The sequence below is a fragment of the Laribacter hongkongensis DSM 14985 genome (assembly GCF_000423285.1).
GTDB lineage: Bacteria > Pseudomonadota > Gammaproteobacteria > Burkholderiales > Aquaspirillaceae > Laribacter > Laribacter hongkongensis.
In genome coordinates, this window is sequence record NZ_AUHR01000008.1 from 1 (window position 1) to 57,239 (window position 57,239).

Consider the following 57,239-nt stretch of genomic DNA (forward strand, 5'->3'; position numbering starts at 1 on the left):
ATCAGCGCCAGGATTTCGACCGTGCCGAGGCGATGTACCGGAAAGCACTGGAGCTTGCACCGGACGACGCAAACACTACATGCAATTACTCTGGTTTTTGTTTAATCGTTAACAATACACCCGCTTTAAATCTGGTGCCGTCATTGGTTAAAAGGGTTATTGAACTTTCGGCACCACAGGCATCTCAAGTCATCGCAGAAGCATTGCTTTATGGTCAATTGCATTCAGAACTGAAAAATAAGCAACAGAGTTACTATCTAGGCCAGCTAAAAAGTCTGCTTAGCATGAACTTCAAAAGAGGCAACTGGGATTTTTCCTCCATCTTTAGTGCAGTTATGCCGAAAATTCCTCAAGAGCGACATGATCTCTATAAAGCTATCGGCGATGCCATCCTAGATGCTAATGCTGTCATATCCCTAGATGAATTCCAATTATGGAAAGAAACATTCCCGTCCGATCCGTTTGAAAGCAACATCAACAATCAAGATTGATAGCAATTTTTACATCAGCAGCAATATCCATTATTGAAGCGAATTTCACGCACTATTCTTTAAACAAGAAATTATCAATTAATATTTTTCGCATCTCACTAATCTGCCCGCCCTGTGCGGGCTTTTTTATTGGAGCCAGTCATGGACCTTGTCCAGTTCGGGGTCGTGCTCAAGGCGTTCGACCAGATGTCCGGTGTGTTTGCCGGGGCATCAAGTAAATCCGTCGCGGCACTGGGCCGGATCGACCAGAAGATGGGGGCGATATCGGACCGGTTTGATCGGTTTGGCGCCAAGCTAGCCGGAGATGGCGCCATGCTCACCGGCCTGATGCAAAAGCCGGTCAGCGCCTTCATGGAAGCGGAAGACGCCGCCACCGGGCTCAAGGTCGCCATGATGGGGGTCGGCGGCGAGGTCGACAAACAGTTCGGCTCCATCAACAACCTGGCTGTCGGGCTTGGCAACAAGCTGCCCGGCACCACGGCGGATTTCCAGAACATGATGTCTGCCCTGATCAAGCAGGGGGTGAGTTACGACGCGATTCTGGGTGGAGTCGGCGAGGCCGCTGCCTATCTGGGGGTGCTTCTGAAAAAGCCGCCGCAGGAAGCCGCCGAGTTTGCTGCCAAGTTGCAGGACGCCACCGGCACATCTGAAAAAGACATGCTCGGGCTGATGGATACCGTGCAGCGCATGGCCAATCTCGGCATGAAAGACAGCGACATGCTGTCTTTTTTCTCGAAGATGGGTCCGGCCATGGACACCATGCGTCGCAAGGGAATAGATGTCTCGAAAGAGCTGGCACCCTTCGGCGTGATGTTCGACCAGATGGGCATGCAGGGAGAGGCCGCCGGCAATGCCCTGCGAAAAGTGGTCCAGCTTGGCATGGATGCAAAAAAGGTCGGCAAGGTGAATGACTTGCTGTCCAAAAAAGGCATCAAGCTCGATTTCACTGACGGCAAAGGTGAGTTCGGTGGCATGCCGAAGCTGATGGCAGAGCTGGACAAGCTCAAGGGGCTGGACATGCAGACCCGGTTGGCAGCCCTGAAAGAGGTGTTCGGAGACGATTCAGAAACGCTCCAGGTGCTGTCGAAGGTCATCGACAAGGGGGCGGACGGCTACAACGAGGCGGTTGAAAAACTGGCCCGGCAAGCCACGCTGCAACAGCGGGTCAATGCCCAGCTCGGTACCCTGAAAAACCTGTGGGACGCTGCCAGCGGCAGCTTTACCAACACGCTGGCTTCGGTCGGAGAGCTGATGGCTCCGGAATTGAAGCAACTGACAGAATGGTTCGGCGACGCTACCCAGTCGGCCAGTGATTTCATCGCGGAATATCCCGGAGTGGCGAAAGTTGCAGGTCTGGCCACCGCCGGCATCGGCGGCCTGCTGCTGGGCATGTCGGCGCTGGCAGTCACGCTTGGTACTGTCACCCGGCTTGGCGGTTATGCCATGTCGCCGCTGGCCAAGGTTTTCAGCATGTTTGGCCGTAAAAAAGGCAAGGCCGGTGCAGCGGGTGAGGCCGCTGGCGGCATGGCTGATGCCATTTCCGTGCAGCGCGTCTTTGTCGTCAACTGGCCTGGTGGTGGCATGGATTTCGGCGGCGCAGGCGGTGGCAAGCCGGGTACGGCGGCCGGGGAAGTCGGCAAGAAATCCCGCCTCGGCCGGCTGATGGGCTCCATGAAAAACCTGGACGTTGGCCGGTTGGCCGGGCGTCTGGGGGCGGTGGCTGCGCTGGGTGCCGGTGTTTACGGTGCAGTGCAGATTGCCAACGACAAGACGCTTAGCCCGGACAAGCGCCGCGAGGCACTGGGCGAAACTGCCGGCAGCACCGCTGGCGGTGCGCTGGGTGGCTGGGGCGGCGCAGCGGCCGGGGCCGCGCTGGGAACCATGCTGTTGCCTGGCATCGGCTCGGTGATTGGTGGCCTGCTTGGCGGCCTAGGCGGTGGCACGCTGCTGGGGTCTCTGGGTGGCAGCCTTGGCAAGAGCCTGGCGGCGTCCCGTCCGGACAAGCCATCTCCTGCCCCGACGCCGCTGAACCCGGCTGCCGCCGCAGCCAAGGGCAATGCGACGGCACCCGCAGCGGCTTCAACAACCGTGCAGCTCAACTACTCGCCCACACTCACGATCCAGGGCGACCCGATCCCCGGCACCAAGGAAAAGTTCGCCCGCATGCTGTCAGAACACAAGGACATCGTGGTGCGGATGGTGCAGGACGTGGTCGAGCAAAAGGCCCGCACGGCGTACTCAGCATCATAAGGAGCATGCATGTTTGCCCAGTTGGGAGAGCTTCGCTTTGAGCTGATCAAGCACTGGGACGGCCTGCAAATCAAGGAGCAGACACGGTTTGCCAAGCACGAAATGGCCGCCGGCAAGCCGCGCCTGCAACATCTTGGCGAAGATGCGGTCAGCCTGACTATCGAGCTGTCATTCCATGAGTTTTTCTGCGACCCGCAAACCGAGCTGGACCGCCTGAAACGGGCGCGCGTGGCCGGCAAGGCGCTGCCGCTGGTGTGGGGAAACGGGCTGGTCGAGGGCGATTTTGTCATCGACTCGGTCAGCATCACTCACCAGAGCAATGACCCGTTTGGCCTGCTGACCTCGGTATCGGCATCGGTCATCCTGCAAGAGTTCGTCGACGAACTGCCGCTGGAAACCCGCAAGCGCGAGCAGAAAGACGCCGCGCCGGCTCGTGCCGGCAAGGGCTCCAAAAAGAAAAAGCCGGCCACCACAAAAAAAACCGGCGGTAGCTACAAGACCGTCACTGAGCAAAATGGCGACGGCGTGTCGTGGACCAAAATCACGAGGGACTAGCCGATGGAATACATCGAGCACATTACCTCCAGCGGCGAGCGATGGGACACGCTGGCCTGGCGCTACTACGGCGACGCCACGCTTTACCGCCCCATCATTGAAGCCAACCCGCATCTTCGCATCCTGCCATCACTTGCTGCCGGGCTGCCGGTCAGGATTCCCGTGCTGGAATCCGACGCCGACACCCTGCCCCCCGAGGACTTGCCCCCATGGAAACGCTGACCCCTGCCGGTATCCGCCGGCCATGGTTCCGGCTGGACTATGAAAAAAAGGATGTCTCGACCGACATCAGCCAGTTTCTCCGCTCGCTGACTTACACCGACCGGCAAAGCGGCGAGTCTGACGAAATCGAAATCAAGCTGGAAGACTGTGCCGGGCGCTGGATGGATGCCTGGTACCCCACCAAGGGTGACGAAGTCAGCCTGTGGATCGGCTACGCCGACGAGGCACCCATGCCGTGCGGCATGTTCCAGATTGATGAAATTGAAATGGACGGCCCGCCGTCCACGGTCAGCATCCGCGCGCTGGCCTCCGGCATCCGCACCGCCATCCGCACGCCGTACAGCAAGGCTTATACCGGCACCACGCTGGCGAGCATGGCCGCGCAGATTGCCCAGCGGAACCAGCTCACGCTGGCGGGCAACCCGGAGCCAGTGCCGCTTGGCCGCATCGCGCAGACGCAGGAAACGGATCTGGCCTTCCTGCACCGCATTGCGCGGGATTACGACCATGTCGTGAGCGTGCGGGGCAAGCAGCTCTACTGCGCACCCCGCGACAGCATCATCAACCGCGATGCCGTGTTGGTGGTGTCGAGCCTCGAGCAGATCAAGCGCTGGCGGATGCGCGACAAGACCAGCGCAGTCTATCGCAGTGTCACCGTCTGCTATCTCGACCCGAAAACCAAAAAGCTGGTCGAGCATACCGAAACCGCCGCGCAGCCTGCCCGCAAGAAAAAGGGCGGCAAGGAAACCGACAAGGTCAAGGACGAAGTCAATGACACGCTGAAAGTCAACGAACGCTGCGACAGCAAGGCGCAGGCCGTTGCCCGCGCCAAGGCGCTGCTGAAGGACAAGAACCTGAAAGCCGTCGAGGGCGAGGTGGTCATGCTGGGCGAGCCCCGGCTGGTGGCCGGCAACGCACTGGGGATCGATTGCCTTGGGCGGTTGTCCGGTGATTACACCATCACCGAATCGCGCCACGTCATTGACGGCAGCGGCGGCTACGAAACCACGGTGCAGATCCAGCGTGTGCGTGCCGGCAGCGAGCGTACCAACCGCAAAAAAGGGGCGGGTGATGACGGCCGCTGATGCCATTTACTGGTCGCCGAGACTGGGCCGGACTGGCGAGGTGGTGACGGATCTGGATGACATTAATCAGTCCATCTGCATCCTGCTGCGCACCCGGCACGGCACCGTGCCGCATGACCCCCTGTTCGGTACCGACATTTTCCGCTGGCTGGATGCCCCGGTAGACGTGGCCCTGCCCTCCATCGTGATGGAAGTGCGCGAAGCCATCCGCATGTTCGAGCCGCGTGCCGAGTTTGCCGGATGCACTGTCCGTCACCCTGCCCCCGGCCATGCCGTCCTCACCGTTACCTGGCGCCCGGCCGGTGAGCTTGCCGGTACCGGGCGCTCAACCGAGGTTGCCATTCGTGACTACGCCGCCTGACTACATTACCCGCGATCCGGCGGAACTGAACGCCGAACTGGTGGCCGCTTTCGAGTCCGCCACCGATAAAACCCTTTACCCCGCGCAGCCCGAGAGCCTGTTTATCAACTGGATGGCATGGCGCCTGAGTTTGCACCGCGAGCAGATTCAGGATGCTGCCATGCTCAACCTGGTGCGCTTTTCGCGCGGGCCGGCGCTCGATGCGCTGGCCGAAGACCGCGACGACCAGCGCCTGCAGGCGTTTGCTGCCGGCACGGTAATCCGGTTTGCCCGCACCACTCCAGCCCCGGCCCATACCCTGGTTCCTGCCGGTACGCTGGTCGCATCGCAGGACGGGGCCATCGTGTTTGTTACGTCCGATGCAGTAACCCTGCCTGCCGGGATTTCCAGCGTCGCCGTGCCCGCCAGTTGCACCCGGTCCGGTGTCGCCGGCAACGGTTTTGTCGCCGGCCAGATCCGCGACATCCTGTCTCCCATCGGCGCGGGCATCACGGCCAGCAACATCACCACCACGGCAGACGGGGCCGAGCAGGAAACCGACGAGCGCTTGCAAGCGCGGCTGCTGGCCGCGTTTGACCGCTACTCGGTTGGCGGCCCGCAGGCGGCGTATCGCCGGCTGGCCATGGATGCCCACCCTGGCATCATCGACGTGGCCGTTGTGCGCACCAATCCGGGCGAACTCACCCTGTATCCGCTGCTGGATGCCGGCCTGCCGGGAGAGGCAGCGGTACGCGCCGTGCAGGATTACGTGTCGGATGATTCGCGCCGGGTGCTGTGCGACACCGTGTTTGCCGCCAGCCCGGTCGCGGCGGATTACCAGATCCGCGCCCGGATATTGCCACTGCCTGGGGTACCGGTTTCCGACGCCATCGCCGCCGCCACGCAAGCCGTGCAGGCGCTGGCCGCCCGGCTGGCCAGCGAGCTGGGCGGCGACATCGTGCCCAGCCAGTTTGTATCGGCCATGCAGCCGTTCGCCCACCGGGTCGAGCTGGATCTGGCTTACCGCGCCTGCCAGCTGCATGAGTGGCGGCACTGCACCGGTATCGAGATTTCGGAGCTGACACCATGACAACTGCCCCACCCGATTTGCCCGATGTGCTGGTCGCCGATCCGCGCTTTGTCGAACTGGCCCGGCTGGTCGAAAAGGAGCTGGCCAGCGTGCCGGCTTCTTCTGTTCTGGTGCGGCTGATCGACTTCGCCCCGCCCGAGCTGCTGCCGGTGCTGGCCGAGGAATTCAGCATGCTCGACGACGGCTGGGAGCTGGCTGAAACCGAAGCTGCCCAGCGCTCCCTGCTCAAGCAGGCCGTCAACATCCACGCCCGCAAGGGCACACCCGCCGCCATACGCGATGTCTTCCGCGCAGTCGGGCTTGGCGAAATCCGCATCGACGAAGGCCGCTGCGGCAAGCGCCGCGACGGCACTTACCGGCGTGACGGCTTTGCCATGCGCGGCACCCACCTCGACCACTGGGCGCATTACCGGGTTGTCTGCGCGCGGCTTCTTTCGGTCAGGCAGGCCGCCGCCGTGCGCCGCATGCTCGAAAGCGTCGCCCCGGCCAGCCGTGAGCTGGTCGCCATTGATTTTTCTGATGCCGCGCTGATTCGCAACGGGTTTGCCCACCGCGACGGCACTTATACCCGAGGACTGATTCTATGAGTGGAACGCTGACCGAACAGGCAGATTGGCGCCCTGTGCGCTATTTCGAAGCCAACGCCCTGCTGACCGGCGGGCCGGATTGCCCGGACAACCTGCCCTTGCGCGATCTGGTTGCTCGTGATGAATACCTGAAGACCGCACTTGAAGGTCACGGCGCTGCGCCTGATCCGCACCCGCAGTATCTGACTGAAGCGGAGGGAAAACAGCGGATTGACGCGGCCGTTGCGGCGCTGGTTGCAGGTGCGCCGGGCACGCTCGACACGTTGAAGGAACTGTCTGACGCACTGGGCGGTGACCGGAATTTTTCGGCGACGGTGATGAGTCTGCTGGCCGGGAAGCTCGGCAATACCGAAACGGCAGCGGATGCGGCGAAGCTCGGCGGGCAGCTACCGGGTTACTACGCCAAGGCCGAAGACCTGCAAGGTCTTTGCGGCTTCAAGAACCTGCTGATCAACAGCAATTTCAGCATCAATCAGCGCGGTTATGTGTCTGGAACGCCGACCGGCACAGCAAATCAATACACGGTTGATCGATGGCGAGTCGTTGTCAGCGGGCAACGCATTACATGGACGAGCGATGGCAACACTCTCACGGTTACAGCACCGGCTGGTGGCATGGAGCAAGTCATTGAGGGTGCCGCTATTTCTGGTGGCATCTACCGCCTGTCATGGACGGGTACGGCGTCAGCGAGCGTTGGCGGCACTTCCGTTTCAAATGGTGAGGCCATCGCGTTGCCTGGTGGAGTCAACGTGGCCGTAAAATTTACAGTTGGAACTGTATCTCGCCCACAGCTCGAAAAATCTCTGGTGTCGACTCGATACGAAGAGCGTCCGCCCGGACTCGAGTTGTCATTGTGCCAACGCTACTACGAAAACGGCATTGCGAACTGGATGATACAGATCGGAAGTGGCGTCACAAATGGAAATTCCTATTGCTACTGGTCGCACCAGATCTATTTCAAAGCGACGAAGCGGGTCATTCCGACGATTATCAAGACTACGCCCGGTGCAAACCCTTACGTGCCCTACGTCGGCATCATGTGCAGCACAAATGAGCTGACACTCCATAACTCGCCGAATTATGTCGGGCAGACACCGGTTACACAGAACGCTTTTTCATTAACCTGGGCGGCTGACGCCGAGATATAGGAGTGCTTATGTATCAGCAGATCAAAGGCGGAAATGGGGTTATTCGTCTTCATGACGGTGCTGTTATCCCGGCTACTGATGGCAACCGTGACTGGCAGGCATATCAAGACTGGGTTGCGGCCGGGAATGCTCCGCTTCCGGCTGACGTGTCTACGAATGACGCTCTGCGCGACCGAGCATTGGAACAGCTCCCCGCATGGGAAAAAGCCGAGCGCGCCGCTGGGATCGAGCACGCCGGCCGGCGCTGGCTGACGACCACCGCTGCCCTGCAAGACATCCGCGACGTGCTGCTGGCCGGGGCGGTGCCGGGTGAACAGTGGGTGACAGCAGACCGCCAGATCGTGCCGATGACTCTGCCTGAGCTGCAATCACTGTGGCAGGCCATCACTGCGCGTGGCGCACAGATTTACCAGCGCCGGTTAGAGATGGAACAGCAGATTGACGGCATGAGTCGCGAGCAACTGGAGGCGTTTGTGCCTGGCTGGCCAGTGTCTTCGCAGGAGGCAGTGGCTTGACCAGACCATATTCCATGAGCCGGACCTGACCCACAGCTCCAGGGAAAATTCAAGACCGCACCGGTCATCTGATCCGGGCGGCGGTCGCCCGACAGAATACGGACATCTGTCACACCCGTGCAGATCACCGATTCACTTCCTTGGGGCTTTACCGTGCAGAACCCACTTCCACCCATCGACTCACAGGATGGTTTGTTCCATGACGGCAACCCGGTTACCGGCGAACTGGGCACCATACTCACCTCAACCTGGCTCAACAATGTTCAGGGCGCCATCCACAGCAATCAGACAGAACTGGTTTCCGTCCTGAGTGCAGCGGGTATTGCGCCGGATGCGGCCAGACCTGATCAGGTACTGGCTGCCCTGCAAGCACTGTATCTAGGCAAAACTGCCCAGGCCGCTGATTCGGCCAAACTGGAAGGTCATCCGGCCAGTTACTTTGCCAAGGCAGATGATCTGGCCAAGGTCGGCAGCGATCCGCTGCTGTGGCCACGTACCTCGCCATCCCGTACCCACATCCAGGCCGGCTATGCGCCACTGGACGGTCAGGAACTGAGCCGGGCGCTATATCCGGACGCTTGGGCAGCGATCCAGGCAGGAGCCGTGCCGGTGGTGACTGAAGCCGACTGGCAAGCTGACCCGCTCAAGCGCGGGGCTTACACCTATGGCAACGGCACGACCACGTTCCGCATGCCGGACTGGAACGGCAAGTCTGCTGGCTCGAAAGGGGCGGTGTTTGTTCGGGGTGACGGGGTGCTGTCTGCCGGTACGCCGGGCCGGATTCAAGGTGATGCGATCAGGAATATCACAGGCAAGCTCTGGAGCGCTAGTGACACCGGTATTCAGGGAGCATCAGCAGAGGGTGTTTTTGGGGTGGCTTCTCGTGGCTCTGTCTATCGGTTGTCAATTCAAGCATCCTCTGCTGCGGACTCATACGTCTTTGATGCATCCAGGGTAGTTCCAACGGCCGATGAAAACCGACCGCTCAACGTGACCGGCGTCTGGGTCTGCCGTCTTTTCGGGGCTGTGACAAATCCGGGATCTGTCGATGCCGCACAGCTTGCGACCGAGGTTGCACGGTTATGGGCGCAGAAGCTGGATTCCAGTGCTGCATTCGGAATCGGACAGGAACCTGTGGACGTCACTGCATCTCGGGTGTCAGGTGTTGCGTACTACAACACGACGGGACGGCCGATCACGCTGACCGGATCGATGAGTACATCGGGTCTCTCGTCTTTTTCGATATCGATTAATGACCGACCGGCCATGCCGTTCTGTTCTGCTGCTGCGAATACTTCTTCCTGCGGATCAGTACCGATCCCGGTCAATGCAAAATATGTCATAACAATCGCTGGTCAGATTGTCACTAAGGGCTTATGGGAGCTGCGCTGATGCCGTACTACAAAGACACCGATGGTGGAGTCCATTTTCTTGACTCTGCCGACTACGAAAACCTGCTGCCGGCCGGCTGCACTCAAATATCGGATGCCGAAGCTGCCGAGCTGGTCGCTCCGGGGCCGGAGCCGCTCGACGCTCTGCGAGACCATGCGCTGGAACTGCTCCCTGCATGGGAAAAAGCTGAGCGCGCCGCCGGCATCGAACACGCAGGCCAGCGCTGGTTGACCACCTCCGCCGCATTGCAGGACATCCGCGACGTGCTGCTTGCAGGGGCCGTGCCGGGGGGGCGGTGGGTGACAGCAGACCGCCAGATCGTGCCGATGACGCTGCCGGAGCTGCAATCGCTGTGGCAGGATATCACTGCGCGTGGTGCCGCCATCTATCAGCGCCGGCTGGAGATGGAGCAGCAGATTACCGGGATGGATCGTGAGCAGCTGGAAGCTTTCCGGCCCGGCTGGCCACCAGAGACCAGCACCACCGCATGACAGGACGCTTTAAGCGACCACCTTCTTTTCTGCCCGCCTCGTGCGGGTTTTTTCTTTGGGAAATACATGAAGCAAGAAGCATATGAGGCAACGGCTGCTGCTGTGGCCAGCAAGGCGACTTACGGCGGCGCCGGCGGATCGTTCGCCGGATTCATGCTCAGCAACGAGTTTGTCGCGCTGGTTGGCCTGCTGATCGCACTGGCCGGCTTTCTGGTCAACTGGCATTACCGGGCAGCACAGGACCGGCGCGACCAGATCGAGTACGAGGCACGTCTGCGCCGGGAGGAGGACGCATGCGTACACGACAAATAGCCGCAGCCCTGACGCTGTCAGCCTCTGCTCTGGTCGGGATTGCCCTGCGCGAGGGCTACCGTGACGCGGCATACATCCCGGTACCGGGTGATGTGCCAACCATCGGCTTTGGCACGACCGAAGGCGTGAAGATGGGCGACCGCATCACGCCGCCAAAGGCACTGGCCCGGGCATTGACCGACGTGCAGAAGTTCGAGGGAGCGCTGAAGCAATGCGTTCGCGTGTCGCTGCACCAGTACGAGTACGACGCCTTTGTCTCGCTGGCCTACAACATCGGCTCGGGGTCGTTTTGTGGTTCAACGCTGGTGCGGAAGCTCAATGCCGGAGATTACGCCGGCGCATGTTCCGAGATTGACAGATGGGTCTATGCGGGAGGGAAACGCCTGCCCGGACTGGTCAAGCGCCGGGCCGAAGAACGGGCTTGGTGTGAGGGGAAAGCAGTATGACTACGTTGCAACGCTGGCTTACCACTACCCTGCTCTGCCTGGTACTGCTGGCTGGTGCGTGGTGGCACGGCCACCGCACGGGTGCTGCGGGCGTGCAGGCCGAACGGGATGCCGATCAGGCCCGCATGATGGCGCAGCTACTGGCCCAGGAACAGGCTGCGCGTACCGCCGAACAGCAGCATGCCCAGGCTCTTGCAGCCATTGATACCCAATACCAGGAGAACGAACGCCATGCCCGACTTGAAAACAACAGCCTGCGCGCTCAGCTGCGTGCTGGCTCTGTGCGCCTGTCAGTCCCCGTCGCTGCCGGTAGCTGCAACCTGCCCGCAGATGACTCCGCCTCCGGCCTCCGTGATGCAACCCCGCGAGCCGAACTTTCGTCAGAGGCTGCTGACGATCTTGTCGCCCTCGCAGACGACGCCGATGCCGTAGTCAGGCAGCTGACTGCGTGTCAGGCGGTAATTGGGGAATATCTGCGATAGGGTATTGAGCAGAAGTTCAGGATTTTTTACGGGCATGCAGAAGTAACAGCTGGTTTTTTTTGAAAAAATGTATATGCAATTGTTCAGGGATGGACAACTAGCCAGTTCAAACAGGGCCGGTGCGCTTTTGGATTGCCCGGCCCCTCGCTGATTTTATTGCTTCATTTCATCCTTTTTCATCCCGTCCTTGTGCATGCCATCCTTTTTCATTTCATCTTTGGACATTGCATCCTTGGACATTGCATCTTTCTTCATCATGTCATCAGCTAAAGAGTGACCAGCAGCCAGCATAAGGCAGGAGGACATCAGGATTGCAGCGATCTTCTTCATGGTGTTTTCTCATCAAGTAGTGTTACGTGGCGAAATTGCCAGATGATCAGGGCAACTGCTAATCAGCTGCCGCCGAACCAGTTATACCCTTGGTCTTCCCAGTAGCCCCCGGGGTAGGTATTGGTAACGAAAATAGCTTGGATATACTTGGGGTTTTTGTAACCGAGCTTGGTCGGCATGCGTAGCTTCATTGGAAAGCCGTAGCGCGGTGGCAAAGTCTGACCGTCGTAGGTCAATGTCAATTGTGTCTGCGGATGTAGTGCTGTCGCCATGTCGATACTGGTGTAGTAATCGTCAGCGCACTTGAAACCAACATACTTGGCTCCCAAGTCAGCGCCGACCAGGCGAAGAAAAGTGGAAAATGGCACACCACCCCACTTGCCGATTGCACTCCAACCTTCAACGCATATGTGACGAGTCACCTGGCTGACCTGTGGTAATGCATGCAACTCATCAAGCGACCATGAGTGCCGGTCAGTGACCAGACCACTCACTTCGAGTCTAAATGTCGAGGCATCCACCTCCCGTACCTCATCCTCATCGTAATAGGCATTGAAAGGGAAAGGACGGGTAATCATTGATTCTGGATAGACTGGTGCCAGCTGGTTTGGATCGAATAACCAGCCCTGTACCCGGTCATTGAAACGAGACATTGAAAGCAGAGCATCTTCGACGCTTTTATCGTCAGTAATTGAACAGCCGGAGAGCAATGCAAGCCCACCCAATGTCATCGAACGCTTTAGGAAGAGACGGCGAGCCGGCAATTCGATGTATTTGCCCACATCCTTAAAGGTCTCCTGGAGGACTAGGTCACCGTTGATGATCATCGAGCTGGTTTTTTTAGATGACATGCTAGATTCCTTAGCGGCCACAGATCATCGCTATCAGCGTACGTGGTACTAGTGCTACCATGATTACATGGACACTAACGAAGGCGATCAAGGCACTCATTGCAAGAAAATGGATGCGACGGGCTGCTTCATAACCACCCAAAATCTCGCGTAAAACCGGAAACTGTACTGATTTCCACAAGACAAGTCCGGAAAGCACGAGAATGACAATGTCGGCGATTACAAACAGGTAGGCTGCTCGTTGCACCGCGTTGTAGTGACTTGGATCTGCGTGTGAAAGCTTGCCTTTAAATGCCTCCAGCAAGTCGGCTGCAATTGAGCGCAGAGACAAGGGGAAAAACCTTCTCCATAAGCGACCGCTTATAATGTTGAAGCACAAGTAGATCAGACCATTGACCACTAGCAACCACATCGCTGCAAAATGCCATTGAATCGCTCCTCCCAGCCAGCCTCCCAAGGTGATTTCTTTGGGAATGGCAAAGGGAAAGAAGGGTGACGCGTTGTAAATCCGCCAGCCGCTCATGACCATGATGACAACAGCGACAACGTTGAACCAATGTGTGATTCTTAGCCACGACGGATGAATGACGAGGTTGTTGCTGCCCATGCTGTTCCTTCTAGGAATCCCGCAACTCAGGTAGCAGTAAAGACCGTCAAACCAGGGAAATCCACCCTGTCAGCATGAACATGACCATCGGTATCCTGCCATGCATGAAATGTGTGGTTTCCTCGCATCTCGAGCTGCCCGGCCCAGGTTCAAGGAACGATTTTTGCATCAAGAAAAAAACCCGCACCAAGCGAGGTTTTTCAATCATGCAGCTCTCGTTGCCAGCCATCGGGCACTCGCGGGGAAATGGGCGCCCTCAGTAGCTGTAGCAGCATTTCCAGTTCCCGCATCATGTCTACCATGCAGAACACGCCATGCATGCGATGGACGTCGCCCGCGGGCAACTGGCCTGCCGGCTTCGGCCCGGCTCGTGGTGGAATAATTCTACAAACAGCCGTACGCCGTAGCATCGCTTGAGATCCTGATCTCAGGAATTGTCAGTTTTACGCTTCAGCGATCTCACGGCAATTTCAGGTATTACTTGAGTCGCCCCCCTGAACGAAACAAAAGCTTTGCCATCCATCAATGCAGAAAAATTAGAAAAACTTTCTAACACATTGTTTTAAAGCAATTTAATTTGAAGTCTATCCGATCGAGTATGGGCGCAATGCACACACGCCGCGATCCCGGATTTCCTTGAAATCCTTGGCTGGCGGAGGTTTTGAAAGAATCTTGCATCAACCTGTTTTCGTGCTACATAGTGCATTTCCAAGGGAATTTGGAGCGTTCGGTGCTACATCCGGTACTACACGTGTAGCACGTAGCACCGATAAACCCCATGGCAACCATTACAAAAGTCAAAGCTCAAGCAGCGAAATATCGTGCTGTGCACAAGTCAGGGTCAAGACGGACGGGACGATCATCTTTGGCCAAGGCGAGCCGGGCAATCTTGGCGGTACATCCTAGACCAAGATCAAAGTCCTGAAAAATTTCAGGGCAAGGGTTTTGGCAGGATTGCCATATATACGCTCCGGTTCATCTTTGGCCGGTTATAGCGTGCCGGCATCAACCCATGATTCCAGAGTTTATCTGGCCTGATGCCAGGCACGAAGCCATATCCGGGGTGCCACAGGTACTGTCGCTAAAACCCGGGGCGCTTTCATGATTCGGCCATTGTTGAAGCAAATCATCTTAAATTCCGGAAAATCAACTAACCGTTTGCCATCAACCGAAACCACGCAAGTTCCTGATTCAGGCTGGATGACGCTTGCTCCAGCCGTTCCATGGCAGGAGAAACATCAGCCATTTTCTGCATCATCAGGTCTGCCTGTTCAGTCAGTGCATTACTCGTTGCCACAATGGCCTGGCCATTTTCACTTTGTTCTGCCCCGGCTTGCGCAATCCGGACAACCTGCCCGCGAATACTGTCCAGTGCCACCTCCATTTCATCCAGCATCCGTGCCAAGCCTTGCTGACTGGTCTGGCCATGATCGCCAGCCTGCCTTACCGCCAGCAAGGTTTCATCCAGGGTTGCGGTAGCCAGTCCGATACGGTCGATCGCCGTCACGATGTTTCCGGTTGCGTCGCGACTGCGTTCTGCCAGGTTACGGACTTCATCTGCCACAACGGCAAATCCTCGCCCTGAATCACCGGCCCTTGCAGCTTCGATGGCAGCATTCAAGGCCAGAAGGTTTGTCTGTTCGGCAATGCTGCGGATCAGTGTGCTGACCTCCTGGATCATCTGGCTCGACTGCCGCAGGGCCAGCATGCTGTCGTCGGCCAGATCAATACGGCGCAACAGGGTCTGTGTATGCCCGGTCGTCCCGGCACACGTGCTCAGGGCCTCGGCGGCCCGCCCGGACACGACCGATGTTTCACTTTCTATCCGGGCCAGGTGCCGGGCAATCTGGCCTGCTTCATCATTGACCTGGCTTGCGGCCAGCCTCGACTGGTCAGCCCGCAGGGCCTGTTCCTGACATAGCTGCCTGACTGCTTCGCTGTGCAGGATGACCTGATGGCCTTCATGCATGCTGGTCTGGGCCTGCTGCTGCATGCGTTCGAGCAAGCTTGCCAGTTTGTCCAGAAACAGGTTGATGCTCGCTGCGGCCAGACCCAGTTCATCGTGCCGGGTTTCTGGCAAACGTACGCTCATCTCACCTTCTCCCAGTCGTCGTGCAGCCCGGTCCACTGCCGCCAGCCGTTGCTTGAGCCAGTGCGCCAGCATGCCTTGTGACAAGGTCAGGACCAACCCGGTCAGGATCAATGGAAGCAGTACCCACAGGCGCAGCTGGTCCAGCTGGCTGTCCATCCGGGCATGCTCGGCATGCATTTGTTCGCGCTGCCGGTCGAGTATCTGGTCGAGCTGCCTGACCAGCGGCGCCAGATACAGGCTGTACGCTGCATCCGGTATGGACAGCGCGTCCTCGGGCGCCGTTGCGCTGATCTGGATGGCAGACTGCATCTGACGGACGTAGCCTGCCCAGTTCTGGTGCAAGGCAGCCGGATCAATGCTGTTGCCGTGCTCAGGCTCAGCTTGCGCAAGCTCCTTCAACAGATCAGCCACATTCCGGTCTGCCTGAGCGAGCAGGCGGGCGGTTTCGTCCAGCAAGGGATCAGATTTTGACAGCGCCAGTATCTCGCCTTTGAGTGCATAAAGAGCTTTGGCATGGGCCTGTTGACGCTGGTTTGCAACCAGTTCGGACCGCGCCTGTTCCAGTTGCCAGGCGGTACTGGCCATGACAAGGCTCAGGCATGCAAGGGTGAATGCCACGGAAAACCACAGGCGCTGACTGATCGTGACCATATGCCAATTTCATGAATGTTTCGAATCGGCATATTGTGTTGAACCCGTGTTAAACGATTGTGTCATCCCGTTGCAAGCATCACCTGCGGTCAGTCCGGTGATCAGGATCACGGCGGATCAGTCAGCCATACTGCAATGGCAGCTGTAGCGGCAGGCCTGCCAGAAATACGGATTGCAATGCATGACTGCCCTGGTCCGGACAGTTACCGGGTCGGCTGGATTCGGCAGGCACAACTTGTTATATTTCATTTCTTCTTGTTTTATAAATTCTAAATAAGATTTAGATATATGAATAGACGCAACTTTGTTTCGCTCGTCCTGTTGAGCAGCCTCTCCCTGCCGGTACTGGCTGCCGATCTTCTGCAAACGGTCCAGCAGCGCGGCCAGCTCAATATTGCGGTTGAAGGCACGTATCCGCCGTTCAATTTCCGCAACCGGCAGCAGCAACTCACCGGATTTGAAGTAGAGCTGGGCCAGGAGCTTGCCCGGCGGCTTGGCGTCAAGGCACATTTCACGACAGGAGAATGGAGTGCACTGCTGGCCGGCCTGCAAGCAGGCAAGTCCGACATCGTGCTGAACCAGGTGGCTGTTACCGAAGCCCGACGCAAGGTTTTCGATTTCAGCCAGCCCTACACCATTTCCAGTGCCCAGCTGATCGTCCGTCAGGACGACAACCGGCCCATGGATTCTGTCGCTGCGCTCAAGGGCAAAACCATCGGTGTCGCGCAAGGCAGCAACTACGCCGAACTGGCGAAATCCCTGCCCGGCGTCACGGTCAAGACCTATCCTGGTGCCCCTGAATACCTGCAGGATCTGGCCACCGGCCGGATTGATGCAGCACTGAACGACAGCCTGCTGATTCCCTTCGCTATCAAGACTGCAAGGTTGCCGCTCAAGCCTGGCCTGCCGTTGGGTGGGCTCAGTCACATGGCCATTCCCTTTGCCAAAGGCAATCCCGCTTTCCAGACCGCTATCGACAAAGCCCTGACCGGCATGCAAAAGGATGGCAGCTTTGCCAGACTGTCAACGCGCTGGTTTGGTCAGGATGTCTCCAGGGCACCTGTCGGTACCCATTAAACCGATCATGTCTTTGTCGAAACCTTCCGGAGCACGCCCCCCACCGGCGGAGTGCTTCCGGAGTGGCTGCAGGAACCTTCATGAACTGGACTGAACTCTGGGCACTGGCTTTGCCGGTGATGTTGCAGGGAGCATGGCATACGCTGCTGTTTGCCATCAGCAGCATGGCCCTTGGACTATTGCTCGGATTTGCCATTGCACTGGTCCGCCTGACCCGGTTGCCCGTGCTGGCTCCGCTGGCCGCACTTTACGTCAGCGCCATGCGTGGTACGCCACTGCTGGTGCAGATCTTTGTCATTTACTACGGCTTGCCGGGAGTCGGCATCGAATTTGATCCGGTCACCGCCGGCATTCTGGCCTTGACCATGAATGCTGCGGCCTATCTTTCCGAAAGCATGCGGGGCGCCATTGCCGGCGTCAGTACAGGACAGTGGCAGGCAGCCAGCTCACTCGGATTTTCATGGTGGCAGAGCATGCGCTTCATCATTGCGCCGCAGGCATTGCGACTGGCGGTACCGAGCCTGTCCAACACCCTGATTTCCCTTATCAAGGACACCTCGCTGGTCTCGGTGATTACCGTCAGCGAACTGATGCTGGCCACCAAGGAAATCATCGCCCAGACGTACCAGCCATTACCGCTGTATCTGGCTGCGGCCGGTATTTACTGGCTCATGAGCCTGGCATTCGAGCAAGTACAGAAGCGCGTGGAAAACCGGCTGGAAACCGCCCACCGGCCATGAGGGCTACCGAACGGTAAAGGCTTCAGGTGCAACCGGCAGCAACCTGTATTTGCGGGCATCACTGGCCGGTTTCACCCGGAAAACCCGAAAAGGAGCCATGCAGCTCCTTTTTCATTTCAGTGGCCCCGGAACGCGCAGGATGCCTGACGATCAGCCCATGGTAACCAGTTGATTCCACATGCACTGGGCCGGTCTTCGTTGCAGGAGGCGCTCTCCCGACGCCTGTCGGCCGGTTCATCCTTTGGCAAGCTTCTTTCACCTGCCCGTGCAGAGGCAACCGCCCTACTCGCCGCCCCCGTGCCGGTTCAACTGCCCCTCCCACTTTGACACGATCGCCGTGGCTACTGCATTGCCGAGGACATTGGTTGCGGAGCGGCCCATGTCGAGGAAGTGGTCAACTCCCAGCAGCAGCAGCAGGCCAGCCTCCGGAATGTCAAACTGCCCCAGCGTCGCGGCAATCACCACCAGCGATGCCCGCGGCACGCCAGCCATGCCTTTGGATGTCACCATCAGCATCAGCAGCATCAGGATTTCCTGCCAGAGTGTCAGGTGGATGCCATAGGCTTGGGCGATGAAAATGCTGCCAAAAGTTGCGTACAACATCGAACCGTCAAGATTGAACGAGTAGCCTATGGGCAGTACGAAGGAGGCGATCCTGTTGCTGCATCCAAAGCGCTCAAGCTGCTCCAGCGTCTTGGGATAGGCCGCTTCGGAGCTGGCCGTGGAAAAGGCCAGCAGGATCGGTTCGCGGATCGTCCGCACCAGGGCAAACGTGCGTCCTCCGACCACCGCGAGGCCAAAGCCGATGATGATTGCCCACAGGATCAGCATGGCTGCGTAAAAACTCAGCATGAACTTGCCATACGACACCAGGATTCCCACCCCGTTTTCAGCAATCACGGCAGCTACGGCGGCAAAAACGGCCACCGGCGCAAAGTTCATGATGTAGGTGGTCACCCGCAGCATGATGTGCGACACCATGTCCAGATCAGCGATCAGTGCTTCACCCTTCTTGCCCAGCGCGGCAGCAGCCACGCCGAAGAACAGGCTGAACACGACGATCTGCAAAATCTCGTTCCTGGCCATGGCATCGAAGATGCTGGTCGGAAAAGCGTGATGCAGGAAATCCTTCAGTGACATGCTGCCCTTGCTGACGCCACTGCTGGCCATGACGTCCGGCAACGGCAGGTTGAGCCCGACTCCGGGTTTGAGCAGGTTGACCATCACCAGCCCCAGGCTCAGGGAAATCACTGTCATGAAGATGAACCAGCCGAAGGTCTTGATCCCTACGCGACCGATCGTGCTGCTGTCACCCATCCGGGCAATGCCGACCACCAGCGTGCTGAATACCAGCGGTGCGATGATCATCTTGATCAGGCGCAGGAAAATGTCGGTCAGCAGCGAAATGTAACCTGCAAATGCGTGTGCCCAACCAGACGCGGAATGATGGATGACGTAACCGCTGACCACACCTGCAACCAGCGCAAACAGGATCCACAATGTCAGGCGCTTTGACTGCATGAGGAAAGGACTCCATGACGAAAAAACAGTACCGGATACCGGTACGCTACGGTTCTCTCAGCATGGAATATCGCTATCTCGGCTGCTTGCCAGTCGCACGAACGGTCGGGTAGGCAAATGTCATCACGCATGCACAACCGGAGAAAAAACCGGTAAGGTGAGGGTCTTTCCGCATCTTTCCAGGCAGCTTCACATGATCATCGTCATGCAGCACGGCGCACCAGACGCCACCATCGATGCCGTGGTCGCCCGCATCCGCGAGCACGGCCTGACCGAACACGTATCGCGAGGAGCCGAGCGCACCATCATCGGTGCCATTGGTGACGAGCGCTGCCTGGAGCCGCGCCATTTTGAACAGATGACAGGTGTTGAACGCGCCATTCACGTCGTCAAGCCTTGGCGCCTTGTCAGTCGCGAAACCCAGGCCGGCGATTCAGTCGTCAGCATTCGCGGCGTGCGTATCGGTGGTCCGGAAATCCAGGTCATTGCCGGTCCGTGCTCGGTGGAAACGCCTGAACAAATGGCTGCCAGTGCAGCAGCCGTCCAGGCAGCCGGCTGCCGCATGATGCGGGGCGGTGCTTTCAAGCCCCGTACCAGCCCTTACAGTTTCCAGGGGCTGGGCATTGAGGGACTGGAGCTGCTGATCAATGCCGCCCGCCCTGCCGGCCTGCCGGTGGTTACCGAGCTGATGGATGTGCGCATGCTGGATACCTTCCTCAAGCATGACGTGGACGTGATCCAGATCGGTGCCCGCAACATGCAGAACTTTGACCTGCTGAAAGAAGTCGGCCGCATCAACAAGCCGGTCATCCTCAAGCGCGGACTGTCGGCCACCGTCAGCGAATGGCTGATGGCCGCCGAGTACATTGCCGCCGGCGGCAACCACCACATCATCCTGTGCGAACGGGGCATCCGTACGTTTGAAACGGCCTATCGCAACTGCCTTGATCTTACCGGTGTGCTGGTCGCCAAGCGCGAGACACACTTGCCTGTCATCGTCGACCCGAGCCATGCCGGGGGCAAGGCCTGGATGGTGCCGGCACTGGCCCGGGCGGCAGTTGCCTGTGGTGCTGACGGCCTGCTGGTCGAAGTGCATCCGAATCCGTGCGAGGCGTTGTGCGATGCCGACCAGGCCCTTACGCCTCAGGAACTGGCTGACCTGATGACTTCCCTTGCGCCGATTGCCGGGACCATTGGCCGGCGCATGGGCTGATCCCGGCATGGACAATCCGACCCCGCTCAAGGTGCATCTGACCCAGCAAGGCGATTACCGGTTCCTGGTGGATTTCAGTGCCAGTATTCCGGCACTGCTGGCGGGCTATGCCGGTGATTCTTCCGGGCCAACCCCGTCACAGCTCCTGGGAGCAGCCGCAGGCCAGTGCCTGCTGGCCAGTCTGGTATTTGCCCTCAACAAGGCCAATCGTGATGCCGGCCAATTGTCAGCCGAAGTAATCTGCCAGCTGGGTCGTAATCCCCAGGGACGGCAACGGATACAGTCTGTTGCCATTACCGCCCGGCTTGGCAAGCGGGCCACAGACCTTCCAGACATCCAGCCGCTTCTGGCTGGTTTCTTGCCATTCTGTACCGTGCCTCAAAGCCTGGTGGAAGGCATCGCGGTCCAGGTTGTCATACAGGACAGCGAGGGTCTGACATTGCATTGTCAGGCATGACTGATCTGCCAGAATGACAAGGCCGGCGAAAGGATTTCGCCGGCTTTTTTCATGCCTGTTCCAGTCATGTTGCCCTTGAGAGTCCGTGGGCTGAGTGTCCTGCTCCAGACTGTCGATCTATTGCCGCAGTCTTGTGTTCACACGGCACCCATCAAGGAAGACGTGCCCGGATTATCTGGCTGAATGAAAGGCTGCCAAAAAGATGCAATACCTTTCATGAAAACAGGCCCGGATACCGGGCCTGTTCCTGTCAAGGCAGCAGAGGCTGCCCTGTTTCCGGTTACAGGACTTCGATAATGCCGGCAGCTCCCATGCCGGTGCCGATGCACATGGTCACCATGCCATACCCCTTCTGTCCGGCCTGGCGCATGCCGTGTACCAGCGTCGCCGTCCGGATGGCGCCGGTGGCACCCAGCGGGTGGCCCAGCGCAATGGCGCCACCGTTCGGGTTGACCACGGAGGGGTCAAGCTCCAGATCACGCATGACAGCCAGTGCTTGGGCAGCAAAGGCTTCGTTGAGCTCCATCCACTTGATGTCACTCTGGGCAATGCCGGCGTTTTCCAGTGCGGCGGGAATGGCTACCTTCGGACCAATACCCATGATGGCCGGCGGCACGCCCTTGACGGCAAAGCTGACATAGCGGGCCAGCGGGGTCAGGCCGAACTGCTTGAGGACCTTTTCACTGACCAGTACCACTGCACCGGCGCCATCGGACATTTGCGAGCTGTTGCCGGCAGTAACACTGCCTTTGGCATCAAACACGGTCTTGAGCTTAGCGAGGCCTTCCATGGTGGTGCCGGCACGCGGACCTTCGTCGGTCGTCAGGGTTTTCTTGACGTAGTCCACTTCGCCGGTCTTGAGGTTCGGCACGCGGTAGGTCACGTCCAGCGGGGTGATTTCGGCCGCAAACTTGCCGCCTTCGATGGCTGCCAACGCACGACGATGCGATTCAACTGCAAACGCATCCTGATCTTCGCGCGACACCTTCCATTGCTGGGCCACCTTTTCGGCCGTCAGGCCCATGCCGTAGGCAATGGCATAGTTCTCGTCACTGGCAAATACTTCCGGGTTGAGCGACACCTTGTTGCCCATCATCGGCACCATCGACATCGATTCCGAACCGGCGGCGATCACCACGTCGGCTTCACCCATGCGGATACGATCAGCGGCGATCTGCACGGCATTGATGCCCGACGAGCAGTAACGGTTGATGGTGATGCCGCCCACGGTATCCGGCAAGCCGGCGAGCAGCACGCCGATACGGGCCATGTTGAGGCCTTGCTCGGCTTCGGGGAAGGCACAACCCACCACTACGTCATTGATCAGATTGACATCAAGGCCCGGCACTTGCGCCAGTGCACCCTTGATGACATGAGCGAGCATGTCGTCCGGACGCACGTTGCGCATCATGCCGCGCGGCGCCTTGCCGACCGGGGTACGGGTCGTGGCGACGATATAGGCTTCCTGAATCTGCTTGGTCATTTCCACTCTCTCCAAATGCTTCCTGGCGATCCGGGCGGTTCGTACGGCCCGGATCCGCGTTGTCTTGTGACTTGTGATCAGTTGCGCAGCGGTTTGCCGGTGGTCAGCATGTTGGCAATGCGCGCCTGGGTGAGCGGGTTCTTCAGTAGTTGCATGAAGCCCTTGCGCTCAAGGTCGAGGATCCACTGTTCGTCCACCATGGCCCCTGCATCGACATCACCACCGGTCATCACGTCAGCAATCAGGCCGGCGATGGTGAAGTCGTGCTTGCTTATGAAGTTGCCTTCCAGCATGTTGACGAGCGAACCCTTGATCGATGCGGCACCGGCGCGCCCTGCGACCGGGAAGGCCTTGACCTTCAGCGGCGGACGGTAGCCGGCTTCGGCTAAAGCGATCGCTTCCTGCTTGGCCACGTACAACAGCTCGTAGGCGTTGAAAACCACGGTATCGGTCTTGCGGATAAAGCCGATTTCCTGGCCTTCGATGGCGCTGGTACCAACCTTGGCGGTGGCAATGGCCATGAAGTAGTCCTTCAGCGCGGCCAGCACGTCGCCCTTGGCCTCTTGTGCGGCACGCAGGGCAAACTCCTTGCAACCACCCCCGCCCGGCAGCAGGCCGACGCCGACTTCCACCAGACCGATGTAGGTCTCCAGGGCTGCCACAACCTTGTCGCTGTGCATGACGAATTCGCAGCCGCCGCCGAATGCGTAGCCTTGGGTTGCAACCACCACCGGGATCTGACTGTATTTCAGCCGCATGGAGGTATCCTGGAACTTGCGCACGGTGGCATCGATGGCGTCCCAGTCACCCATCATGAATGCCGGCATCATCGATTGCAGATCGGCACCAACCGAGAACGGCTCTTCGGTCTGCCAGATCACCAGTGCCTTGTAATGGTCCTCGGCAATATCGATGGCCTTGTTCAGACCTTCGATGACGGCCGGGCCAATAGCGTGGGCCTTGCTCTTGAACGATACGACCAGCACGCCGTCACCCGAAGTCAGGGCGCGTACACCTTCGTTTTCAAAAACGGTTTCACCCAGAGAAGGGGCTTTTTCACCCAGCACACGGGCCGGCGACAGCTGACGCTTGTACACATCCAGCGTGGAACGCGGAACCAGTGTATTGGCCGCGGCGCTGTACGAGCCTTCATTGAAATGCACGCCGACGCGGTTGGAATCGGTCACCCAGGCCGGCAGGGCTGCTTTGCCCATGGCCTGTCCGGCTTCGATGTCTTGCTCGAGCCATTTGGCCACTTGTTGCCAGCCAGCGGATTGCCAGGTTTCAAACGGTCCGGTGGACCAGCCGAAGCCCCAGCGGATGGCCAGGTCGAGGTCGCGGGCATTGTCGGCGATATCGGCCAGGTGGTAGCTGATGTAATGGAAAACATCGCGGAAGCAGGCCCACAGGAATTGGGCCTGGGGATGCTGGCTTTCACGCAGTTTTTTGAACTTGACCGCCGGATCAGCTTCTTTGAGGATGGCCTTGACGGCTTCGTCGCCCTTTTGGCCACCTTCGACATACTCACCCTTGAGCGGGTCCAGCACGAAGGTTTGCTTGCCTTCTTTCTTGTAAATGCCACGTCTGGTTTTTTGTCCCAGGGCGCCATCAGCAATCAGTCTGGCCAGCCAGTCAGGAGTTTTGAACAACGGGTGCCACGGATCTTCCGGCAGGGTGTCCTGCATGGTTTTGACCACATGGGCGAAAGTGTCCAGTCCCACCACGTCGGCGGTACGGAAAGTGGCCGATTTCGGACGGCCCAGACGCGGGCCGGTCAGGTCATCAACCACATCGAAGCGGACGCCGTATTTTTCGGCATTGGCGATGGTCGCCAGCATGGAGAACACGCCGACACGGTTGGCTACAAAGTTCGGGGTGTCCTTGGCACGGATCACACCCTTGCCGAGGGTCGTCACCAGGAAACGCTCAAGGTTGTCGAGCATCTCCGCATTACTGGTCACGCACGGGATGATTTCCACAAGGTGCATGTAGCGCGGAGGATTGAAGAAGTGCACGCCACAGAAACGGCTACGGGCGTCTGCCGGGCAGGATTCAGCCAACTGGTTGATGCTCAGGCCGGAAGTATTGGTGGCAAAAATGGTGTGCTCACCCAGAAACGGGGCGACCCTGGCATAAAGGTCTGCTTTCCAGTCCATCCGTTCGGCAATGGCTTCAATAACGATGTCGCACTCTTTGAGCAACGACAGATGTTCGTCGTAATTGGCCGGTGTGATGAAATCGGCCCGGTCCTTGCCTGCCAAGGGGGACGGCTTCAGTTTTTTGAGCCCCTCAATGGCCTTTTTGGCAATGGTGCTTTTATCGCCTTCTTTTGCGGCCAAGTCGAAGAGAACAGTCGGCACTTTAGCGTTGACGAGGTGAGCGGCAATCTGCGCGCCCATCACCCCGGCACCGAGCACGGCTACCTTGCGAACGATGAACTTGGACTGAGACATGGTTTCCTCTGGTTGCAGACAGACTGATGTAGACAACCGGCGACAACGTATTGCAGATGTATCACCGGGGGAGTTTTCAATGGAGCCGGTTTTTCCGGCCCCGTTATTCCACGCCTCTAAATTGACATCAAATTAGAAGGCACGGTTGTACTGGACACCCAGCATGTGGATATTGGTTTTGTACTGGCCTTTGGTGTTTTCGCCATTGCCGGTGCACAATCCGCTTGCATTCATGCCCAACGGGTTGCACGAATCCTTGTAGTTCAAGTTGGCATTGGCAAAATCGATGTAGGTGTAAGCAAAGTCCAGCGAGTCAAGTTTGGTAAACTTGTAATTGCCGCCCAACGAAAACAGCCAACGATTACTGTCAGGCAAGGCCGGGTGACGCAGGCTTTCATCGCTGACAGGTGACTGGTCGTAGGCAATGCCGCCCCGAAGCATCAAGGCATCGTTGTATTTGTAATTGGCCCCTACGGATACTTTGTAGGTATTGCGCCAATTCTGGCGCACAACGAAATCGCCCTCACCTGGGGTGTTGAAATTGACATCAATGTTCTGCATCTGGGAGTGACGTGTCCACGTCACATCCGCCATGACCGCCCATTTGTCATTGATCTGATGAAAGCCATTAACCGACAAGGACTCTGGTGTTTTTACATCAACACTCGCATCAGAGTCCGGGTGTTTTTTATTCAGTGTAGCCAGTACGCCAGGCTTGGCAGCAGCAGCTGGACCGGTAAAGCTCATTCCATCAAAACTCCAGTCAGCATAACCACGCAATTTTTGAGAAATTGCTGATCTGTAGGCAATGCCAAACCGGGTATTTTCATCCAGTGTAAACATGTAGCCCAAATTAAAACCATACCCCCAGTCTGTACCCTTGATTTTGATGCTGCCATCACCGGAAATCAGACCTGCACGTGCCAAACCAGCAACTTGCTGTTGTGCAGCAGTTGCTCCTGGATTGATTGATGGAGTTCCAGCCATAATCAGGCCTGAAATGGCATCAGAAGCTTTATCCAGCTCGGCATTCATATACTGGGCTGAAATGCCAAAACCGAAGCTGTGATGTTCATTGAGCTTGAACGAGATTGACGGATTGATGTTGATCGTCATCAGGTCGATTTTGGTAATGCCATAACGACCGGCCCAACCGCTGCCATAGTCCAGCGAGGCACCGAACGGCACAAACATGCCAATGCCGGCCGTAAACTGGTCATTGATCTGGTGGGTCAGGTACATGGAAGGAGCCACAACTGCGCTCGGAGCAAAAGTACCACCGTTATCACCACCGGTGGGACGATTCAGGAAGTTGACCGAACCTTTGTCCGTGTAGTCCGAATTCGGAATTACCACGGTCAGGCCGCCGGAAAAGTTGTTGCCCTTCAGGCGCGACATGCCAGCCGGATTGTAGAAAATGGTGGAAGCGTCATCGGCTTCAGCAGCACTGGCAAATGCCGTTCCTTGTGCCGACACGCTTTGTGAACCGAAGTGGTAACCCGACGCCAGTGCGACTCCAGGAATCCCCCCCATCAGAGCAATGGCCAAGCTCAGATTCTTGATCTTCATGTGTTCCTCTTTTCCAGACGGACTAATTGGCTGTTTGTTTTATAGGCAAACGATCGTTTGAGACCGGCCTGTGATGATATTAGCATCGGGATTTGCGGCCGACATCTGATGTCGAGCAAATATTTCAAACAGCCGTTTTATATATTGTAAATCCGACCTTTTTGTTGGCTATTAGCAACACACGGCAAGAAAAATGACCATTTTATTCATGTGGTTACAGATGATTCGAGACTGATGCCGTCAAGCCGGCAATCACATAAGGCAACAGATGTCGTGCAACTGTCTCGGGGTCCCGGGCAGACACATATTGCGGCTTCTTGATGAACACCTTGAGCACATCATTGCCGGCAAAGGCATTGAACATCAGGCTGAAGCTGAAGTGCAGACGCCAGGCCAGTTCTTCCTGGCTCAGATGGGGTAAGACCCGAGCAAACGCCCGGCTGTACCTGACAACAAATTCGCTGTGTTCTGCCGGAATGGCTTCGCGCAGCATTTTGTGGTTTTCGATGAATGTACGTGACAGCAAGCGCACAAACAGTGCTCCGCCCCGGCTGGGATCTTTCGACAAGGCCAACGAAGGGCGAACAAATCCCTGAACCAGATTTTCGACAGTCAGGACTTCGCCGGAGACTTCGAGCGCATCCAGCTCTTCAATGCAACGACGATTCCATGGAGCCAAGCGACGGATGACGGCCTGTTGCAGCAATGCATCCTTCGAGCCGAAGTGGTAGTTCACGGCAGCCAGATTGACTTCTGCCTGCTGGGTAATCATCCGCAAGGAGGTCGCCTCGAAGCCATGCTCGACAAACAGGCGCTCTGCTACGTCAAGGATGCGTGTGGCGGTGTCTGCCCGGCTGGTATTCATGCTGGTTTGATCCGGTGAGGTCTCGGCGTCTTGGGGTAGTTCGTTCATGCTCAATCCAAACAGTTGTTTGAAACTTACGTTTTAATGATGGAAGTGTCAAGCGGGATAGACAAATACGATCGGGCCGCCTGATTCAGGCGGCCCGATTATCGCAATTAAACACTCGTTTGTCAGACAGCCCGGCAATCAGTTCCGCAGCTTTGCCGCCAGCCACGAGTAGTCATAGCTGGTGATTTCGAATGGATTGCCATCCGGATCGACAAAATAGAAAGACCATGCCTGCTTGTGATCGCGAATGCAGTCCCGGGCAAGAAAACGGCCATCAACGGCCTGCACCCGCTCGCCGGCCAGTTTGTCGATCCAGGCCAGAAAATCCGGTCCGGCTACGGAAAAAGCAATGACGGCATGCGATGCCTGCGCATCCAGCTTCTCGAAAAGGGCAATCCGTACCGTATTGCTGGAATTGCTCAGGGTCAGCGGACCCTCCTGTTTCTCTGCCCACGCCGCAAACCGTGCTTCAGGTATCAGCCCCAGAATGCGCTGGTACCAGGCTGCGGAGGCAGCACGGTCCTTGACCCAGACATGAATATGATCGATTACGGTGAGCTTTGGCATGATTGTTATCGTTGTGAGTCCAGCTGCTTTTTCAGGTAATGACCGGTAAAGCTGGCCGGATGACTGGCCAGCATTTCCGGAGTGCCTGCGGCGATGATGCGGCCGCCGCCTTCTCCTCCTTCAGGACCGAGGTCGATCAGCCAGTCTGCCGTTTTGATCACGTCAAGATTGTGCTCGATCACCACGACTGTATTACCGTGCTCTCGCAGGCGCTGCAGTACTTTCAACAGTAGATCAATGTCATGGAAATGCAGCCCCGTTGTGGGCTCATCCAGGATGTACAGCGTACGGCCGGTATCGCGCTTGGACAGTTCCAGCGCCAGCTTGACCCGCTGCGCCTCACCGCCGGACAAGGTCGTGGCACTCTGCCCGAGGCGGATATAACCCAGCCCGACATCCATCAGGGTCTGCAGCTTCCGGGCAATGGACGGTACGGCATTGAAAAATTCCAGCGCCTGTTCAACCGTCATTTCCAGAATGTCACGGATGTTCTTGCCCTTGTATTGCACTTCAAGCGTTTCGCGGTTGTAGCGATGCCCATGGCAAACATCGCACGGCACATAAATATCCGGCAGGAAATGCATTTCAACCTTGATGACACCATCGCCCTGACATGCCTCGCAACGCCCTCCCTTGACGTTGAAACTGAACCGGCCCGGTCCATAACCACGCTCGCGCGACACCGGCACCCCGGCAAACAGCTCGCGGATTGGAGTAAACAGTCCGGTATACGTGGCCGGATTGGAGCGCGGAGTCCGGCCGATCGGGCTCTGGTCGACGTTGATCACCTTGTCGAAGAAATCCAGCCCTTCAATTTCCGCATAGGGTGCCGGCTCGATCGATGAACCATTCAGTTCACGGGCCGCTACGGCATACAAGGTATCGTTGATCAGCGTCGACTTGCCCGAGCCGGACACACCGGTAATGCAGGTCAGCAGGCCAACCGGCAATTCCAGCGTCACATCCTTGAGGTTATTGCCATGCGCCCCTTTGAGCCGCAACACCCGCTCCGGGTCCAGCGCCCGGCGCTCGGCCGGGATGGCAATGCCCTTGCTTCCTGACAGGTACTGCCCGGTAATGGAACGAGGGCAGCTGGCCACTTCGGCCGGTGTTCCGGCCACCAGTACCTCGCCACCATGCTCCCCGGCCCCCGGCCCCATGTCGACCAGGAAATCAGCCGCCCGGATGGCGTCCTCATCGTGCTCGACCACGATCACGCTATTGCCCAGATCGCGCAGCTTCATCAGGGTAGCCAGCAGACGGTCGTTGTCGCGCTGGTGCAGGCCGATGGAGGGTTCATCCAGTACGTACATCACCCCGGTCAGGCCCGAGCCGATCTGGCTTGCCAGGCGGATGCGCTGCGCCTCGCCGCCGGACAGGGTGTCGGCAGAACGGTCCAGCGACAGGTAGTCCAGCCCGACATTGTTGAGAAAGCCCAGCCGGTCATGGATTTCCTTGACGATTTTCTCAGCCACCGCCTGCTTCTGCCCGGTAAACGACAGCTGCTCGAACCAGGCCAGTGTTTTGCGCAGGGGCCAGACGTTCAGTTCCGGCAGGGTCTTGTCGGCTACCTGGACAAACCGGGCCTCTTTGCGCAGGCGGGTGCCGTGGCAATGAGGGCAAGGCTGGTTGTTCTGGTATTTCGCCAGTTCCTCGCGCACCGTGGCCGAGTCGGTTTCACGATAGCGCCGCTCCAGGTTCGGGATGATGCCTTCGAACGGATGCTCGCGCGTCACCTTGTGCCCGCGCTCGTTGGTATAAACGAAGGGGATGGCCTCTCGTCCGGAGCCGTGCAGTACCACATGGCGCACTTTTTCCGGCAGCAGTTCAAACGGCAGGTCGATTTCGAATCCGTAAAACTGCGCCAGGCTTTGCAGCATCTGGAAATAAAACTGGTTGCGCTTGTCCCAGCCCTTGATGGCGCCAGAGGCCAGGCTGAGTTCCGGATGGGCTACTACCCGTTTGGGATCGAAAAAGGTGATCTGTCCCAGACCGTCACACTTCGAGCAGGCCCCCATCGGGTTGTTGAAGGAAAAAAGCCGGGGCTCCAGTTCCGGCAGGCTGTAGCTGCACACCGGACAGGCAAACCTGGCCGAAAACCAGTGCTCTTTCCCGCTGTCCATTTCCACGGCGATGGCACGCCCGTCGGCATGCCGCAGCGCAGTCTCAAACGATTCGGCCAGCCGTTGCTTGACGTCCGGGCGGATTTTCAGGCGGTCCACCACCACTTCAACCGTGTGCTTGCGGTTCTTGTCCAGTTTGGGAACTGCATCGATTTCCAGCACTTCGCCATCCACCCGCACCCGCACGAATCCCTGAGCCCGCAGGTCGTCAAACAGCTCTGCCTGTTCGCCTTTCCGGCCGACGACCAACGGAGCCAAGATCATCAGGCGGGTATCTTCCGGCAACGCCAGCACATGATCGACCATCTGGCTGACGGTCTGGCTCTCCAGTGGCTGGTGATGCTCGGGGCAATATGGTGTGCCGACCCGGGCGAACAGCAGGCGCAGGTAATCGTGGATTTCAGTCACCGTGCCGACGGTCGAACGCGGATTGTGGCTGGTGGCCTTCTGTTCGATCGAAATGGCCGGGCTCAAGCCCTCGATCAGGTCGACGTCCGGTTTCTCCATCAGTTGCAAAAACTGCCGGGCATACGCTGACAGGGATTCGACATAGCGCCGTTGGCCTTCGGCATAGAGGGTATCGAATGCCAGAGAGGATTTGCCGGAACCAGATAGGCCGGTAATGACGATCAACTTGTGACGGGGCAAGTCCAGATTGACGTTTTTGAGATTGTGCGTACGTGCGCCGCGAATGCGGATGCTGTCCATGGGACTCTCGGGAAGGCAAAGCAACCTGTTACTATACCGACTCGAATCGACGGCGCGCCAGCCCACGGACTGACCGGCAGGCTGCGTCATCATGTCAATCCACCAGGCTGGCATTGCAGCCCGCCTGTTCTGCATACCCTCGGTTGTATCTACGATGACGTCACTGGAATTGCGTGCAAGCATCGGGCTTGCCGGTTTGTACGGTCTGCGCATGCTTGGCATGTTTTTGGTATTGCCTGTCTTCTCTCTCTATGCCAGCAGCCTTCCGGGCGGTCACAATGCCGCACTGGTAGGCTTTGCACTGGGCAGTTACGGCCTGACCCAGGCGATCCTGCAATTGCCTTTCGGCATGTGGTCTGACCGTATCGGCCGCAAGCCGGTCATTTATCTTGGCCTTGCCATTTTTGCTGTCGGCAGTCTGGTTGCCGCAATGGCCGACAACCTCTGGCTGCTGACCCTAGGACGCACCCTGCAAGGTGCAGGAGCCATTTCAGCGGCCATTACCGCCCTGCTCGCCGACCTGACCCGGGAAGAAAACCGGACCCAGGCGATGGCCATGATCGGCATGACCATCGGCACCACCTTCGCAGCCAGTCTGGTACTGGGCCCTTTGCTGACCCACTGGATCGGCGTCCCGGGCATTTTCGTCCTGACCGCCGTCCTGACACTGCTGGCGATGCTGGCCGTGCGTTTTTTCATTCCGGATCCGGCTACCAGCCGCTTTCACTCTGATGCCGAAGCCAATCCGGCCCGCCTGCCTGACGTGCTGAAAAACCGTGACCTGCTGCGGTTGAATTTCGGTATTTTTGCCCTGCACGCCGCGCAAATGGCCATGTTTGTCGTCATCCCGTTTGCCCTGATGCAGAGCGCCAATCTCGACAAGGCCCATCACTGGCAGGTGTATCTCCCGGTCACCGTCGTCGGATTCATCCTGATGGTGCCAGCCATCATTTATGGCGAGAAAAAGGCCCAGTTGAAGCGGGTGTTTGTCGCTGCCATTGCGCTGATGCTGCTGGCCCAGGCGGGCATGGCGGCCTCCCTGTCGAGTTTCTGGCATATCGTCGGACTGCTGGGGCTGTATTTCATTGCCTTCAATATCCTGGAAGCCACCCTGCCTTCGCTGATTTCCAAAATTGCTCCTCCGGCAGCCAAAGGAACAGCCATTGGCGTCTACAACACGTCGCAATCCCTTGGCCTGTTCCTCGGTGGCGTACTGGGCGGTGCCCTGTATGGCTGGGGCGGTGCCGCGGCCGTGTTCACCTTTACCTGCGTGCTGATGGTGATCTGGCTGTGGCTGGCCATGAGCATGACGCCACCACCGGCGGTCCGGACCGAGCTGCTGGCCCTGCCTGCCGGCTGGCACGGAGATGCCTCCCGATTGTCCACGGCACTAGCTGCCCTGCAAGGAGTGCGTGAAGCCGTGGTGATCGCCAGCGAAGGCGTGGCTTACCTCAAGGTACACGGCCATGACTGGGATCGTGACGGGGCGCGGGAGCTGCTGCAAAGCGCCTGATTCCGGTCTCTGCCGCCGGGGCCGCCATTGTGGCTCCGGAGTCTGGCCAGATAGCTGCGGCCAGACAGGCTTCATGCGGAACCACGGCAGACGATCTGGAAAGGGCCATTTCCTCGGTCCCGAGGCCATGATGAATACCGGCGATACAGTACCTGACTGGATGCTCCTCCGGTTTTCATTGCCGACATGGCTTCGTGGGTCCGTACGCTTTCTGGCTGAATCCCAATGCAGCATCAGCCACTCACGATCACCTGCTGCCATGCAAGACGACGTGCTTGCTTGCCGGCATGCAACCAGGGCGTTGCCAGGCTGTACCTCCCGGTTGGACGGATCTTCAGACGTTGGGTTACGCCGGTTTCTGTGGGTATGAGCTGTCCTTGGTGCCGCAGACAAATTCCTGCTTCATGCCAAAGCCCGCTCAAAGACCTCGGGACTGCTGCTTCAGTTGCGTAATTGCACGGACTTGAGCAGACAGTTGCATTCAGTCACTGCGGCAATGATCTGCGGCGAGAAACAGAGCGGCCCTCGGGCTTGCACCAAATGACCAGGCCGGCGCTACCAGAATCTGATGCACACAAAAGAAAAGCCGTCGCATACAGCGACGGCTTTTCTTCTTGCTGACGACCGGGCATTACTTGCTGTTGAGCAGTTTTTCCACGTCTGCCTTGGGAATGGCGCCGGAGACCAGCTGGCCATTGGGAAATACTAGGGCAGGTGTGCCGCTGATGCCCAGTTTTTCGGCCAGTTGCTGGATGGAGGCCAGCTTGTCGGCTGCGGCACATTTGCCGTCTCCGGCCAGGGGCTTGTCATTGAGCATGAAGTCAGACCAGGCCACCTGCGGATTGCTGCTGCACAGGATCTGGGCCGACTTGTGCATGGCGTCCGGATGCAGTGAGGTCAGCGGATACAGGAAGGTATAAATCGTCACGTTGGCGACACCCTTGAGGCTGTCGCGTTCCAGCCGCTTGCAGAACGGGCAGTCCGGGTCGGAAAACACGGCAAGCTTGCGGCTGCCATTGCCACGCACTTCCTTGAAAGCCAGGTCGAGGGGCAGGTTTTTCCAGTCAACTTTGGAGAGTTCGGCCACACGAGCTTCGGTCAGGCTCTGGCGGGCATCAACATCAATCAGGTCTCCGACAAACAGGTGTTTGACCTTGGCATCGGCATAGACAACCTGCCGGTCCGGCAGCACGATTTCGTAAATGCCGGTTACCGGCGTAGCCCGCACGGCCTGCACCTGCCTCTGCGGAAATTTTTTCTCGAATGCCTGCCGTACGCTGTCGGTGTTGTCAGCAGTCCCGGCCGCGCAGGCCAGCAACGGAATCGCCAGCATGAAGGCGGCAAGGGGGCGAAGTCGGAGCATGGTCCATCCTGTCAGGTATTGAAGCGAATGCAGATTGTCGTGGCTTGGGCAGTTTGCTACAAGCCGGGCGCACTTCCGTCAGACAGATTGCCCGATGCCAGCAACCTGGCAGCATCAAACCCCAGGCGCAAGGCGCCCCAGTGGCGACCCTTGACCATGATCGGCAAACTGATTTCCGACAGGATTTCACCGGTGTCGCGGACATAGGTCTGCAACAGGAACGGCGTGTCGTTTCTGGCCGCCTTGAGGCCGGCAGGGTCATTGAAAATGCGCTTGTCACGGCTCTGCTGCAAGTCGGTTTTCGGATTGCCGGTCAGCGGGCGCGAATAATAGCTGTTGTGGCTGGGAGCATAGCCATTGGTATCCACCAGCAGGGCGAAACGGCCGCCAGAAGTTTCCTGGACCAGCTTGTCGTAAAGGGGTTGCAGGCGCTCCGGGATCTTGTCGTCGTATCCGGTACGGTATTTTTGCGGATGAGTGTCGGGTACCGGCTGATAGCGCTGGTCAAAGAGCTCGACACCTGCTTCAACCAGCTCGACCAGACGAGACTGGCATTGGTCACGGTAATGCCGGGCGCGGGCGATGATCTGGTCAAACTCCCCTTCCCCCAGGGTGAAGCGGCTGACTAGCCCCTGTACTTGCTCGGCGGTTTCGGCCAGCGAGCGCGATACGTCGGCTGACTGTGCCAGCCGGTCCTGGACTTCGGTAGAGAGGGTGCGGATTTCGCCGACATTGGCGTTGACCTGCACATTGTGCCCGGCAAAAGTCTGGACCGAATCGGCAATGGCAGCCAGTGCACTGGAAGTCTGCTCAAAATCGTTTACCAGTCCGGTAAAACGCTGCGAGGTCGTACCGACTACCTGGGTGGCGTACTGGGTATCGGCATTGATGGCGTAGGTTTCGCTCTGCGTGGTGGCTACGAGCTTGAGCATGCTGTCGATGTTGCCGGAGATTTCGTCGGTAGCACCGCGGACCCGTTCGGCCAGCTTGCGCACTTCGTCGGCCACGACGGCAAAGCCACGCCCGGATTCGCCGGCTCGTGCAGCTTCGATGGCGGCATTCAGGGCCAGAAGATTGGTCTGCTCGGAAATGTCCTTGATCAGGGAGACGATCTGCTGGATGGAGGCGGACCGCTGGTTCAGTTCGCCGACGGTCTGGTTGAATGCTTGGATGCGGTGGCCGACCTGGCTGATGCGCCCTTCTACTTCGGCCAGCTCGTTACGGGTCGAACGGGCCATGTCGAGATTGGTATGCGTGTTGCTGGCGATCTGCTGCGTCTGCACTGAAACCGAATTGATGCCGTCCGTATTCTGCTGGCTGGCATCGGTCACTTCACGGGCCAGCTCCCCCTGCTTCTGGGCATTTTCGCAGGAGGTATTGACGTTTTGCAGGGTACGCGCTGACTCCATGGCAATGCGGACGGTCATCAGCCGTACCTGGTTGATGATCTGGCGCAGTTTGGCCACAAACAGGTTGTAAGACTCGGAAAGCTGGCGGATTTCATCGTGGGTAGAGGTAGGGATGCTGCGCGACAGGTCGCCGACGCCCTGTCCGATGTCCTGGAAAATGCCGGTAATGATGCGGATCGGCCGGACGATCAGGTAACGCAGGTACAGAACCATGCCAATGATCATGACCAGCGAGATACCCCACAGCATTCCCGCCCACACCAGAGCCTGGTCCAGGATGCCCTGGATCGACTGCTGCAGGACCGGATCGTTTATCCGGGAACCGAGTGCCGCCAGTTCCTGTCCGGCATGCCAGATCAGGTACACAAAGCCCAGTTCAAGCAGGGCAATGATCAACAGGCTGGATAATTTGCGGGACAGCGTGAACCAGAATGTCCGCTCGATAAAGTCATAGATTCTGACAAAGGTATCCATTGATTCTCTCCCCCGTTGTAGACGACTTGTTATGCAACAATTGTGCAATCTGCAAGACTTTTTATCCAGTTTGCATTTGTAATTTCCACCCATGCAACGGTCTTGGCTGAATTATCCTGACATCAGGAAACAACAAGGAGATAGAACAATGCGAATGACCCAGTTTTCCGGTGCCGTCCTCATGCTGCTGGGGGTGGCACTGGGGGCATTTGGTGCCCATGCACTGGCTCCTGGTTTTGATGCCCGGGCGCTGGGCTGGTGGAATACGGCCGTACAGTACCAGTTCATCCACGCTGTCGGCCTGATTGCCATCGGCGCCGTCATCCGGCGGGGCATGGCACTGGCCTCAGTGCTGCTGTTCGCCGGTACCGTCATTTTTTGCGGCACCCTGTACCTGCTGGCACTGGGCGGGCCTTTGTGGCTGGGCATGGTCACTCCTGCCGGAGGCACCCTGATGCTGGGGGGCTGGGCAGCTGCAGCCATTGCGTTCTGGCGGGGAATTCCACGCTGAAAGGCAGGATTGGCTGAACTGCCCGACGGGATGATCCAATACACTCCGCGACGGGCGGTTTCAGCCGGCCTCCGGCACAATGGCTACACCAAGGCCGTCAGGCCGGTATCAAGGAATGCACTGACAGTGCACATCCTGCAAGGCGGGGAGGCGGAGCCGGATACGTGGCACACTCCGGATGACCCGCTCCACAGCTACGGACTGGCTGCCGCCAGCACGGGCCCGGTCCTTGTGTACATCCGCTCTTCCGACGTGGACACACGCGGTAAGCCTCTTCTTGCCGCCCGGATGGCCGGCACCGTGGCCGGGGCCGCCTGGCGGCCCCTCATGGCGAAATCAACCGAAATGGCAGACGTAATGCAGTGTGTCAGTCACTTCAATCGTGAAGTGGCTGTTACCCGGCACATTGAATGACTGGCCTGCTTCGTAGGTCTGGCTTGCCGGCGCATCTGCCAGCGTCACGCGGCACTGGCCAGCCAGCACCTCCATGATTTCCGGCGCACCGGTATTGAACTCCAGCGTGGCCGGCAGGATCACGCCCACGGACTTGCGACTGCCGTCCGGCAGGGTCAGATTATGGCTGATGCATTTGCCATCAAAATAGACATTGGCCGTTTTCTGGATACTGGCGTTTTCGAAATGAGTCATGCGTACGACCTGTATTGACGTTGAAATGAGCCGCCATTCTAGCTTTCGGTCGGTACAGGCGCGATACCTGGCCAATAACTCATGGCAGAACAAATGCTTGTTGCGCACGCAGTCGCCATTTCATGCCGTTTGCGTTTGACTTGCCCGTGCCAAACATGAATCATGCGCGCCTTGCGCGCGGGCCTTGCCGGCCTGATTCCGCCAACCCTTCCGGAAATCCAAAGTGGAACAGCTTTTGTATCAGGTCGAAGACCGGCCTCCGTTTGCCACCTCGCTGCTTCTGGCCATCCAGCATTTGCTGGCAGCCCTGGGCGGCATCATCGCCGTCCCGCTCGTTGTAGGCGGCGTCCTCAAACTGCCGACAGCCGACGTGGTGGCACTCGTCAATGCCGCACTGATGGTATCGGGTGCCGTCACCATCGTTCAGTGCCGCGGGGTCGGGCCGATCGGCATCCGCCTGCCCTGCGTGATGGGTACCAGCTTCACGTTTGTGGCCGCAGCCATTGCCATCGGCTTTGAACAAGGTGTGGCCGGCATCCTGGGCTCGTCACTGGTCGGATCGGTCGTCATGATCATCGGCAGTTTTTTCATGCCGCAGATCCGCAAGCTGTTTCCGCCGGTCGTTACCGGTACGGTCGTTTCCATGATCGGCCTGTCACTGATTCCGGTAGCCGTCGACTGGTTTGCCGGTGGACAGGTCGGATCGCCTGACTACGCCTCGCCGACCAATCTGGGCATTGCCCTCTTCGTGCTGGTACTGGTCATCGGACTGGTGCAGTTCGGCCGCGGCATCGTGGCGGCCGCCGCCATCGTGATCGGCATGTTTGTCGGTTATCTGGTGTGCCTGGCCTTCGGACTGATCGATTTCGGCCCGGTCAGGCAGGCCGATGTTTTTGCCGTCCCCTCCCCCATGCACTTTGGCATGAGCTTCCCGATCGCCGGCATCATCGGCATGTCGATTGCCTACCTCGTCACCATCGTCGAATCCACGGGCAACTTCCTGGCTCTCGGCCAGGCGACCAAGGTCAAGGTCGGTGGCAAGCAGATGTCGGCCGGCATCCTGTGTGACGGCCTTGGTTCGGCTTGTGCGGCAGTCATGTCGACCACGCCGTTCTCGTCGTTTGCCCAGAACATCGGCGTGGTCTCGCTGACCGGCGTGGCCAGCCGCTACGTGGTGGCGCTGACTGGCGTGCTGCTGGTACTGGCCGGCCTGTTCCCGGTCTTTGGCGCACTGATCGTCACCATTCCCCAGCCGGTACTCGGCGGAGCCGGGCTGATGATGTTCGCCATGATCATCGTGGCCGGCGTGGAAATGCTGGGCCGGGTGTCGCAAACCAAACGTAATGGCGTAATCATCGCCGTTGCCATCGGCTGTGGCATGGCCGTGACCGTGCGCCCCGAACTGCTGTCGAAGCTGCCGTCTTTCGTCAAGGAAGTGTTCGGCTCGGGCATTACGGTCAGTTCGCTGGTCGCACTGGGGCTGAACCTGATCCTGCCCGGCCGGGTAGATGCTCCGGTCGAAGGTGACTGAAACACCTTTGCCCTGATCCCGACAGGCTGCCTTGTGGCAGCCTGTTTTTTTAGGCTTTTTGCGGAGCCCGGCCGCTGTTGTTGCCGGATTCTCGGCCTGCAGGGCCGATGGAAAAGAAACACAGGCCATCGTACCGGTTGCCGTTGCAGGCATGACGCATGCCCCTGTACATGGCAATGCCCCTGATGCCTGCCTCTGCCCTGACATCCGGCTCACGCACCATGCAAATCACAGGCCCCGGATGCAATGCTGGCGGCCGGATCGTCGACAGAAGCCCTGCATCTTGTCTGCAAACAAAAACGGCTTTCCAAGATGGAAAGCCGTTCCGGCTGCCTGGCTCCGGCATGTCAGACACCCGGGCACAGGCAGGTTACACCGTGGAGGTCATCCCGGCCGAGACTCAGCCGCAGCTGCCGATATGTCCGCAGGCCGTGCAGAATTCGCAGCCGTCCTTCTTGATCACGGCGTGATTGCCGCATTCCGGGCACTTGCGGCCCGAGGTCGGCGCCGGTGCCTGCGTGGTCACGGCATCGAACAGCTCACCCTGCTCCGGCACCATCACGCCCATTTCTTCCAGCGGGAAGCCGTCCTCGTTGAGGACGCCCAGCATGGCAAAGCGGTGGATGACCAGACGGGCGATGTAGGCCACGGTGGACGGCCAGCTTTGCGATTTTTCGCTCCCCGGAATGCGGGCAAAGAAATCACCCTGCGGTTCGGCGTAAGACAGCAGCTTGCGCAGCTTCATGCCGATCCAGGCCGGATCGATGACGCGCATGTCCAGCGACAGCATCTTGCACAAGCCGTCCAGCTCGCGCGGATAGCTGCCAGCCAGCCACATCGAGAACGGGCGGCGCTGTCCGGTCGGCAATACCAGCTCTTTCAGGAACAGCACGAAATCGTCGCCGGTGGCCGGGTTGACCACGTCGACCGACCAGCTCATGGTGCCGTCCACGCCGGACTTCGGCTCCTTGCGGGCAAACAGCGCGTCCATCACCGGGGTGGCTTCGCCTTCGGCCGCACCGAAAGCACCCAGTTCCTCGACACGGTGGCGTACCACCTGAGCCAGTACCGACGAGGCACTGGTGGCACGGATGGTGTCGTTGCCCAGTTCCAGCACGTAGCGTTTGTCGTCGTGGGTCTTGGCCAGTGCTTCGAGCTTGGCCTTGAGCCAGGCGCGGTCCATCGAGCGCATGTCCATCGACAGCGTTTTGGCAACGGCACCCAGACCACGCGGCTGTTCGGCACCATTTACCCACACTTCAAACGGAGTGGCATGACCGTTCTGAATGTGGCCCACAAACACGGCGAAATCACCGGAAGGGTTTTCCACCATGTAGGTCCAGCCCGGGTTGCCGCCCTTGATCTTGGGGCGGTTGGGCCACTTGAGCGAGGCCAGTGCCGGTTCCGGAGTCTTGTTGAGCGCAATGCGGCGGTCCGGATCATCGGACGGCGGCAGGTCGGCCGGGGTTTCCCTGGTCGGCTCCACACTCAGCACCGAGCCCAGCACGCTGTTCGGACGATAGGTGGTAATGCCCTTCAGGCCGGCACGCCAGGCTTCGATATACAGGCTTTCGAAGTCGGCAAACGGATAGTCAGCCGGCACGTTGACGGTTTTGGAAATGGCGGTATCGATGAACGGTGCCACGGCAGCGACCATGCTCATGTGGTCAAGCGCGCTCATTTCCAGTGCCGATACGAAGTAATCCGGCAGGCTGGAGACATCGCCACCCAGCTCGCGGTAAACACGGTAGGCGTGGTCCTCGACGCGGTATTCCTGCTGGGTACCGTCGGCCATGCGCTTCTTGCGGGTATAGAACCAGCTGAACGGCGGCTCGATGCCGTTGCTGGCATTGTCGGCAAACGCCAGCGAAATGGTGCCGGTCGGTGCGATCGACAGCAGGTGCGAGTTGCGGATGCCGTGCTTCTTGATGCGGGCCTTGATTTCCTTGGGCAGGCGGCTGGCGCAATGCGGCTCGGCCAGGTACTGGTCGGCATCAAAGAGCGGGAAGGCGCCCTTTTCAATGGCCAGATCCACCGAGGCGTCGTAGGCGGAGTTACGCATGGCTTCGGACACCCGGGCGGCAAAGGCACGACCGGCATCAGAGCTGTACTTGATGGTGAGCATGATCAGCGCGTCACCAAGACCGGTAAAGCCGAGGCCGATCCGGCGCTTGGACTGGGCTTCGCGCTGCTGTTCCGGCAGCGGCCACACGGTCAGGTCAAGCACATTGTCAAGCATGCGCACCGACTGTCGCACCACCTTGTCGAAGGTGGCAAAGTCAAAGCCGGCCTTGGCGGTGAACGGATCGCGCACGAAACGGGTCAGGTTGATCGAACCCAGGTCGCAGCAGCCGTAATCCGGCAGCGGCTGTTCGCCACACGGATTGGTCGACTCGATCACTTCGCAGTACGACAGGTTGTTGTCACGGTTGATCTTCGACATGAACAGCACGCCCGGCTCGGCATGGTCATAGGTCGATTCCATGATCTGGTTCCACAGGTCGCGTGCGCGCACGGCACGGTAGACCCACTTGCCGTCGGCCCGCTGGCAGGCATCCGGAAATTCCTTGCGGTCCGGCTCTTCCTTGTGCACCAGCTCCCAGCTGCCGTCAGCCTCGACTGCCTGCATGAAGGCATCGCTGACGCCGACCGAAATGTTGAAGTTGCGCAGGTCGCCGGCATCCTTGGCATGGATGAAGGATTCGATGTCCGGGTGATCGCAGTCGAGCACGCCCATCTGGGCACCACGACGGGCGCCGGCGGACTCGACGGTCTCGCAGCTGCGGTCGAATACGCGCATGTACGACACCGGGCCGGAGGCCCGGCTGTTGGTGCCCTTCACCCGCGCACCCTTCGGGCGGATGCGGGTGAAGTTGTAGCCCACGCCGCCGCCACGGCGCATGGTTTCGGCGGCCTGCAACAAGGCTTCGTAAATGCCGACCTTGCCGTCGCGGGTTTCGCTGACCGAATCACCCACGGGCTGCACGAAGCAGTTGATCAGGGTGGCCGACAGCTCGGTACCGGCAGCGGAATTGATCCGCCCGCCCGGGATGAAGCCCTGTTCCATCGCCCAGTAGAACGATTCGGCATGGCGCGACGGTTCCTGCTCCTGCCCGGCCAGTGCCGCCGCCACCCGGCGACGCACGTCAGCGACGTTTTGCTCGTCGCCCTTGGCGTATTTTTCCAGCAGCACTTCGCGGGAGATTTCCTGCTCGGCCAGCGGGGCCGGTTTTTCGTGCATCACGTTGTTGTCTCCGGGAATCTGGGCAACCGCTCTGGCAGCTGCTCCATGAAAAAACCGCCGTGGAATGAAAAAGGCTACGGCGGTCAGTATTCAGTGAATTTCCCAAGAATTTTACTAGATATCGTCAGATCAACAAGTCTTGACACTAGATGTTGTTTTTGACCAGCGAGGCATTTCCACGCCTGGCCTGGCGGTAAGTCCTTGTCATCCAAGGCATGCACCGCCTGGCGGAGCATTTTCCGGCACCTTGCCGATGATGTCAGTCACGACTGCCTCGTGCCCGGTACTGGCACGAAAAACCGTGGTAGCAAACATGCCAGTACCCTCGCCTTTCGCTGCATCGGCTCCCTTTTCCCGCCGGTGAACGAGCCACCTCCGGCACGCATGCCACCAGCCGGAGTCCGGCAGCAATGCAGGCCGGTATATCACCCGCCGTGGGCACGAATGCAACACTTTCCGGGCAGTGCGCTGCATGCCCTGCCCACTCCCAGAGGCAACATCCGGCTGGCCAGCCCGGCCTCTTGCCAGCCGCCCCGGCCTTGCCCGGACAAGCTGCGACCCTTCCGGGCAACGGATGCCTGACGGACATCTCCCGGGCCTGCTCCTCCATCAGACCGGGCAGCCCGTGCATCAAGGCCACCGGACGCCCTGCCCGGCCGGCAGGCAGGCAGTCCGGGGCACCGGTCCTAGCCTGGATTCCTGACCTGCCGGCCAAGCCAGTAAAAACCGGCCGACACCACTGCCGAAGTCAGCACCACCAGCGTGGCCATCGCCGCCGCTGCCGCCGTGTCGCCGGCATCGTCCAGTGTCAGGATGGTCAGGGCAGCCACGCTGCTGTCCGGCGAATACAGGAAGATCAGCGCCGACACGGTCGTCATCGCCGACACGAAGAAATAACGCGCCACTTCGATCACGGCCGGCAGGCACATCGGCAGCGTGACCCGCCAGAAGGTGATCCAGAACGGCACTTTCAGCGATGCCGCCACGGCTTCGAACTCCGGGTCCAGCTGCTTGAGGGCGGTCGTGGCGGTCAGGTGGGCCGTGGTATAGAAATGCGCCACCGTACACACGGTCATCAGGAGCAGGCTGCCATACAGCCACGCTAGCGGATTGCCGGGCTGGTTGAACACGAACACATATCCCAGACCCAGTACCAGCCCTGGCACCGCCATCGGCAGCATGGCCAGGAGGCGCAAGACCCGGCGACCGCTGCCGGCCAGATTCAGCCGCTCGGCCCACACCGCCCCCGGAAACACCAGCACCGAGCCGACCAGTGCCGTCCCGCCGGCCAGCCAGAGGCTGTTGAACCACGCCTGCCAGCCCTCGCCGCCGACGCTGTCAAAATCGTAGTGATCCAGCGTCAGCGTCAGGTCGTAAGGCCAGTAACGGATGAACGACGCCCCCATGCCTACGCCCAGCAGTCCCAGCAGCGCCAGCGACAATCCGGTCAGCAGCAACAGGGCCAGTCCGTCGCGCCACCACAGCGGCTGCGGACGGAAACGCACCGAGCGCGCCTGCAAGGCCGACTGCTGCCGGGCCGCCAGCCGGCGCTCGCACCAGAACGCCAGCACGGCCGGCAGCAGCAACAGCATGCCGATCACCGCCCCGCGCTCGAACTGCTGCTGGCCGATGACCTGCTTGTAGACCTCGACCGCCAATACGCTGACATCACCGCCGATGATCTTCGGCACCCCGAAGTCGGTAATCACCAGGGTAAACACCACCAGCGCCGCCGACACCACGCCATAGCGTGCGCCAGGCAGGGTCAGGGTGAAAAACTGCCGCAGGCGGCCCGCGCCCAGCGTGGTGGCCGCCTCATAAAGCCGCGCATCGGCAGTGGACAGCGCGGTCAGGATGATCATCAGCGCATGCGGAAAGGTGTAAAACACCTCGCCGGCCAGCATGCCGGCAAAACCGTAAATGCCGGCCCCGCCCATCCAGTCCTTGAGCAGACCCTGGTTGCCGAACAGGTAGATCAGCGAAATCGCCGGCATCAGCGACGGCGCCAGCAGGGGCACCAGCGCCACCTGCCGGAACAAGGGGCGGACCGGCGCGCAGCTGCGGACCAGCGCCCAGGCAAAGGCAAACGCCAGCGGCACCACCAGCAGCGTGCTGCCGATCGCCAGCAGCAGGCTGTTTTGCGCCGCCTGCATCAGTCCCGGCGTGGCCAGCACCTCACTCCACGCCGCAAGGCCGGCAAAGCTGCCGTCCAGCCGCACCACGCTGCGCCAGCCGATTGCCAGCAGCGGCACACCTACGCAGGCTGCCAGTACGGCCACCCACAGCCATACCAGCGCGTACCCGACCCGGCGCTCGCGCACCGGCTCCGCTTCGGCCTTGCCGGCCAGCCAGATCATCGGCAACGCCAGCTTCATGCCGCCCTCCCGTCTGCGGCATACGCCAGCAAGCGATCGGCCGGCAGCTCGACCGCTACCGTGTCGCCCAGCCGCACCGGCCGCCGCGACAGCATCGACGGGCAGAAATCCGCCCGCAGCTCCACGCCGGGCATGCCCTGTGGCGCCAGCCGGCACTGGGTCATCGCCCCGGCAAAACTGATGTCGGTCAGCTCGGCCAGAAACCGGTTGCTTCCCTCTTCCCAGCGCTCGTGCAGGATCACGTCCTCCGGTCGCACGAACAGCGCCTGGGCCTCGCCGGCCGGCAGGCGGCCGGACAGCGCCAGGGTTTTCCGCCCGATCCTGACGCTTCGCTCGCCGGCCCGCTCGCCATTCAGCCAGTTGGCCTCCCCGACAAACTCGGCCACGAACCGGCTGGCCGGACGGCGGTAAATGTCGGCCGGGCTGCCGACCTGTTCGATCCGCCCCTTGTTCATTACGACCACCCGGTCGGCAATCGCCAGTGCCTCGGCCTGGTCGTGCGTCACCATCAGCGTGGTCACACCAAGTTTCTTTTGCAGGCGCTTGAGTTCTTCGCGCAGGCGGTCACGCACGCGCGCATCCAGCGCCGACAGGGGTTCGTCCAGCAACAGCAGACCCGGCGAAGTCGCCAGGGCCCGTGCCAGCGCCACCCGCTGCTGCTGTCCACCGGAGAGCTCGGACGGGTATTTGTCCTCGGCGCCTGGCAGTCCCACCATGTCGAGCAATTCGCGCACCCGCTGGCGGTGCCGCCCGGCTTGCCAGCGCGGCCGCAGTCCATAGGCGATGTTGGCCGCCACGGTCAGGTTCGGAAACAGCGCATAGCTCTGGAACACGATGCCGTAATCGCGTCCGGCCGGCGGGGTGCGGGTAATGTCGCGGCCGGCCAGCCGGATGTCACCGCTGTCCGGTTCGTCCAGCCCGGCGATCAGCCGCAGCAGTGTGGTCTTGCCGCAGCCGGACGGCCCGAGCAGGCAGACGAACTCGCCTTTGGCAATGTCGAGCGACACGGCATCCAGCGCGGTAAAGGCGCCGTAATGGCGCGAGAGGCCACGCACGGCCAGATGCGGCCGGGTGGCAGAAGCAATAGACATGGGCATGGCAACATCCTGCGCCAAGCCGGCCCCGCGGAAGGGGCCGGCCGGCATGGGCGAAACGGTCAGGGCTTGGGTTCGGACTTGCTTTCGTAGCGGCGGCTCCATTCGCGCAGGATGCTGTCGCGCTGGCGGGCGGCCCAGCCAAAGTCGTTCTTGACCAGCCGCTGGGCGTAATCGGCCGGGATGTACGGGCTCGGCTTGGCGACGCCGGGCATGGCCACCACGGCAAAGTTCTTTTCGTACAGTTCGTTGGCCTCGCGGCTGGCGGCAAAATCGGCCAGCTTCTGCGCGGCGGCGAGGTTCTTCGTACCCTTCATGATCGCCGTGGCTTCGATGTCCCAGCCCAGCCCTTCCTTCGGGTACACCAGATCGATCGGCGCGCCCTTGTCCTTCAGTTGGGCGCCCCGGTATTCAAACGAAATCCCGATCGGATATTCGCCCGAAGCGGCCATCTTGCAGGGCTTGGAACCGGAATGGACGTACTGCGCCATGTTCACGTGCAGGCGGTCCATGTAGTCCCAGCCCTTCTTGTCACCGAAGTGCTGCAACCACGCCGACACGTCCAGAAAACCGGTGCCGCTGGAAGCCGGGTGCGGCATGACGATCTGGCCTTTGTAGACCGGGCGAGTCAGGTCTTCCCAGCTTTCCGGCTTCGGCAGGCCTTTTTTGGCAGCCTCGACCGTGTTGAAGCACACGGTGGCCGCCCACACGTCCATGCCGACCCAGCGCGGCGGCTGGTGGCTGTCGACATAACGCTTGTCGAGTGCCGCCAGTCCCTTGGGCGCATAGGGCTGCAACATGCCCTGCTGGTCGAGCTGCATCAGGCTGGTGGCTGCCAGCCCCCACACCGCGTCAGCCTGCGGGCGGGCCTTTTCCGCGATCAGCCGGGCGGTGATGATGCCGGTCGATTCGCGCACCCAGCGGATCTGCACATCCGGGTTGGCTTTTTCAAAAGCTTCCTTGTAGGACTTGAGCTGGTCCGGTTCCAGCGCGGTATAGACGGTCAGGGTGGTGGCAGCGGCTGCCGACATCGACAGGGCAATGCCGCCAGCAGCGAACAGGGACTTGAGCAACATGGACAACGCTCCTTGTGTAGACGTATAGACATTTAAGGACGGACATTGCGGCCGGCAGATATCCGATACGCCTACTCTAGAGCGTGTCCGTTACAACGCCGTGATGGGTTGATGACAATGCGAGGACAGCCACGCCACCAGCTCGGCGCCCGCCACGGCCAGTTCGCCGTCATTGCACAGCACCCGGCAATCCGCCGGCGGCCGGAATCCGGCCGAGGCCGCCAGCCGGGCAGCAATGTCATCGGCGCTTTCGCGTCCGCGGGCTGCCAGCCTGGCTGCCAGCACGGCGGGGCTGGCGGTAATCCAGAGCGGTTTCAGCCCCGGAAAACACTGGCGGGCCTGCGGCAGCGCGGCGCGGGAACCGTTCACCACCACCACCAGCCCGGCAGCCAGCCAGTCCGTCACTTCGCAGCCCAGCCCGTAGGCCAGCCCGTTGCGCCGCCAGCTCAGGGCAAAGCAGCCGTGCGCTTCGCGCAGGGCAAATTCCGCCTCGCTGAGTGCCACATGGTTTTCGCTGCCGGCAGTCGCCGGCCGGGTGATGTAGCGGTGGGCAAACACCAGCGGCTGCCCGGCCAGCCGTTCGCGCGCATAGCCGAGCAGGCTGTCCTTGCCGGCGCCCGACGGCCCCATCACGTAGATCAACTGCCCCGTTTCAGTCCGCATTGACGTACTCCCGGCCATCAAAGCCATACCAGGCGGCATAGCGGAAAGCCGCCCCCGCTTCCGGTTCGACAAACAGGGCCAGCCCTTCCACCGGCTGGTACAGGGCACCGTCAAAGTGGGCTGCAGCCCGGGCAAGCCATGACGGGATGTCCACTTCGTCCAGCTGGCTGGTCAGGGTGAAATGGCAGCGATAGCACTCGAATACATACGGATACCCCCAGCGCCGGCACAGTTCGGCCTCGCGCGCCGACAGGCCGGTGCGCAGCGGTGCCGGTGCTGCCAGCGCATCCAGCGCCAGCAGCGCCGCTGTTGCCAGTTCTGCCACCTGCGACTGCCCGGATACCGGACGCAAGGCTGCAAAGCCGTTGAGCGTTGCAGGCGCCAGCGTCAGCCCGAACGTGGCAAAACGCCGGGCCAGCGTGCGGAGCGTGGCATGAACGGCTGCCTCACTCGCACCTTCTGCAAGGGCGAACGGAGCACGCAGCGTGGCATGCCAGCCATAACGGGCAGCGGCAGCCACCCGGTCAGCATCGGCAGCAGACCACCCCGAAGGCAGAGCCACCGGCCGGTTCAGCCAAGCATCGCGCCCCAGCCAGGCCGAACCCAGTTGCCAGAAGCGGCTGGCCGGTGGTGGCGCAAGATAGACCGCGTAGCGCATCAGCCTTCCTCCGCTTCCATGACCAGCTGGATCAGGTCACCGTTGAACCAGGTGATCCCGTACTGCACCGGCACGCCATCGGCATCGACGTTGAGCGATTTCACATGCAGCACCGGCCGGGTCTTGGGCACGTGCAGCAAGGTCTGGATTTCGCTGTCCGGCAGGCGCGCGGTCACACGGGTAAAGCGCCGGGTGTAATCCCCCACGCTCAGGCGTGCCAGCGTGCGGGTGACCGATTTCTCTTCGGCATAGAGGTCGGCAAACCCCGGCAGCCGTCCGGCCGGGAAAAATCCCAGCGAGGTATCCACCAGCCGCCCGTCCACCCGGCTGAGGGTCCGGATGCGGTACAGCAGGCTGCCCGATGCCACTTCCAGCAGCCCGGCCAGTTCGGCCGTGGCCGGCAGCGTGTCGCTGCTGATGATCTCGATGCTGGCGTCCAGGTTTTGCCGGGCCATGTTGCGCGAAAAGCGCGTGCGCCGGCTGATGGCATAGTCGATGGCATTGTCCTGCACGAACGTGCCGCGCCCCTGCTCCACCCGCAGCACGCCGCGTTCCACCAGTGCCGCCACGGCACGGCGGATGGTGTGCCGGTTGACGGCGAACTGTTCGGCCAGTTGCATTTCGTTGGGCAGCCGCTCACCTGCCGCCAGACTGCCCTGGGCAATGGCATCGGCCAGCTCGTTTTCTATCTGGCGCCAGACTGCCACGCCGGAACCCCGCTCAATCATGTTGTCTCCATCCAGCCCGGCCGGGCTGCCATCTGTTTGTCACGAAAAATTCACCGTTCTGCGATGTGATGATGCCACCCCGACGATTATGATGGATACGTCTATACGTTTATATGAATTTTTTCTGAAGCGAGCGACCCATGACGTGTGAGCCCCTCTCCCGCCAGCAGTGGATGCGCCTTCTGGCGCTGGCCCCTCCAGCCGAGCTGGACGCCCTGCTCTCTCCACTTTTGCCCGACGCCACCGCCTGCCGCTGGCTGCGCCGCCCGGAAACCGGGCTGGCCATGCTGCAAGGCCGTGCCGGCGGCACTGGTGCCCGGTTCAACCTTGGCGAGGCCAGCCTGACCCGCGCCAGCGTCAACGTCGGCGCCTTTACCGGCCATGCGTGGGTACTGGGCAGCCAGCCGCGCCACGCCGAGCTGGCCGCACTGGCCGATGCCCTGCTGCAAGACCCGGCCCGCCACGCCACGCTGGCCGGACAGGTGCTGGCACCGCTGACTGCCACCCTGGTAGCCCGCCGCGCAGCCGAACGCCGCGAGGCCGCCGCCAGCAAGGTCGAATTCTTCACCATGGTGCGAGGCGAATGATGTTACAGCCGCAATTTGACAATCCTGTGCACGACGCCCAGCAGGTATTCCGCACCCTGCTCGCCGCCATGGCCGAACCTTTGCTGCCGCGCGCCCTGCCGGTCTTGCCGCCCGAACCGCCGGCCGACCTGCATCCGGCCACGGCTGCCGCCCTGCTCACCCTGCTGGATGGCGACGTCAGCCTGGCTGCAGATCTCGCCCCTGCCACGGCCGAATGGCTGCGCTTTCATACCGGCGTACGCTTGACGGACAGACCGGAGGAGGCCGATTTCGTGCTGGTACGCCGGGGGTGCGCCCTGCCGTCCCTGGCCAGCCTGCGCCAGGGCGAACCGGCCTATCCGGACCGTTCCGCCACCTTGCTGGTCGAAGTGGCCGGTTTTGCCGCCCGTGGCCCCATCGAAGGCAGCGGCCCCGGATTGGCCCGCCCGCGCCGCAGCAGCGACTGCGGACTGCCGCGCGAATTCTGGCTGGCCCGCCAGCAGGCCGAAGCCCGCTTCCCGCTGGGGGTCGACCTGCTGCTGTTCAGTGCCGGCGAAGTGATGGCACTGCCGCGTTCCACCCGGCTGACGGAGGTCTGAGCGATGTATGTAGCCGTAAAAGGCGGTGAAACCGCCATCTCCCATGCCTGCGACCTGCTCGCACGGGCCCGCCGTGGTGATACGGCCGTGCCGGAACTGTCACTCGAGCAGATCCGCCAGCAGATGCGGCTGGCCGTGGCCCGCGTGATGCAGGAAGGCTCGCTGTACGACGAAGAACTCGCTGCCCTTGCCCTCAAACAGGCCGCCGGCGACGTGGTCGAAGCGGTGTTCCTGCTGCGAGCCTTTCGCACCACCCTGCCGCGTTTCGGTTATTCGCAGCCGCTCGACACCGCTGCCATGCGGGTGCGCCGCCGGGTGTCCGGCACCTTCAAGGATGTGCCGGGCGGCCAGGTGCTCGGCCCAACGCCGGACTACACCCAGCGCCTGCTGGATTTCAGCCTGGCGGGTGCCGGCAGCCTGCCGCCGGTGCCGGACAGCGACATGCCGCTCGACGACACCCTGCCGCCGGTGCTGGACGTGCTGGCCGCCGAAGGGCTGATCGAGCCGGAATTGCCAGCCCCCGGTGATCCGGCTCCGGCCGACCTGACCCGGGCGCCGCTGATGTTCCCGGCCGACCGCGCCACCCGCCTGCAAAACCTTGCCCGGGGTGACGAAGGCTGGCTGCTGGGTCTAGCTTATTCGACCCAGCGCGGCTACGCCGAGAGCCACCCGTTTGCCGGCGAAATCCGCATGGGCGCTGTCGAAATCAGCTTTCAGCCGGAGGAGCTGGATTTCGCGCTGACGGTGGGCGAGATCATCCTGACCGAATGCCAGATGATCAACCAGTTCAAGGGCAGCGCCGATGTGCCGCCGCAGTTCACCCGTGGTTACGGACTGGCGTTTGGCGAGGCCGAGCGCAAGGCCATGGCCATGGCGCTGGTCGACCGCGCCCTGCGTGCCACCGAACTGGGAGAGCTGAACCAGGCACCAGCGCAGGAAGCCGAATTCGTGCTGTGCCACAGCGACAACGTGGAAGCCTCGGGCTTTGTCCAGCATCTCAAGCTGCCGCACTACGTTGATTTTCAGGCCGAACTCTCGCTCCTGCGCACCCTGCGTGCCGGATTCGATTCCCAACCGGAGGTTCGCCCATGAGCACCCCCTGCACCAGCCACCGCGCGTGGCAGTACAACTTTGCCTTTCTGGACGAACACACCAAGCGGATGATCAGGCGCGGCCTGCTGAAAGCGGTGGCGATTCCGGGCTATCAGGTGCCGTTCGGCAGCCGGGAGATGCCGCTACCGTATGGCTGGGGCACCGGCGGCATCCAGGTGACGGCCAGCATTCTGGGCGCGGACGACACCCTCAAGGTGATCGACCAGGGCGCGGACGACACCACCAATGCGGTGAACATCCGCCGCTTTTTCAGCCGGGTGGCCGGTGTTGCCACCACCGAGCAGACGGCGGCCGCCAGCGTCATCCAGACCCGCCACCGCATTCCGGAAACCCCGCTGAAGGCAGGGCAGATCATGGTGTTCCAGGTGCCGGAGCCGGAGCCGCTGCGCACGCTGGAATCCAGCGAGGTGGAAACCCGCCAGATGCATGCCAACCAGGAATACGGGCTGATGCACGTCAAGCTCTACGAGGACATCGCCCGCTTTGGCCATATCGCCACCAGCTACGACTACCCGGTGATGGTGAACGGCCGCTATCTCGCTTCGCCGTCGCCGATTCCGAAATTCGACAACCCCAAGCTCGACATGAGCCCGGCCCTGATGCTGTTCGGTGCCGGACGGGAAAAGCGCCTGTATGCGATTCCGCCCTACACCCGGGTGGATAGCCTCGCCTTTGACGACCATCCGTTTGAAGTGCAGCGCTGGCCGCATGCCTGCGCGCTGTGCGGCGACACTGGCAGCTATCTCGACGAAATCGTGACCGACAACGCCGGCCAGCGCCTGTTCGTGTGCTCCGACACCGACCATTGCCAGAGCCGGCAGGAGAATCCCGCATGACGCCCATCCTTTCCGTCCGCTCGCTGGGCAAACGCTATGGCCAGCGCTGGGGCTGCCGCGACATCAGCTTTGACCTCTATCCGGGCGAAGTGCTGTGCATCGTCGGGGAGTCCGGCTCGGGCAAGTCCACCCTGCTCTCCACCCTTGCCGGACGGCTGCCGGCCGATGCGGGCGAAGTCGGCTTTGTCGACCAGCATGGTACGCGCCACGACCTGATCCGGCTGGCCGAGGCCGACCGGCGCCGGCTGGCCCGGACCGAATGGGGCTTTGTCACCCAGCATGCCCGCGACGGGCTGCGCATGAACGTGTCGGCCGGAGCCAATGTCAGCGAACGGCTGATGGCACTGGGCGAGCGCCACTATGGCGAACTGCGCGCCACTGCCGGGCACTGGCTGGACGAAGTGGAAATCGGTGCGGAACGGCTGGACGACACGCCGAACCAGTTTTCCGGCGGCATGCAGCAGCGTTTGCAGATTGCCCGCAACCTTGTCACCCGGCCGCGGCTGGTGTTCATGGACGAGCCCACCGGCGGGCTGGATGTGTCGGTGCAGGCGCGCTTTCTCGACCTGACCCGCCGGCTGGTCCACGACTTCGGCATTGCCGTGATCATGGTCACCCACGATCTGGGCGTGGCCCGCCTGCTTGCCCATCGCACGCTGGTGATGCAGCAGGGCGGCGTGGTCGAGGCCGGGCTGACCGACCAGATCCTCGACGACCCGCAGCATCCGTATACCCAGCTTCTGGTTTCTTCGATCTTGCAGGCCTGATGCCATGACCTTACTCATTGACGCCAACCGAATTGGCAAAACCTTTGTCCTGCACCAGCAGGGCGGCCTGAAGCTGCCGGTGCTGGCCGACGTGTCGCTGCAAGTGGCCGCCGGAGAATGCGTGGCGCTGACCGGCCCGTCGGGTGCGGGCAAAAGCACGTTCCTGAAAGCGCTGTACGCCAGCTATCTGGTGCAGAGCGGCAGCATCCGCATCCGTCACCGCGACCGCTGGGTGGACATGGCGCAGGCACTGCCGCACGAAGTGGTGGAAGTGCGGCGCGAAACCCTCGGCTACGTCAGCCAGTTCCTGCGGGTGATCCCGCGGGTGGGCGCGCTCGACATCGTGGCCGAGCCGCTGGTCGAACGGGGCGAATCCCAGGCCGCAGCCCGCCTGGTGGCCGGCGAATGGCTGGCCCGGCTGAACATTCCCGAGCGGCTGTGGTCGCTGCCACCGGCCACGTTTTCCGGCGGCGAGCAGCAGCGCATCAACATTGCCCGCGGCATGATTGCGCCGCGCCCGGTCCTGCTGCTGGACGAGCCGACGGCCTCGCTGGATGCCGGCAACCGTCAGGTGGTGATCGCGCTGATGAACGAAGCCAAGGCACGCGGCGCGGCGCTGGTCGGCATTTTCCACGATGAAGACACCCGCACGGCGGTCGCTGACCGCCTGTTTACCGTACCGTTGGTACGCGACGAGGAGATTCCCGCATGAGCCAGCTGTTCAACCATGCCCGCCTGATTCTGGCTGACCGCGTGATCGAGCGTGGAGCACTGGAAACCGTCAACGGGGTGATTACCGCCATTCACGAGCAACCGCTGCCGGAAGGGTGCGGTCTGGACCTGGGCGGGGATGACCTGATTCCCGGGCTGGTGGAAGTCCATACCGACAATCTGGAAAAACACCTGATGCCGCGCAACGGCGTGCTGTGGCCGATGTTGCCGGCTGTCATCACCCACGATGCGCAGTGCGTGGCGGCCGGCATCACCACCGTGCTGGATGCCCTGTCCGTCGGCGATCTGGAAGGTGAAAGCGTACGGCTGGAAACCCTTCACACCGCCTTTGCCGCCATCAATGCCGGCCAGGAAGCCGGCGTGTTCCGCGCCGACCACCTGATCCACCTGCGCTGCGAACTGGCCTATCCAGACTTGCTGGCCGAACTGGCCCCGCTGATCGACCATCCGGCCGTCCGGCTGCTGTCGGTCATGGACCACACGCCGGGGCAGCGCCAGTACCGCGATCTGGCGCAATACAAAAAGTATTACGCCAAGAAGAAAGTGAACTGGACGGACGACACTTTCGAGGCGGCCGTGGCGGAGCGCCGCGCCATGCAGGCCCGCCATGCAGACACGCACAATGCGGCGGTGGTGGAAATGGCACGGGTGCGCGGCATCGCGCTGGCCAGCCATGACGATACCGACCCGGCGCACATCGAGCTGGCCTGCCAGGACGGTGTGGTGATTTCGGAATTCCCGACGACCCGGGCTGCGGCTGCCGCAGCGCACGAGGCAGGACTGTGGACGGTAATGGGGGCACCCAACGTGGTGCGGGGTGGCTCGCACTCGGGCAATGTTGCGGCGGTGGAACTGGCCCGCGCCGGATTGCTCGATATCCTCTCCAGCGACTATGTGCCGGCTAGCCTGCTGCACGCGGCGTACCTGTTGCAGGAACAGGCCAGCTGGACACTGCCGGCCGCCATTGCCACCGTCAGCCGCACGCCGGCCCGTGCCATCGGACTGGCCGACCGGGGTGAAATTGCCGTGGGCCAGCGGGCGGACCTGGTGCGGGTACGCGCCCATGCCGACACACCACTGGTGCAGGGCGTGTGGAAACAGGGGCGGCAGGTTTTCTGATAACGACTCCCGGATTCAGGCATCCCGCCTGAATCCGGAGCAGGCACAAGTACCTGTCGCACGGGTGATTGCGTCTGCTCCGGCACGTATCCTGTCTTCAGAAACGGCGTACGCAGCCGGTTACCACGCCCCAGATCACCAGCTCCTGCTCGTAGCTGGGCACGATGTCGGGGTAATCGGGATTGGCTGCCTTAAGGATGACCCGTCCGCCCTGCCGTTGCAGGCGCTTAACGGTAAATTCGCCTTCTATGGCTGCCACAACGATGTCGCCGCTGGACGGAGTCCGGCTTTTGTCGACCACCAGGATGTCGCCGTCAAACACATGGGCACCGGTCATCGACTCTCCTTTGGCCCGGACCAGAAAAGTGGAAGGCGCGTCGTCGATCAGGTAGTGGTTGAGATCCAGCGTGTCTTCGACATAGTCATCTGCCGGGCTGGGCATGCCGGCGCGCACGCCAGCGGCATGCAACGGCATACCCAGCACCGGTGCCAGTCTGGCTGGCAGCAGTACTTCGCCCGGATATTGCCCGGCCAGTTCCTCAATGCTGGCGAGCCGGGCCGCCTGCCGTGCCTTGACCAGCGTGATGACCGCCTCCTTGTCCTCTACCGGCACCCGGATCTGGGTCAAAGGCTCGGAGGTATCAATGCGACCGGAGCCTGCCGGCCGCCCGGCGCCTGCCCGGGCGCCGCCACGCCCGGGTTTGTCTGGTGAATGCATGTATGTTTCCCCACTGGTCGAGTCGTTTTATGATTATTGCACCATATATCAAAAAAGACCAGAAGTTCGTGGAAACCAGGGGCCGTCCAACAGCTATCAGACAACCCGGCGGATCGTGACCTGCATATGCTTTGCCCAGCAAGGAATCCCGTACGGACACGCCGTATCGGCCACTGATGCAATGATGCCACTCGCCAGGCATCAACCCGTATGGCCGAATAAAAAAACCGTTCTTGTTTATTCGGCCAACAAGACCCACCACATGCACGCATCATTCGAAACATATTGAATAACCAGCATGATTTATTAACATTTTATATTGTTTAGCCACCACCAATTCATATGGAATTTTTAACAATCCATGAATATGGGCGTATTGTCCTGGATTGTTTGATTGGTTAATATTTTAACGACCGCGGCATATGAAGACATGCCGAGCATAAATAAAAACTATCCGAACCATCAAGGCAGGCAGCATGTTTCCAAGTATCTATTTAACCGTCAGTTTTCTTGCATGGCCATTCAGCAGTCTTTGCATATGGTGCATATTTTACTCTGGACACGGAAACAGCAAAAAAAGTTACATCAAGTCAGCTGCATATGGCGTCATACCCATCTTGTTGTTCCTGATTGTGATCCAGATGAAATTGAATGCAATTGAATCAAGCCTTCCACCAGTATCAGAAATGGAAAACCAGGAACAATACGATCAACCAGGCAAAGAGAACAAGCTGACACATGAGGTCAACGTAGTAAATGACCAGAAAATCACAACAGGGTCGTGCATTGAGCTGAATACGGAAGGCAATGCAACTCCATGGGCTAAAAAAAGCTCATGCTTTCACGAGTTTTCAGAGCTGATCCGCGGGAAAATCGACGATCCGGAACAGACTACGGCCGAGCTTATTTCATTGGCGGTAAAAAGTCCGTCCAGCCATGGCGTATTGTCAACAAGCTCAATACACCTGTCGGTCAAGGCGCCCGGAGTCTTTACGATTACAGAGAAAAACCGATAAAGCAATCAGGAGACAATCAAAAGCAGGGAGCTAGCTTGATCACTGTTAAAAAGCTTTCAACATTTCATCAGACAGAATCCAGGAGGCCTCATGCAAGGTGTGCAATTGCCTTGATTGCAATTACGCAAGGCTGAATTTCCCGTGGATTGGGATGCAAACCTCGTGCTTCAGCCGGATGAACCATGCATGGCAATCAACAGGCTGCATGCACGATTGTGGCAGAGACCACGCAAGGACTTCCGGCCAGGCCCCGTGCGAGAGCAATGAAGTTACACCCGCCCGCCTGGACAGCTACAGGTCGGCCGCTTTTTGACATGAATGACCCGGGCCCGCAATTTCGACAACTGCGTTGTCTCCAGCCAAGGCAGATTGAGCCAGGGCAGACTGTCCAGAGCTGCTTTGCAAACACGACGGACAATGCAGTCTGCACGGCATCTGAAATTATGCAAACAGGCGGATTTTTATCCTATAGAATAGCTAATAAGAATATTTGAATAGACAGGAGGCTTGCATGTTTACCCTGACACCCCGCGGCATGATTGCCGCCATCTATCGCCGGCGGTTTGTCATCCTCGGACAGTGCATCAGTCTTTCGACGGCTTTTTCTGCGGCACTGGTGACCGTCTGGATGATTTCCCAGATGTAGGGGATGAAAGGATCAATACAGGCTATAGCCAGAACAAACAGGCAAGTACGGATCAATCATCTAAGATAATCAAAAAACAAGGATTGCTCATGAACCAAGATGACCTGACCATCGCGGCCATCGTCACGGCCTGCTTCATTGCGTCAACGCCCGTATTGTTCGCCCTGACCGACTACCTGGCGTCACTGCTATGGGGTTGATCCCGGACAGTTGCGCCACTGCGTCCGCCCCTTGCCAGCCTGCTTTCCAGCGGGCTTCGTCATTCATGGACTGACCGGATGTCTCCGGCAACCAGGCACACCTGAACCAGCGCATGATTCCTGCCAGCCCGCATGCACTCCGGACTGCCTGGTCAGGAATTTGACGGCAATAACGGGGGTTCTGGTCGCGGGATGCCATTCACGCCCCACCACTACCAGACACAAGCCGCCGGCAAAGCCGCAGGATGACTACGAAAGTGCACAAACCCCGGCCAGCCTGTATCCCACCTGCAACTCGGTCAACAGGCATTCCGGCTGGGCCGGATCGTGTTCCAGCTTCTGCCTCAGGTTGCCCATGTAGATGCGCACATAGTGCTGCCGCTCCACATGATTCGGTCCCCAGACCTCCTGCAACAATTGCCGGTGCGTCAGCACCCGTCCGTGATTGCGAAGCAACACCGACAGCAGGCGAAACTCGATGGGGGTCAGGTGCACCATTTCTCCGCCACGACGCACCTCGCGCAGACTGACGTCCACTTCCACCTCGCCAAAGCGGTAACGCCCGCTTTCGGCCCCCGGTGCCGCACTACGCCGCCGGAGCTGTACCCGTACCCGCGCCAGCAGTTCCGGCACGCCAAACGGCTTGGCCAGGTAATCGTCGGCCCCGGCATCCAGTGCCTCGACCTTTTCTGCCTCCTGGTCCCGGGCCGACAGCACCAGCACGCCGGCCGACGACCAGCTGCGCAACTCGCGGATCAGCTGCTTGCCATCACCATCCGGCAATCCCAGATCGACCACCAGCAGGTCAGGCTGCCGTGACGCCGCTTCGATCAGGCCACGCTTGACCGATTCCGCCTCAAAAACCGCATGGCCTTCATC

54 protein-coding genes (1 of these 54 running past the window's edge) are annotated in these 57,239 nt (G+C 60.2%); 31 read left to right on the forward strand and 23 right to left on the reverse strand.

Annotated elements, in window-relative coordinates:
• The 15 genes from G542_RS18805 to G542_RS17535 form a co-directional block, all read left to right on the forward strand.
• Positions 1-491: tetratricopeptide repeat protein (locus G542_RS18805; protein WP_034985472.1), on the forward strand; the 491-nt coding region annotated here is incomplete at its 5' end.
• Between the two features lie 141 nt (positions 492-632).
• Positions 633-2,741: a phage tail tape measure protein gene (locus tag G542_RS17520; RefSeq protein ID WP_051189993.1), complete on the forward strand. Its 2,109-nt coding sequence runs from the start codon at positions 633-635 to the stop codon at positions 2,739-2,741.
• Positions 2,742-2,750: 9 nt separating this feature from the next.
• Entirely contained in the window at positions 2,751-3,296 is a 546-nt protein-coding gene (locus G542_RS0109355; protein ID WP_027823961.1) for a phage tail protein, read from the forward strand.
• A gap of 3 nt (positions 3,297-3,299) precedes the next feature.
• On the forward strand, positions 3,300-3,518 hold the full coding sequence (locus G542_RS0109360) for a tail protein X (RefSeq protein WP_012697109.1): 219 nt from the start codon (positions 3,300-3,302) through the stop codon (positions 3,516-3,518).
• The gene (locus tag G542_RS0109365) at positions 3,506-4,603 is read left to right on the forward strand and encodes a phage late control D family protein (RefSeq protein WP_027823962.1); all 1,098 of its coding nucleotides are present in this window, start codon (positions 3,506-3,508) and stop codon (positions 4,601-4,603) included. The genes G542_RS0109360 and G542_RS0109365 overlap by 13 nt, the downstream gene beginning before the upstream one ends.
• Positions 4,590-4,964: a GPW/gp25 family protein gene (locus G542_RS0109370; protein WP_034985476.1), complete on the forward strand. Its 375-nt coding sequence runs from the start codon at positions 4,590-4,592 to the stop codon at positions 4,962-4,964. Before G542_RS0109365 ends, G542_RS0109370 begins: the two co-directional genes overlap by 14 nt.
• The gene (locus G542_RS0109375) at positions 4,948-6,033 is read left to right on the forward strand and encodes a baseplate J/gp47 family protein (RefSeq protein WP_027823964.1); all 1,086 of its coding nucleotides are present in this window, start codon (positions 4,948-4,950) and stop codon (positions 6,031-6,033) included. The genes G542_RS0109370 and G542_RS0109375 overlap by 17 nt, the downstream gene beginning before the upstream one ends.
• Positions 6,030-6,620 carry a phage tail protein I gene (locus G542_RS0109380; protein ID WP_027823965.1) on the forward strand — a complete coding sequence of 197 codons (591 nt, stop codon included), beginning with the start codon at positions 6,030-6,032 and terminating at the stop codon, positions 6,618-6,620. The genes G542_RS0109375 and G542_RS0109380 overlap by 4 nt, the downstream gene beginning before the upstream one ends.
• On the forward strand, positions 6,617-7,768 hold the full coding sequence (locus G542_RS17525; RefSeq protein WP_051189994.1) for a hypothetical protein: 1,152 nt from the start codon (positions 6,617-6,619) through the stop codon (positions 7,766-7,768). Before G542_RS0109380 ends, G542_RS17525 begins: the two co-directional genes overlap by 4 nt.
• Positions 7,769-7,776: 8 nt before the next feature.
• The gene (locus G542_RS18030; RefSeq protein ID WP_081666807.1) at positions 7,777-8,283 is read left to right on the forward strand and encodes a DUF4376 domain-containing protein; all 507 of its coding nucleotides are present in this window, start codon (positions 7,777-7,779) and stop codon (positions 8,281-8,283) included.
• Between the two features lie 117 nt (positions 8,284-8,400).
• The gene (locus G542_RS18990; RefSeq protein ID WP_211218810.1) at positions 8,401-9,675 is read left to right on the forward strand and encodes a tail fiber protein; all 1,275 of its coding nucleotides are present in this window, start codon (positions 8,401-8,403) and stop codon (positions 9,673-9,675) included.
• Positions 9,675-10,166, forward strand: a complete 492-nt coding sequence (locus tag G542_RS16475) for a DUF4376 domain-containing protein (protein ID WP_081666808.1) — start codon at positions 9,675-9,677, stop codon at positions 10,164-10,166. Before G542_RS18990 ends, G542_RS16475 begins: the two co-directional genes overlap by 1 nt.
• A gap of 66 nt (positions 10,167-10,232) precedes the next feature.
• Complete coding sequence (locus G542_RS0109410) at positions 10,233-10,478, forward strand: holin (RefSeq protein WP_027823966.1); 246 nt, start codon at positions 10,233-10,235, stop codon at positions 10,476-10,478.
• A complete protein-coding gene (locus G542_RS0109415; RefSeq protein ID WP_012697099.1) occupies positions 10,460-10,924 on the forward strand; it encodes a lysozyme in 465 nt (154 codons plus the stop codon). The genes G542_RS0109410 and G542_RS0109415 overlap by 19 nt, the downstream gene beginning before the upstream one ends.
• Positions 10,921-11,406: a lysis system i-spanin subunit Rz gene (locus G542_RS17535; RefSeq protein WP_051189996.1), complete on the forward strand. Its 486-nt coding sequence runs from the start codon at positions 10,921-10,923 to the stop codon at positions 11,404-11,406. Before G542_RS0109415 ends, G542_RS17535 begins: the two co-directional genes overlap by 4 nt.
• A 153-nt stretch (positions 11,407-11,559) precedes the next feature.
• Here the strand turns inward: G542_RS17535 and G542_RS18040 are convergent, their stop codons facing one another.
• The 4 genes from G542_RS18040 to G542_RS0109445 all read right to left on the reverse strand — a co-directional run bounded on the left by G542_RS18040 (position 11,560) and on the right by G542_RS0109445 (position 15,937).
• Complete coding sequence (locus tag G542_RS18040; protein ID WP_034985478.1) at positions 11,560-11,736, reverse strand: pentapeptide MXKDX repeat protein; 177 nt, start codon at positions 11,734-11,736, stop codon at positions 11,560-11,562.
• A gap of 62 nt (positions 11,737-11,798) precedes the next feature.
• Positions 11,799-12,587 carry a molybdopterin-dependent oxidoreductase gene (locus tag G542_RS0109430; RefSeq protein WP_027823967.1) on the reverse strand — a complete coding sequence of 263 codons (789 nt, stop codon included), beginning with the start codon at positions 12,585-12,587 and terminating at the stop codon, positions 11,799-11,801.
• A 10-nt stretch (positions 12,588-12,597) separates the two neighbouring features.
• The gene (locus tag G542_RS0109435) at positions 12,598-13,194 is read right to left on the reverse strand and encodes a cytochrome b/b6 domain-containing protein (RefSeq protein ID WP_027823968.1); all 597 of its coding nucleotides are present in this window, start codon (positions 13,192-13,194) and stop codon (positions 12,598-12,600) included.
• A gap of 1,150 nt (positions 13,195-14,344) precedes the next feature.
• Positions 14,345-15,937: a methyl-accepting chemotaxis protein gene (locus tag G542_RS0109445; RefSeq protein ID WP_027823970.1), complete on the reverse strand. Its 1,593-nt coding sequence runs from the start codon at positions 15,935-15,937 to the stop codon at positions 14,345-14,347.
• Between the two features lie 288 nt (positions 15,938-16,225).
• On the opposite strand from G542_RS0109445, the gene G542_RS0109450 reads away from it, so the two are divergent.
• Entirely contained in the window at positions 16,226-17,014 is a 789-nt protein-coding gene (locus G542_RS0109450; RefSeq protein WP_027823971.1) for a transporter substrate-binding domain-containing protein, read from the forward strand.
• 80 nt (positions 17,015-17,094) lie between these two features.
• Positions 17,095-17,754, forward strand: a complete 660-nt coding sequence (locus G542_RS0109455) for an amino acid ABC transporter permease (RefSeq protein ID WP_027823972.1) — start codon at positions 17,095-17,097, stop codon at positions 17,752-17,754.
• A 282-nt stretch (positions 17,755-18,036) separates the two neighbouring features.
• Here G542_RS0109455 and G542_RS0109460 read toward each other — a convergent pair whose 3' ends face one another.
• Positions 18,037-19,275, reverse strand: coding sequence for a dicarboxylate/amino acid:cation symporter (locus G542_RS0109460; protein WP_027823973.1), 1,239 nt, complete (start codon positions 19,273-19,275; stop codon positions 18,037-18,039).
• Between the two features lie 193 nt (positions 19,276-19,468).
• Here G542_RS0109460 and aroF point away from each other — a divergent pair, with 193 nt between their 5' ends.
• A complete protein-coding gene (gene aroF, locus G542_RS0109465) occupies positions 19,469-20,488 on the forward strand; it encodes a 3-deoxy-7-phosphoheptulonate synthase (RefSeq protein WP_012697085.1) in 1,020 nt (339 codons plus the stop codon).
• 7 nt (positions 20,489-20,495) lie between these two features.
• Entirely contained in the window at positions 20,496-20,945 is a 450-nt protein-coding gene (locus G542_RS0109470) for an OsmC family protein (protein WP_012697084.1), read from the forward strand.
• Positions 20,946-21,225: 280 nt separating this feature from the next.
• Here the strand turns inward: G542_RS0109470 and G542_RS0109475 are convergent, their stop codons facing one another.
• From G542_RS0109475 to uvrA, 6 genes are all read right to left on the reverse strand, one after another.
• Positions 21,226-22,428, reverse strand: coding sequence for an acetyl-CoA C-acyltransferase (locus G542_RS0109475; RefSeq protein WP_012697082.1), 1,203 nt, complete (start codon positions 22,426-22,428; stop codon positions 21,226-21,228).
• A 77-nt stretch (positions 22,429-22,505) separates the two neighbouring features.
• Positions 22,506-24,881: a 3-hydroxyacyl-CoA dehydrogenase NAD-binding domain-containing protein gene (locus G542_RS0109480; protein WP_012697081.1), complete on the reverse strand. Its 2,376-nt coding sequence runs from the start codon at positions 24,879-24,881 to the stop codon at positions 22,506-22,508.
• A 132-nt stretch (positions 24,882-25,013) separates the two neighbouring features.
• A complete protein-coding gene (locus G542_RS0109485) occupies positions 25,014-26,450 on the reverse strand; it encodes an OmpP1/FadL family transporter (protein WP_012697080.1) in 1,437 nt (478 codons plus the stop codon).
• A gap of 214 nt (positions 26,451-26,664) precedes the next feature.
• Positions 26,665-27,363, reverse strand: a complete 699-nt coding sequence (locus G542_RS0109490; RefSeq protein ID WP_012697079.1) for a TetR/AcrR family transcriptional regulator — start codon at positions 27,361-27,363, stop codon at positions 26,665-26,667.
• Positions 27,364-27,501: 138 nt separating this feature from the next.
• Positions 27,502-27,930, reverse strand: coding sequence for a VOC family protein (locus G542_RS0109495; RefSeq protein ID WP_012697078.1), 429 nt, complete (start codon positions 27,928-27,930; stop codon positions 27,502-27,504).
• A gap of 5 nt (positions 27,931-27,935) precedes the next feature.
• Positions 27,936-30,761: an excinuclease ABC subunit UvrA gene (uvrA, locus tag G542_RS0109500; RefSeq protein ID WP_012697077.1), complete on the reverse strand. Its 2,826-nt coding sequence runs from the start codon at positions 30,759-30,761 to the stop codon at positions 27,936-27,938.
• A 154-nt stretch (positions 30,762-30,915) separates the two neighbouring features.
• Between uvrA and G542_RS0109505 the strand changes: the two genes are divergently transcribed.
• Positions 30,916-32,274 (forward strand): MFS transporter, encoded by a 1,359-nt coding sequence (locus G542_RS0109505; RefSeq protein WP_012697076.1) that lies wholly within the window; start codon positions 30,916-30,918, stop codon positions 32,272-32,274.
• Positions 32,275-32,905: 631 nt separating this feature from the next.
• Here the strand turns inward: G542_RS0109505 and G542_RS0109510 are convergent.
• Complete coding sequence (locus G542_RS0109510; RefSeq protein ID WP_012697075.1) at positions 32,906-33,637, reverse strand: DsbC family protein; 732 nt, start codon at positions 33,635-33,637, stop codon at positions 32,906-32,908.
• A gap of 56 nt (positions 33,638-33,693) precedes the next feature.
• Complete coding sequence (locus G542_RS0109515) at positions 33,694-35,520, reverse strand: methyl-accepting chemotaxis protein (protein ID WP_027823974.1); 1,827 nt, start codon at positions 35,518-35,520, stop codon at positions 33,694-33,696.
• 154 nt (positions 35,521-35,674) lie between these two features.
• On the opposite strand from G542_RS0109515, the gene G542_RS0109520 reads away from it, so the two are divergent.
• On the forward strand, positions 35,675-36,031 hold the full coding sequence (locus tag G542_RS0109520; RefSeq protein WP_027823975.1) for a DUF423 domain-containing protein: 357 nt from the start codon (positions 35,675-35,677) through the stop codon (positions 36,029-36,031).
• Between the two features lie 336 nt (positions 36,032-36,367).
• Here the strand turns inward: G542_RS0109520 and ppnP are convergent, their stop codons facing one another.
• The gene (gene ppnP, locus G542_RS0109525; protein ID WP_012697072.1) at positions 36,368-36,679 is read right to left on the reverse strand and encodes a pyrimidine/purine nucleoside phosphorylase; all 312 of its coding nucleotides are present in this window, start codon (positions 36,677-36,679) and stop codon (positions 36,368-36,370) included.
• Between the two features lie 223 nt (positions 36,680-36,902).
• Here ppnP and G542_RS0109530 point away from each other — a divergent pair, with 223 nt between their 5' ends.
• Positions 36,903-38,210: a nucleobase:cation symporter-2 family protein gene (locus tag G542_RS0109530; protein WP_012697071.1), complete on the forward strand. Its 1,308-nt coding sequence runs from the start codon at positions 36,903-36,905 to the stop codon at positions 38,208-38,210.
• Between the two features lie 400 nt (positions 38,211-38,610).
• Here G542_RS0109530 and G542_RS0109540 read toward each other — a convergent pair whose 3' ends face one another.
• From G542_RS0109540 to phnF, 7 genes are all read right to left on the reverse strand, one after another.
• Positions 38,611-41,451, reverse strand: coding sequence for an adenosylcobalamin-dependent ribonucleoside-diphosphate reductase (locus tag G542_RS0109540; RefSeq protein WP_034985483.1), 2,841 nt, complete (start codon positions 41,449-41,451; stop codon positions 38,611-38,613).
• A gap of 689 nt (positions 41,452-42,140) precedes the next feature.
• A complete protein-coding gene (locus tag G542_RS0109545; protein ID WP_027823976.1) occupies positions 42,141-43,829 on the reverse strand; it encodes a putative 2-aminoethylphosphonate ABC transporter permease subunit in 1,689 nt (562 codons plus the stop codon).
• Entirely contained in the window at positions 43,826-44,920 is a 1,095-nt protein-coding gene (locus G542_RS0109550) for a putative 2-aminoethylphosphonate ABC transporter ATP-binding protein (protein ID WP_034985536.1), read from the reverse strand. Before G542_RS0109550 ends, G542_RS0109545 begins: the two co-directional genes overlap by 4 nt.
• Positions 44,921-44,985: 65 nt before the next feature.
• A complete protein-coding gene (locus tag G542_RS0109555) occupies positions 44,986-45,999 on the reverse strand; it encodes a putative 2-aminoethylphosphonate ABC transporter substrate-binding protein (protein WP_051189998.1) in 1,014 nt (337 codons plus the stop codon).
• A gap of 90 nt (positions 46,000-46,089) precedes the next feature.
• Positions 46,090-46,662 carry a phosphonate metabolism protein/1,5-bisphosphokinase (PRPP-forming) PhnN gene (phnN, locus tag G542_RS0109560; protein ID WP_027823978.1) on the reverse strand — a complete coding sequence of 191 codons (573 nt, stop codon included), beginning with the start codon at positions 46,660-46,662 and terminating at the stop codon, positions 46,090-46,092.
• A complete protein-coding gene (locus tag G542_RS0109565; RefSeq protein WP_027823979.1) occupies positions 46,652-47,320 on the reverse strand; it encodes a DUF1045 domain-containing protein in 669 nt (222 codons plus the stop codon). Before G542_RS0109565 ends, phnN begins: the two co-directional genes overlap by 11 nt.
• Positions 47,320-48,048: a phosphonate metabolism transcriptional regulator PhnF gene (gene phnF, locus G542_RS0109570; RefSeq protein WP_027823980.1), complete on the reverse strand. Its 729-nt coding sequence runs from the start codon at positions 48,046-48,048 to the stop codon at positions 47,320-47,322. The genes G542_RS0109565 and phnF overlap by 1 nt, the downstream gene beginning before the upstream one ends.
• A 140-nt stretch (positions 48,049-48,188) precedes the next feature.
• Here phnF and phnG point away from each other — a divergent pair, with 140 nt between their 5' ends.
• Genes phnG through G542_RS0109605 form a run of 7 tightly spaced genes read left to right on the forward strand, consistent with a single transcriptional unit; the run spans position 48,189 to position 53,780 of the window.
• Positions 48,189-48,635 (forward strand): phosphonate C-P lyase system protein PhnG, encoded by a 447-nt coding sequence (gene phnG, locus G542_RS0109575; RefSeq protein ID WP_012697059.1) that lies wholly within the window; start codon positions 48,189-48,191, stop codon positions 48,633-48,635.
• The gene (gene phnH / locus G542_RS0109580) at positions 48,635-49,213 is read left to right on the forward strand and encodes a phosphonate C-P lyase system protein PhnH (protein WP_012697058.1); all 579 of its coding nucleotides are present in this window, start codon (positions 48,635-48,637) and stop codon (positions 49,211-49,213) included. The genes phnG and phnH overlap by 1 nt, the downstream gene beginning before the upstream one ends.
• Positions 49,214-49,216: 3 nt before the next feature.
• Positions 49,217-50,305 carry a carbon-phosphorus lyase complex subunit gene (locus G542_RS0109585; RefSeq protein WP_012697057.1) on the forward strand — a complete coding sequence of 363 codons (1,089 nt, stop codon included), beginning with the start codon at positions 49,217-49,219 and terminating at the stop codon, positions 50,303-50,305.
• Positions 50,302-51,162, forward strand: coding sequence for an alpha-D-ribose 1-methylphosphonate 5-phosphate C-P-lyase PhnJ (locus G542_RS0109590; protein WP_012697056.1), 861 nt, complete (start codon positions 50,302-50,304; stop codon positions 51,160-51,162). Before G542_RS0109585 ends, G542_RS0109590 begins: the two co-directional genes overlap by 4 nt.
• Positions 51,159-51,929: a phosphonate C-P lyase system protein PhnK gene (gene phnK / locus G542_RS0109595; RefSeq protein WP_012697055.1), complete on the forward strand. Its 771-nt coding sequence runs from the start codon at positions 51,159-51,161 to the stop codon at positions 51,927-51,929. Before G542_RS0109590 ends, phnK begins: the two co-directional genes overlap by 4 nt.
• Before the next feature lie 4 nt (positions 51,930-51,933).
• Positions 51,934-52,641, forward strand: a complete 708-nt coding sequence (gene phnL, locus G542_RS0109600; RefSeq protein ID WP_027823981.1) for a phosphonate C-P lyase system protein PhnL — start codon at positions 51,934-51,936, stop codon at positions 52,639-52,641.
• Complete coding sequence (locus G542_RS0109605) at positions 52,638-53,780, forward strand: alpha-D-ribose 1-methylphosphonate 5-triphosphate diphosphatase (RefSeq protein WP_012697053.1); 1,143 nt, start codon at positions 52,638-52,640, stop codon at positions 53,778-53,780. Before phnL ends, G542_RS0109605 begins: the two co-directional genes overlap by 4 nt.
• Positions 53,781-53,877: 97 nt before the next feature.
• On the opposite strand, the gene G542_RS19240 is transcribed toward G542_RS0109605, so the two are convergent.
• Positions 53,878-54,498 carry a LexA family protein gene (locus G542_RS19240; RefSeq protein ID WP_012697052.1) on the reverse strand — a complete coding sequence of 207 codons (621 nt, stop codon included), beginning with the start codon at positions 54,496-54,498 and terminating at the stop codon, positions 53,878-53,880.
• Positions 54,499-55,115: 617 nt separating this feature from the next.
• Here G542_RS19240 and G542_RS18515 point away from each other — a divergent pair.
• Entirely contained in the window at positions 55,116-55,514 is a 399-nt protein-coding gene (locus G542_RS18515; protein WP_155826637.1) for a hypothetical protein, read from the forward strand.
• 511 nt (positions 55,515-56,025) lie between these two features.
• A complete protein-coding gene (locus G542_RS19510) occupies positions 56,026-56,160 on the forward strand; it encodes a hypothetical protein (RefSeq protein ID WP_264674102.1) in 135 nt (44 codons plus the stop codon).
• A gap of 449 nt (positions 56,161-56,609) precedes the next feature.
• On the opposite strand, the gene kdpE is transcribed toward G542_RS19510, so the two are convergent.
• Positions 56,610-57,239: the 3' portion of a two-component system response regulator KdpE gene (gene kdpE / locus G542_RS0109625; RefSeq protein ID WP_012697050.1), read on the reverse strand. 72 nt of this gene lie beyond the right edge of the window; the window shows 630 of its 702 coding nt (coding positions 73-702); the start codon falls outside the window, past its right edge; it ends in the stop codon at positions 56,610-56,612.

Coding starts and splice junctions, on each gene's coding strand:
- G542_RS17520 (WP_051189993.1), top strand. CDS start 633: ATGGACCTTGTCCAGTTCGGGGTCGTGCTCAAGGCGTTCGACCAGATG.
- G542_RS0109355 (WP_027823961.1), top strand. CDS start 2,751: ATGTTTGCCCAGTTGGGAGAGCTTCGCTTTGAGCTGATCAAGCACTGG.
- G542_RS0109360 (WP_012697109.1), top strand. CDS start 3,300: ATGGAATACATCGAGCACATTACCTCCAGCGGCGAGCGATGGGACACG.
- G542_RS0109365 (WP_027823962.1), top strand. CDS start 3,506: ATGGAAACGCTGACCCCTGCCGGTATCCGCCGGCCATGGTTCCGGCTG.
- G542_RS0109370 (WP_034985476.1), top strand. CDS start 4,590: ATGACGGCCGCTGATGCCATTTACTGGTCGCCGAGACTGGGCCGGACT.
- G542_RS0109380 (WP_027823965.1), top strand. CDS start 6,030: ATGACAACTGCCCCACCCGATTTGCCCGATGTGCTGGTCGCCGATCCG.
- G542_RS17525 (WP_051189994.1), top strand. CDS start 6,617: ATGAGTGGAACGCTGACCGAACAGGCAGATTGGCGCCCTGTGCGCTAT.
- G542_RS18030 (WP_081666807.1), top strand. CDS start 7,777: ATGTATCAGCAGATCAAAGGCGGAAATGGGGTTATTCGTCTTCATGAC.
- G542_RS16475 (WP_081666808.1), top strand. CDS start 9,675: ATGCCGTACTACAAAGACACCGATGGTGGAGTCCATTTTCTTGACTCT.
- G542_RS0109410 (WP_027823966.1), top strand. CDS start 10,233: ATGAAGCAAGAAGCATATGAGGCAACGGCTGCTGCTGTGGCCAGCAAG.
- G542_RS0109415 (WP_012697099.1), top strand. CDS start 10,460: ATGCGTACACGACAAATAGCCGCAGCCCTGACGCTGTCAGCCTCTGCT.
- G542_RS17535 (WP_051189996.1), top strand. CDS start 10,921: ATGACTACGTTGCAACGCTGGCTTACCACTACCCTGCTCTGCCTGGTA.
- G542_RS18040 (WP_034985478.1), bottom strand. CDS start 11,736: ATGAAGAAGATCGCTGCAATCCTGATGTCCTCCTGCCTTATGCTGGCT.
- G542_RS0109430 (WP_027823967.1), bottom strand. CDS start 12,587: ATGTCATCTAAAAAAACCAGCTCGATGATCATCAACGGTGACCTAGTC.
- G542_RS0109435 (WP_027823968.1), bottom strand. CDS start 13,194: ATGGGCAGCAACAACCTCGTCATTCATCCGTCGTGGCTAAGAATCACA.
- G542_RS0109445 (WP_027823970.1), bottom strand. CDS start 15,937: ATGGTCACGATCAGTCAGCGCCTGTGGTTTTCCGTGGCATTCACCCTT.
- G542_RS0109450 (WP_027823971.1), top strand. CDS start 16,226: ATGAATAGACGCAACTTTGTTTCGCTCGTCCTGTTGAGCAGCCTCTCC.
- G542_RS0109455 (WP_027823972.1), top strand. CDS start 17,095: ATGAACTGGACTGAACTCTGGGCACTGGCTTTGCCGGTGATGTTGCAG.
- G542_RS0109460 (WP_027823973.1), bottom strand. CDS start 19,275: ATGCAGTCAAAGCGCCTGACATTGTGGATCCTGTTTGCGCTGGTTGCA.
- aroF (WP_012697085.1), top strand. CDS start 19,469: ATGATCATCGTCATGCAGCACGGCGCACCAGACGCCACCATCGATGCC.
- G542_RS0109470 (WP_012697084.1), top strand. CDS start 20,496: ATGGACAATCCGACCCCGCTCAAGGTGCATCTGACCCAGCAAGGCGAT.
- G542_RS0109475 (WP_012697082.1), bottom strand. CDS start 22,428: ATGACCAAGCAGATTCAGGAAGCCTATATCGTCGCCACGACCCGTACC.
- G542_RS0109480 (WP_012697081.1), bottom strand. CDS start 24,881: ATGTCTCAGTCCAAGTTCATCGTTCGCAAGGTAGCCGTGCTCGGTGCC.
- G542_RS0109485 (WP_012697080.1), bottom strand. CDS start 26,450: ATGAAGATCAAGAATCTGAGCTTGGCCATTGCTCTGATGGGGGGGATT.
- G542_RS0109490 (WP_012697079.1), bottom strand. CDS start 27,363: ATGAACGAACTACCCCAAGACGCCGAGACCTCACCGGATCAAACCAGC.
- G542_RS0109495 (WP_012697078.1), bottom strand. CDS start 27,930: ATGCCAAAGCTCACCGTAATCGATCATATTCATGTCTGGGTCAAGGAC.
- uvrA (WP_012697077.1), bottom strand. CDS start 30,761: ATGGACAGCATCCGCATTCGCGGCGCACGTACGCACAATCTCAAAAAC.
- G542_RS0109505 (WP_012697076.1), top strand. CDS start 30,916: ATGACGTCACTGGAATTGCGTGCAAGCATCGGGCTTGCCGGTTTGTAC.
- G542_RS0109510 (WP_012697075.1), bottom strand. CDS start 33,637: ATGCTCCGACTTCGCCCCCTTGCCGCCTTCATGCTGGCGATTCCGTTG.
- G542_RS0109515 (WP_027823974.1), bottom strand. CDS start 35,520: ATGGATACCTTTGTCAGAATCTATGACTTTATCGAGCGGACATTCTGG.
- G542_RS0109520 (WP_027823975.1), top strand. CDS start 35,675: ATGACCCAGTTTTCCGGTGCCGTCCTCATGCTGCTGGGGGTGGCACTG.
- ppnP (WP_012697072.1), bottom strand. CDS start 36,679: ATGACTCATTTCGAAAACGCCAGTATCCAGAAAACGGCCAATGTCTAT.
- G542_RS0109540 (WP_034985483.1), bottom strand. CDS start 41,451: ATGCACGAAAAACCGGCCCCGCTGGCCGAGCAGGAAATCTCCCGCGAA.
- G542_RS0109545 (WP_027823976.1), bottom strand. CDS start 43,829: ATGAAGCTGGCGTTGCCGATGATCTGGCTGGCCGGCAAGGCCGAAGCG.
- G542_RS0109550 (WP_034985536.1), bottom strand. CDS start 44,920: ATGTCTATTGCTTCTGCCACCCGGCCGCATCTGGCCGTGCGTGGCCTC.
- G542_RS0109555 (WP_051189998.1), bottom strand. CDS start 45,999: ATGTTGCTCAAGTCCCTGTTCGCTGCTGGCGGCATTGCCCTGTCGATG.
- phnN (WP_027823978.1), bottom strand. CDS start 46,662: ATGCGGACTGAAACGGGGCAGTTGATCTACGTGATGGGGCCGTCGGGC.
- G542_RS0109565 (WP_027823979.1), bottom strand. CDS start 47,320: ATGCGCTACGCGGTCTATCTTGCGCCACCACCGGCCAGCCGCTTCTGG.
- phnF (WP_027823980.1), bottom strand. CDS start 48,048: ATGATTGAGCGGGGTTCCGGCGTGGCAGTCTGGCGCCAGATAGAAAAC.
- phnG (WP_012697059.1), top strand. CDS start 48,189: ATGACGTGTGAGCCCCTCTCCCGCCAGCAGTGGATGCGCCTTCTGGCG.
- phnH (WP_012697058.1), top strand. CDS start 48,635: ATGTTACAGCCGCAATTTGACAATCCTGTGCACGACGCCCAGCAGGTA.
- G542_RS0109585 (WP_012697057.1), top strand. CDS start 49,217: ATGTATGTAGCCGTAAAAGGCGGTGAAACCGCCATCTCCCATGCCTGC.
- G542_RS0109590 (WP_012697056.1), top strand. CDS start 50,302: ATGAGCACCCCCTGCACCAGCCACCGCGCGTGGCAGTACAACTTTGCC.
- phnK (WP_012697055.1), top strand. CDS start 51,159: ATGACGCCCATCCTTTCCGTCCGCTCGCTGGGCAAACGCTATGGCCAG.
- phnL (WP_027823981.1), top strand. CDS start 51,934: ATGACCTTACTCATTGACGCCAACCGAATTGGCAAAACCTTTGTCCTG.
- G542_RS0109605 (WP_012697053.1), top strand. CDS start 52,638: ATGAGCCAGCTGTTCAACCATGCCCGCCTGATTCTGGCTGACCGCGTG.
- G542_RS19240 (WP_012697052.1), bottom strand. CDS start 54,498: ATGCATTCACCAGACAAACCCGGGCGTGGCGGCGCCCGGGCAGGCGCC.
- G542_RS19510 (WP_264674102.1), top strand. CDS start 56,026: ATGTTTACCCTGACACCCCGCGGCATGATTGCCGCCATCTATCGCCGG.